General features: G+C 35.7%; 54 protein-coding genes (2 of these 54 only partly in view). 26 read left to right on the top strand and 28 right to left on the bottom strand.

Annotated elements, in window-relative coordinates:
* Together FCN74_RS02455 and FCN74_RS02460 are read right to left on the bottom strand one after the other, a co-directional pair.
* Positions 1-2,772: the 5' portion of a VPS10 domain-containing protein gene (locus FCN74_RS02455; RefSeq protein ID WP_138931003.1), read on the bottom strand. It extends 72 nt beyond the left edge of the window; the window shows 2,772 of its 2,844 coding nt (coding positions 1-2,772); the start codon lies at positions 2,770-2,772; its stop codon lies beyond the left edge, outside the window.
* 148 nt (positions 2,773-2,920) lie between these two features.
* Positions 2,921-3,520 (bottom strand): DNA-3-methyladenine glycosylase, encoded by a 600-nt coding sequence (locus tag FCN74_RS02460; protein ID WP_138931004.1) that lies wholly within the window; start codon positions 3,518-3,520, stop codon positions 2,921-2,923.
* A 41-nt stretch (positions 3,521-3,561) separates the two neighbouring features.
* Between FCN74_RS02460 and FCN74_RS02465 the strand changes: the two genes are divergently transcribed.
* Positions 3,562-3,837, top strand: coding sequence for a hypothetical protein (locus tag FCN74_RS02465; protein WP_138931005.1), 276 nt, complete (start codon positions 3,562-3,564; stop codon positions 3,835-3,837).
* Between the two features lie 342 nt (positions 3,838-4,179).
* Here FCN74_RS02465 and FCN74_RS02470 read toward each other — a convergent pair whose 3' ends face one another.
* From FCN74_RS02470 to FCN74_RS02485, 4 genes are all read right to left on the bottom strand, one after another.
* The gene (locus FCN74_RS02470) at positions 4,180-4,698 is read right to left on the bottom strand and encodes a ferritin (protein ID WP_138931006.1); all 519 of its coding nucleotides are present in this window, start codon (positions 4,696-4,698) and stop codon (positions 4,180-4,182) included.
* Positions 4,699-4,826: 128 nt separating this feature from the next.
* Complete coding sequence (locus tag FCN74_RS02475; protein WP_138931007.1) at positions 4,827-6,167, bottom strand: MATE family efflux transporter; 1,341 nt, start codon at positions 6,165-6,167, stop codon at positions 4,827-4,829.
* Positions 6,164-7,204, bottom strand: coding sequence for a ferrochelatase (gene hemH / locus FCN74_RS02480; protein WP_138931008.1), 1,041 nt, complete (start codon positions 7,202-7,204; stop codon positions 6,164-6,166). Before hemH ends, FCN74_RS02475 begins: the two co-directional genes overlap by 4 nt.
* 363 nt (positions 7,205-7,567) lie before the next feature.
* Complete coding sequence (locus FCN74_RS02485; protein WP_138931009.1) at positions 7,568-9,538, bottom strand: putative porin; 1,971 nt, start codon at positions 9,536-9,538, stop codon at positions 7,568-7,570.
* Positions 9,539-9,628: 90 nt separating this feature from the next.
* On the opposite strand from FCN74_RS02485, the gene FCN74_RS02490 reads away from it, so the two are divergent.
* Both FCN74_RS02490 and aat read left to right on the top strand, forming a co-directional pair.
* Positions 9,629-10,981 (top strand): TIGR00366 family protein, encoded by a 1,353-nt coding sequence (locus FCN74_RS02490; RefSeq protein WP_246062536.1) that lies wholly within the window; start codon positions 9,629-9,631, stop codon positions 10,979-10,981.
* The gene (gene aat / locus FCN74_RS02495) at positions 10,959-11,624 is read left to right on the top strand and encodes a leucyl/phenylalanyl-tRNA--protein transferase (RefSeq protein WP_394348017.1); all 666 of its coding nucleotides are present in this window, start codon (positions 10,959-10,961) and stop codon (positions 11,622-11,624) included. The genes FCN74_RS02490 and aat overlap by 23 nt, the downstream gene beginning before the upstream one ends.
* An 89-nt stretch (positions 11,625-11,713) precedes the next feature.
* On the opposite strand, the gene FCN74_RS02500 is transcribed toward aat, so the two are convergent.
* From FCN74_RS02500 to FCN74_RS02510, 3 genes are all read right to left on the bottom strand, one after another.
* On the bottom strand, positions 11,714-14,164 hold the full coding sequence (locus FCN74_RS02500; protein ID WP_138931011.1) for a hypothetical protein: 2,451 nt from the start codon (positions 14,162-14,164) through the stop codon (positions 11,714-11,716).
* A 6-nt stretch (positions 14,165-14,170) separates the two neighbouring features.
* Positions 14,171-14,770 carry a ribonuclease HII gene (locus FCN74_RS02505; RefSeq protein ID WP_138931012.1) on the bottom strand — a complete coding sequence of 200 codons (600 nt, stop codon included), beginning with the start codon at positions 14,768-14,770 and terminating at the stop codon, positions 14,171-14,173.
* Between the two features lie 79 nt (positions 14,771-14,849).
* Entirely contained in the window at positions 14,850-15,458 is a 609-nt protein-coding gene (locus FCN74_RS02510; RefSeq protein ID WP_138931013.1) for a superoxide dismutase, read from the bottom strand.
* Positions 15,459-15,607: 149 nt separating this feature from the next.
* Between FCN74_RS02510 and FCN74_RS02515 the strand changes: the two genes are divergently transcribed.
* From FCN74_RS02515 to pdeM, 4 genes are all read left to right on the top strand, one after another.
* Positions 15,608-16,759 (top strand): beta-ketoacyl synthase N-terminal-like domain-containing protein, encoded by a 1,152-nt coding sequence (locus FCN74_RS02515; RefSeq protein ID WP_138931014.1) that lies wholly within the window; start codon positions 15,608-15,610, stop codon positions 16,757-16,759.
* 83 nt (positions 16,760-16,842) lie between these two features.
* Entirely contained in the window at positions 16,843-17,934 is a 1,092-nt protein-coding gene (bioB, locus tag FCN74_RS02520; RefSeq protein WP_138931015.1) for a biotin synthase BioB, read from the top strand.
* A 27-nt stretch (positions 17,935-17,961) separates the two neighbouring features.
* Positions 17,962-18,843, top strand: coding sequence for a cupin-like domain-containing protein (locus FCN74_RS02525; RefSeq protein WP_138931016.1), 882 nt, complete (start codon positions 17,962-17,964; stop codon positions 18,841-18,843).
* The gene (gene pdeM / locus FCN74_RS02530; protein ID WP_138931017.1) at positions 18,840-19,469 is read left to right on the top strand and encodes a ligase-associated DNA damage response endonuclease PdeM; all 630 of its coding nucleotides are present in this window, start codon (positions 18,840-18,842) and stop codon (positions 19,467-19,469) included. Before FCN74_RS02525 ends, pdeM begins: the two co-directional genes overlap by 4 nt.
* Here pdeM and hemE read toward each other — a convergent pair.
* The 6 genes from hemE to gcvP all read right to left on the bottom strand — a co-directional run bounded on the left by hemE (position 19,466) and on the right by gcvP (position 28,879).
* The gene (gene hemE / locus FCN74_RS02535) at positions 19,466-20,503 is read right to left on the bottom strand and encodes a uroporphyrinogen decarboxylase (RefSeq protein WP_138931018.1); all 1,038 of its coding nucleotides are present in this window, start codon (positions 20,501-20,503) and stop codon (positions 19,466-19,468) included. The genes pdeM and hemE overlap by 4 nt on opposite strands.
* 3 nt (positions 20,504-20,506) lie before the next feature.
* Complete coding sequence (locus FCN74_RS02540) at positions 20,507-21,199, bottom strand: zinc metallopeptidase (RefSeq protein ID WP_138931019.1); 693 nt, start codon at positions 21,197-21,199, stop codon at positions 20,507-20,509.
* A 67-nt stretch (positions 21,200-21,266) separates the two neighbouring features.
* The gene (locus FCN74_RS02545; RefSeq protein ID WP_138931020.1) at positions 21,267-21,770 is read right to left on the bottom strand and encodes a hypothetical protein; all 504 of its coding nucleotides are present in this window, start codon (positions 21,768-21,770) and stop codon (positions 21,267-21,269) included.
* 2 nt (positions 21,771-21,772) lie between these two features.
* Complete coding sequence (gene leuS / locus FCN74_RS02550; RefSeq protein ID WP_138931021.1) at positions 21,773-24,604, bottom strand: leucine--tRNA ligase; 2,832 nt, start codon at positions 24,602-24,604, stop codon at positions 21,773-21,775.
* A 207-nt stretch (positions 24,605-24,811) separates the two neighbouring features.
* Positions 24,812-26,017, bottom strand: a complete 1,206-nt coding sequence (locus tag FCN74_RS02555; RefSeq protein WP_138931022.1) for a metallophosphoesterase — start codon at positions 26,015-26,017, stop codon at positions 24,812-24,814.
* A 3-nt stretch (positions 26,018-26,020) separates the two neighbouring features.
* The gene (gcvP, locus tag FCN74_RS02560) at positions 26,021-28,879 is read right to left on the bottom strand and encodes an aminomethyl-transferring glycine dehydrogenase (RefSeq protein WP_138931023.1); all 2,859 of its coding nucleotides are present in this window, start codon (positions 28,877-28,879) and stop codon (positions 26,021-26,023) included.
* Positions 28,880-29,002: 123 nt separating this feature from the next.
* On the opposite strand from gcvP, the gene FCN74_RS02565 reads away from it, so the two are divergent.
* Positions 29,003-29,818, top strand: a complete 816-nt coding sequence (locus FCN74_RS02565) for a UbiA prenyltransferase family protein (protein WP_138931024.1) — start codon at positions 29,003-29,005, stop codon at positions 29,816-29,818.
* A 3-nt stretch (positions 29,819-29,821) separates the two neighbouring features.
* Here FCN74_RS02565 and FCN74_RS02570 read toward each other — a convergent pair whose 3' ends face one another.
* Together FCN74_RS02570 and FCN74_RS12385 are read right to left on the bottom strand one after the other, a co-directional pair.
* The gene (locus tag FCN74_RS02570; RefSeq protein ID WP_138931025.1) at positions 29,822-30,562 is read right to left on the bottom strand and encodes a uroporphyrinogen-III synthase; all 741 of its coding nucleotides are present in this window, start codon (positions 30,560-30,562) and stop codon (positions 29,822-29,824) included.
* A gap of 21 nt (positions 30,563-30,583) precedes the next feature.
* Positions 30,584-31,240, bottom strand: a complete 657-nt coding sequence (locus FCN74_RS12385; protein ID WP_138931026.1) for a DUF4271 domain-containing protein — start codon at positions 31,238-31,240, stop codon at positions 30,584-30,586.
* A gap of 99 nt (positions 31,241-31,339) precedes the next feature.
* Between FCN74_RS12385 and FCN74_RS02580 the strand changes: the two genes are divergently transcribed.
* Genes FCN74_RS02580 through FCN74_RS02600 form a run of 5 tightly spaced genes read left to right on the top strand, consistent with a single transcriptional unit; the run spans position 31,340 to position 36,062 of the window.
* The gene (locus FCN74_RS02580; protein WP_138931027.1) at positions 31,340-32,074 is read left to right on the top strand and encodes a polyprenol monophosphomannose synthase; all 735 of its coding nucleotides are present in this window, start codon (positions 31,340-31,342) and stop codon (positions 32,072-32,074) included.
* Complete coding sequence (locus FCN74_RS02585) at positions 32,074-33,411, top strand: dihydroorotase (protein ID WP_138931028.1); 1,338 nt, start codon at positions 32,074-32,076, stop codon at positions 33,409-33,411. Before FCN74_RS02580 ends, FCN74_RS02585 begins: the two co-directional genes overlap by 1 nt.
* Positions 33,371-33,856, top strand: a complete 486-nt coding sequence (locus tag FCN74_RS02590; protein WP_138931029.1) for a DUF4296 domain-containing protein — start codon at positions 33,371-33,373, stop codon at positions 33,854-33,856. Before FCN74_RS02585 ends, FCN74_RS02590 begins: the two co-directional genes overlap by 41 nt.
* A gap of 7 nt (positions 33,857-33,863) precedes the next feature.
* Positions 33,864-35,150, top strand: coding sequence for a hydroxymethylglutaryl-CoA reductase, degradative (locus FCN74_RS02595; protein ID WP_138931030.1), 1,287 nt, complete (start codon positions 33,864-33,866; stop codon positions 35,148-35,150).
* Positions 35,151-36,062 carry a GYDIA family GHMP kinase gene (locus tag FCN74_RS02600; protein ID WP_138931031.1) on the top strand — a complete coding sequence of 304 codons (912 nt, stop codon included), beginning with the start codon at positions 35,151-35,153 and terminating at the stop codon, positions 36,060-36,062.
* On the opposite strand, the gene FCN74_RS02605 is transcribed toward FCN74_RS02600, so the two are convergent.
* On the bottom strand, positions 36,059-36,448 hold the full coding sequence (locus tag FCN74_RS02605) for an acyl-CoA thioesterase (protein ID WP_138931032.1): 390 nt from the start codon (positions 36,446-36,448) through the stop codon (positions 36,059-36,061). The two genes, FCN74_RS02600 and FCN74_RS02605, sit on opposite strands and share 4 nt — an antisense overlap.
* Positions 36,449-36,624: 176 nt before the next feature.
* On the opposite strand from FCN74_RS02605, the gene dnaA reads away from it, so the two are divergent.
* Positions 36,625-38,052, top strand: coding sequence for a chromosomal replication initiator protein DnaA (gene dnaA / locus FCN74_RS02610; RefSeq protein ID WP_138931033.1), 1,428 nt, complete (start codon positions 36,625-36,627; stop codon positions 38,050-38,052).
* Between the two features lie 3 nt (positions 38,053-38,055).
* Complete coding sequence (locus FCN74_RS02615; protein WP_138931034.1) at positions 38,056-38,523, top strand: low molecular weight protein-tyrosine-phosphatase; 468 nt, start codon at positions 38,056-38,058, stop codon at positions 38,521-38,523.
* Here the strand turns inward: FCN74_RS02615 and FCN74_RS02620 are convergent.
* The gene (locus tag FCN74_RS02620) at positions 38,520-39,257 is read right to left on the bottom strand and encodes a TerB family tellurite resistance protein (RefSeq protein ID WP_138931035.1); all 738 of its coding nucleotides are present in this window, start codon (positions 39,255-39,257) and stop codon (positions 38,520-38,522) included. The two genes, FCN74_RS02615 and FCN74_RS02620, sit on opposite strands and share 4 nt — an antisense overlap.
* Before the next feature lie 301 nt (positions 39,258-39,558).
* Between FCN74_RS02620 and FCN74_RS02625 the strand changes: the two genes are divergently transcribed.
* The 7 genes from FCN74_RS02625 to FCN74_RS02655 all read left to right on the top strand — a co-directional run bounded on the left by FCN74_RS02625 (position 39,559) and on the right by FCN74_RS02655 (position 45,320).
* Positions 39,559-40,698, top strand: coding sequence for an Mrp/NBP35 family ATP-binding protein (locus FCN74_RS02625; protein WP_138931036.1), 1,140 nt, complete (start codon positions 39,559-39,561; stop codon positions 40,696-40,698).
* Between the two features lie 2 nt (positions 40,699-40,700).
* Positions 40,701-40,946: a NifU family protein gene (locus tag FCN74_RS02630; RefSeq protein WP_138931037.1), complete on the top strand. Its 246-nt coding sequence runs from the start codon at positions 40,701-40,703 to the stop codon at positions 40,944-40,946.
* Positions 40,947-41,013: 67 nt separating this feature from the next.
* Entirely contained in the window at positions 41,014-42,075 is a 1,062-nt protein-coding gene (locus FCN74_RS02635; protein ID WP_138931038.1) for an NAD(P)/FAD-dependent oxidoreductase, read from the top strand.
* Between the two features lie 7 nt (positions 42,076-42,082).
* On the top strand, positions 42,083-42,418 hold the full coding sequence (locus FCN74_RS02640; protein WP_138931039.1) for a 2Fe-2S iron-sulfur cluster-binding protein: 336 nt from the start codon (positions 42,083-42,085) through the stop codon (positions 42,416-42,418).
* A gap of 120 nt (positions 42,419-42,538) precedes the next feature.
* Positions 42,539-43,717, top strand: a complete 1,179-nt coding sequence (locus tag FCN74_RS02645; protein WP_138931040.1) for an acyl-CoA dehydrogenase family protein — start codon at positions 42,539-42,541, stop codon at positions 43,715-43,717.
* A gap of 5 nt (positions 43,718-43,722) precedes the next feature.
* Positions 43,723-44,508, top strand: coding sequence for a DUF3050 domain-containing protein (locus FCN74_RS02650; RefSeq protein ID WP_138931041.1), 786 nt, complete (start codon positions 43,723-43,725; stop codon positions 44,506-44,508).
* A gap of 77 nt (positions 44,509-44,585) precedes the next feature.
* Complete coding sequence (locus tag FCN74_RS02655; protein WP_138931042.1) at positions 44,586-45,320, top strand: hypothetical protein; 735 nt, start codon at positions 44,586-44,588, stop codon at positions 45,318-45,320.
* On the opposite strand, the gene tsaB is transcribed toward FCN74_RS02655, so the two are convergent.
* From tsaB to FCN74_RS02690, 7 genes are all read right to left on the bottom strand, one after another.
* Positions 45,317-45,988 carry a tRNA (adenosine(37)-N6)-threonylcarbamoyltransferase complex dimerization subunit type 1 TsaB gene (tsaB, locus tag FCN74_RS02660; protein WP_138931043.1) on the bottom strand — a complete coding sequence of 224 codons (672 nt, stop codon included), beginning with the start codon at positions 45,986-45,988 and terminating at the stop codon, positions 45,317-45,319. The genes FCN74_RS02655 and tsaB overlap by 4 nt on opposite strands.
* A gap of 15 nt (positions 45,989-46,003) precedes the next feature.
* Entirely contained in the window at positions 46,004-47,443 is a 1,440-nt protein-coding gene (locus tag FCN74_RS02665; RefSeq protein ID WP_138931044.1) for a TolC family protein, read from the bottom strand.
* A 54-nt stretch (positions 47,444-47,497) separates the two neighbouring features.
* The gene (locus FCN74_RS02670) at positions 47,498-48,625 is read right to left on the bottom strand and encodes an efflux RND transporter periplasmic adaptor subunit (RefSeq protein WP_138931045.1); all 1,128 of its coding nucleotides are present in this window, start codon (positions 48,623-48,625) and stop codon (positions 47,498-47,500) included.
* A gap of 30 nt (positions 48,626-48,655) precedes the next feature.
* Positions 48,656-49,921, bottom strand: a complete 1,266-nt coding sequence (locus tag FCN74_RS02675; RefSeq protein ID WP_138931046.1) for an ABC transporter permease — start codon at positions 49,919-49,921, stop codon at positions 48,656-48,658.
* A gap of 1 nt (position 49,922) precedes the next feature.
* Positions 49,923-51,167 (bottom strand): ABC transporter permease, encoded by a 1,245-nt coding sequence (locus FCN74_RS02680; RefSeq protein WP_138931047.1) that lies wholly within the window; start codon positions 51,165-51,167, stop codon positions 49,923-49,925.
* Entirely contained in the window at positions 51,160-51,861 is a 702-nt protein-coding gene (locus FCN74_RS02685; protein ID WP_138931048.1) for an ABC transporter ATP-binding protein, read from the bottom strand. Before FCN74_RS02685 ends, FCN74_RS02680 begins: the two co-directional genes overlap by 8 nt.
* Before the next feature lie 114 nt (positions 51,862-51,975).
* A complete protein-coding gene (locus FCN74_RS02690) occupies positions 51,976-53,517 on the bottom strand; it encodes a glycine--tRNA ligase (protein ID WP_138931049.1) in 1,542 nt (513 codons plus the stop codon).
* Between the two features lie 170 nt (positions 53,518-53,687).
* Here FCN74_RS02690 and FCN74_RS02695 point away from each other — a divergent pair, with 170 nt between their 5' ends.
* Genes FCN74_RS02695 through FCN74_RS02705 form a run of 3 tightly spaced genes read left to right on the top strand, consistent with a single transcriptional unit; the run spans position 53,688 to position 54,923 of the window.
* Entirely contained in the window at positions 53,688-54,110 is a 423-nt protein-coding gene (locus FCN74_RS02695) for a CBS domain-containing protein (RefSeq protein WP_138931050.1), read from the top strand.
* A 46-nt stretch (positions 54,111-54,156) separates the two neighbouring features.
* Complete coding sequence (locus FCN74_RS02700) at positions 54,157-54,393, top strand: hypothetical protein (protein WP_138931051.1); 237 nt, start codon at positions 54,157-54,159, stop codon at positions 54,391-54,393.
* Complete coding sequence (locus tag FCN74_RS02705; protein WP_138931052.1) at positions 54,390-54,923, top strand: Smr/MutS family protein; 534 nt, start codon at positions 54,390-54,392, stop codon at positions 54,921-54,923. Before FCN74_RS02700 ends, FCN74_RS02705 begins: the two co-directional genes overlap by 4 nt.
* On the opposite strand, the gene FCN74_RS02710 is transcribed toward FCN74_RS02705, so the two are convergent.
* Positions 54,917-55,942 carry a hypothetical protein gene (locus FCN74_RS02710; protein ID WP_138931053.1) on the bottom strand — a complete coding sequence of 342 codons (1,026 nt, stop codon included), beginning with the start codon at positions 55,940-55,942 and terminating at the stop codon, positions 54,917-54,919. The two genes, FCN74_RS02705 and FCN74_RS02710, sit on opposite strands and share 7 nt — an antisense overlap.
* 207 nt (positions 55,943-56,149) lie before the next feature.
* Here FCN74_RS02710 and FCN74_RS02715 point away from each other — a divergent pair, with 207 nt between their 5' ends.
* Entirely contained in the window at positions 56,150-57,313 is a 1,164-nt protein-coding gene (locus FCN74_RS02715) for a cysteine desulfurase family protein (protein ID WP_138931054.1), read from the top strand.
* Between the two features lie 12 nt (positions 57,314-57,325).
* On the opposite strand, the gene FCN74_RS02720 is transcribed toward FCN74_RS02715, so the two are convergent.
* Positions 57,326-57,671 carry the 3' portion of an acyl-CoA thioesterase gene (locus FCN74_RS02720; protein WP_138931055.1) on the bottom strand. 134 nt of this gene lie beyond the right edge of the window, so the window shows 346 of its 480 coding nt (coding positions 135-480); its start codon lies beyond the right edge, outside the window; its stop codon occupies positions 57,326-57,328.

Raw genomic sequence — 57,671 nt, forward strand, 5'->3', positions numbered from 1 at the left:
TAAATAAAAAATACCATTATCTCCCTTTTCAATTGTGATATCTTTTTTTCGAAGTGCTTTTTCCCCTTTGTTTGAAATGGAGAGATTATAAGTCGCAACAGAAACCCCTTTGTCAACTGTTTGGCTCCATTCTTTTAAGGTTTTACCGTCTTCTGTAGTTACTTTAATATTGACATCCCCATTATCCGGAGCGTAAAAATAGATATCTTGCTCCGGTTCATAGTAATCTCCATAGGGATTAAAGTCTTTGCTTCCCCATCGTTTTGAAGCTCTAGTCGTTTTTATTTTACCCAATACAACTTTGCTGAAATTATCAGGATTTAGTTTTTGAAGTAATTCAATCTCTGCCAGATAAATTGAGCGACCGTGTGTGCCGACAATAAGGTCTTTTTCTCTTTTTTGAATCACTAAGTCATGCATGGCGACGTTGGGTAAATCTGTTCCAAAAATTTCCCAAGAATTTCCTCTATTGAAACTAATATACAATCCATTATCGGTACCGGCATATAAAATATTTTCATTTTCAGGGTCTTCTTTAATCACATTTACGGGCGAGGCTGGTATATTGCTTGCTATTGGTTTCCATGTCTCTCCGTAATCTTCTGAAACAAAAATGTAGGGTGTAAAATCGTCCCATCGATAGCCATTAAGGGCAACGAAAACTCTTTTTTTAGCATGAGTAGAAGCAATGACTCTACTCACCCATAAATCTTTTGGGAAAGTATTTGAAATATCAACCCAAGTATTTCCGCCATCTTTAGTAACGTGAACTAGCCCATCATCACTTCCGGCATATATCAACCCAAACTGAAATGGTGACTCTGAAATACTCGTCAAAGTTCCATAAGCCACATTTCCTTTTTTTCCTCCTTTTGTAAGATCTTCTGAAATGGCTTCCCAGTCATCGCCTTGATTCATGCTTCGCATAAGTTTATTTCCACCTAAATACAAGATGTCCTGATTATGAGGACTCAATAAAATTGGGGTTTGCCAGTTAAAACGATAAGGGCTTTCGCCGAGTTCATGTTTGGGTTGTATGTATTTACGATCTTTATTTTTTAGATCTAACCTAAAGTAATTTCCAAACTGGAATCCAGTATATACGATATTACTGTTTCTGTCATCAATTTCAATTTGCATACCGTCTCCTCCCATAATAGATTTATAAGGATATTGTCCACTTTGGTGCCATCTAGAACTTTGAGAATAGTTATGAGGTCCTTTCCAAACACCATTATCTTGAAGACCTCCATAAACATTATAGGGTTTTTCATTATCAACATTAACTGTGTAAAACTGACCTACTGAAGGCTGGTTGTTTTTAATCCAGTTTTTCCCGTCGTCGTAGGAGATGTTGACTCCACCATCATTTCCATCAATCAAATGTCCTGGTCTGTTAGGGTTAATCCATAACGCATGATGGTCTGCATGAACATTTGGTGCCGATATAGATGTAAAGGTTTTACCTGCGTCTTTTGATTTCAAAATAGGAACACCATAAATATAAATACCGTCTTTATCGTTTGGGTCTACATGAATTTTTCCAAAGTAATAACCATAACTGTAATAAATACCGTCAAGGTAACCTTTATGGGTTTTATTCCAAGTTTTACCACCGTCAACACTCTTGTAAACCTCAGCTCCAATTACCGGGGTATCAAACAGCATAGAGTTGGCATCTTCAAGATATTTGGCTACATCTGCAGGTTTAATATCACCATCTTCTACCAAATCTTTAACGTGTTCTGCAGTGTGTTTTTCTTTAAAATTGTTACGGCGTAAGAATTTTTTCAGTTTTTTATTGTCTAAGGCTAAAAGTTCTTCTGAGGACATTGTTTTAAAATCATCTTTCGTTAAAGATTCTTTATCTTCTGAAGATTCTTCTTGGACTCTACGGTTTTGATTGTCATGAATTGCATAAATTGTGTTTTCGTCATATACTGCTAAGCCTATTCTGCCTGTACCATCACCTGTAGGAAAGCCACTATCTGGAGTAGAGATTTTTTCCCAAGTACTACCGGCATCTTTACTTTTATAAATTGCACTTCCAGGTCCGTCACCTCTGAAATTCCAGGCCTTACGGTCTTTATCCCAAGATGAGGCATACATTAAATTGAAATTAGATGGCTCATGCACCATTTCTATGACACCGGACTGGTTATTGACAAAAAGTGTTTTTCGCCATGTTTTGCCGCCATCTTTAGATTTATAAATTCCTCTTTCATCATTTTTTGAATATAGATGGCCTACTGCACTAACCACGATTTCGTCAGGATTATTAGGATTAATGAGTATACTGCTGATGTGATGGCTGTCTACAAGCCCCATATTTTGCCATGTTTTTCCATTATCGCTGGATTTCAACAAACCTATTCCAGCATAACTTGATCGCGATGCATTGACTTCTCCTGTGCCAACCCATATATTCCTGTTCTTCCAATCTACAGCTAGACTTCCTACGTTTTGAGTTGGACTGTTGTCTAAAATGGGTTTGAAAGTTGTCCCATTGTTTGTGGTATGCCACACACCTCCAGAGGCATAACCAACGTAAAACTCGATTGGGTTTTCAGGATTTACGGCTATAGCGGTTACCCTACCGCTCATAACGCTTGGACCGATATTTTTAAAGGGCAGGTTTTTTACAATAGAATTTTTTAGTAATGCTTCTTTTTGCTCTAATGCTTGTTTTATTTGGCTTGCTGAAGTAGAAGGTTGTTGTGCAAAAGTTAAAATTGAAAATAGAATAGAACATAAAAATAATGACGATCTCATGGGTTTCTAAAGTTTTTTAATTGATTTAGAAAGTTATGAAAAAAAGCCATTCATTCCAATGCATTGTCAATTTATAGTTTAATCACAAGGATAGAGAAGGCATAAATCTATTGAAAGCACTTATATTTTAATTTCTTGCATAAACAAATTATCGTACAGACACAAATTTTGAGGTTTTATTGTAAAATCGCCAGGGTAATTTTGCATCTTCTTCGGCATAGTCGATTCCGATTCTTGTACTTTCTGTAATTTCAATAGAAGGATTATCTGTTTTTTCGATCCATATTTCGTCTGAGCATACAGACTTTTTGTTATGATTTTTATTAAGTCCAAGGGCTTGAGAAACGTTTCCAGGTCCTGAAGTCAATGTTTTATCTAGTTTAGGCTTACTTCTTCGCTTTAGCATGTGATCAATACCTAAATTAGGCTCGAAAGCTCTAATTAAAATAGCGTCGGCATTTCCTTTTGAATTTGTCACAATATTAAATAAATGATGAATACCATAACACAAGTAAATGTAAGCAATTCCACCAGGCTCATACATCACTGAAGTCCGTTTGGTAAATCGACCCAAATGTGCATGACAAGCCTTATCGTTTTGTCCTGCATATGCTTCAGTTTCAGTGATAACTCCAGAGGTGATTTGGCTATTAATTTTAGTATAAATTTTATACCCAATCAGTTGACGAGCCAGGTTAACAACATTACCCGATTGAAAAAATTTAGGCTTTAATCTATCTGAAGTCATACAAATCATTATTTTTAAAATTCAATTTCTAAAATATAAATATGCAAAATACAGAAGACCCATTCGTTAAAAAATGGAAAAAAGTAAGAGAAAAAGGCTTATTAAGACACTTAATAACTACAGGTCTGAGTTTTGGTATTTTACTATTTGTAGTATTGACAGCCTGGAATTATTTTGTAACCGATCAAACCTTTACAACGACTTACGACTTTATCGTTCAATTACTGATTTGCATCGTTTTTGGTGGTGGGATATATGCACTTATTACCTGGTTTTTGAATGAATATATTTATAACAAAAAGACAAAAGGAAAATAAATACATAATATTATAGCATGATAGGCGTCTAGTAATATAAGTTAAAGACTATTATGCCACTTTCTTAATTAAATCGAAGCACGGGCATTTCTTACATCGTTTTTTTTCGGACTTTTTGTATTTCTTACAACACTTTTTCTTGACCTTGCCTAAAGCATCGATTCCTTCTTCAGAAAGGTATTTGAGTCTCTTTTCTCTAAGCTTTTTGTTTTTTTTCTTACCCATTAATCACTATAATTATGCAAATATAACTATATGTAATTAATCTAAATAAGCTTAGTTTTAACAAAATCGTACAAAAATGATTTTAATCATTTTGTCGAACATGATATAAAAAATAATTTACTCTATATCTTCAGCTGCAGCAGAATTGATATTTAATTGCTGAATATCTCTATCAAACAAATACAATCCGCCTTTATCATCTCCAATCATATTGACTTTATCAAGAATAGTTCGGGCTGTGGCTTCCTCTTCAATCTGTTCAGAAACATACCACTGTATAAAATTATGGGTTGCATAGTCTTTTTCTTGTAAGGAACTATGAACTAACTCATTGATACTTTGAGATACAGAAATTTCATGCTCAAGAAGCTTTTCAAACATCACCTGAAAGGAAGAAAACTCAACACTTGGGGCTGCAAGTTCTGAGATATGGGCATGACCGCCGCGTTCATTTACAAATTTTATGAGTTTAAGCATGTGTTCACGTTCTTCATCAGAATGGTCGTACATAAAATTTGATATACCTTCAAGTCCTTTTACTTCAGCCCAAACTGCCATAGCGAGATAAACCTGAGACGACTCGGCTTCAATTCTGATTTGCTTATTCAAGGCTTTTTCAATAGATTTTGACAACATAATTTACCGGTTTTATCTTAAAATTTAAGCTGTAAATATAATATTTGTTAATGTAACGGATTGACGATATTACGGGTTAATATTTATTTAAATTGATTCCTTACAATATTAACTGAGTAAAAAAAGAATTAGAATAAAGTACGTCTGACTTCACGATGCAAAAAATAACCAGTCACTAGTGTTGAGATTACATCAGCCAGCGCAAATGAAACCCAAACTCCAAACTCATCATAAAACTTTGGAAGAATAAGCAAAAGCGGAATAAAGAAAAATCCTTGACGTGTCAAAGTTAACAAAAATGCAGGTTTAGCTTTGCCTATAGCTTGAAAATATGCAGAGCCAATCAACTGAATAGATACGATGGGTATAGCAGCAAACACCCAACGCATAGCCGATGGCGTCTGGGCGATGATTTCTGCGTCATCTGTAAATGCTCTGACAATGGGTTCTGCAAAAATCATGATGCTGGCAAAGACAAATAAACCGAGACCAGAAGCGTAAAGAATGGCTTTATTGATACTTTCTCGCACACGTGATTTGAGTTGAGCACCGTAATTATAGCCTGCAATAGGTAAAAACCCTTGAGTAACTCCTAAAACTGGAAATAATGCAAACATTAACATCCGTGCTATGATGGCATAGGTTGTCACGCCAGCTTCTCCACCAAGTTTAAATAAAATATTGTTTAACAATAAATAAGTGACACTAACCACAGCCTGTCTCGCTAAGGTCACAAAACCTAATTCACTAATTTCTCTCAATATATCAGCTTTAATGCCAAAATGTGAAAAACTGATCTTGAGTTCTGAACGTTTTGACAAAAAAAACCAAATGATAAAACTCAAACATAAAGCATAAGAAATGGTACTTGCCCATGCCGCACCATGCATACCCATATCGAAACCTTTAATTAAAATAAAATCTAAACTTAAATTGCCAACGGATGGAATAATCATAGCAATCATAGCAAACATGGGCTTACCTTCTGCTCGGATAACGGTATTGCCCATCATACACAAAGCTAGCAGCGGAACGCCGTAAAGCACAATCTGATAGTAAATTTTGGCTAAGGGAAATATATCACCTTTACCGCCAAAAGCTGGTATCAAATCGTTTACAAATATCAAACCTACAGATACTAAACTAATAGTGAGTAGCAGGGTGATAGTGATTTGATTACCAAAAGTAGTTAAGGCTTTGTCTTTATTGTTTGCTCCCAAAGCCCTTGAGATGATTGAAGACCCGCCAATACCAATAGCCATACCGAGTGCTGCTATAAAAAAGGAAACGGGTAAGACTACATTTATGGCTGCAATGGCAACAGAGCCTATCCAATTTCCGACTAAAATGGTATCAACCAAAATATTGATAGACATTACCAAAATACCAATAGAGGCTGGTACGGACTGTTTTATCAATAATTTACCGATGGGTTTTTTGCCTAATTCTGTAGAGCTTAGGCTTCTCATGCTGTTTGTGGATTTGGTTGTTCTTGTGTAGCCCACTCGTCTATCCAACGGCTAAGTGTTTTTACCCAGTCTTGCCTATCGTTTAAACATGGGATAAATGTAAAGTTTTTACCTCCATTTTCATGAAATATTTCTTCGCCTTCCATAGCGATTTCTTCTAAGGTTTCTAAACAATCTGAAACAAATGCTGGTGTCACTATAGCCATATTTTTTGTCCCTTCAAGAGCCAATTTCTCAATTGTTCTATCGGTGTATGGTTTTAACCAAGGATCAAAACCCAATCGGGATTGAAACGAGGTGCTGTAAGTCCCTTCTTTTAAGTCTAGGGTTTGAGCCACAAGTCGAGTAGTTTCATAACATTGATGGCGATAACAAAATTGATGAGCTTTAGATGGGATTTGACAACAGCTGCCATCAATTTTACAATGTGATTTAGTGATATCACTTTTTCTGATATGTCGTTCAGGCACACCGTGATAACTAAACAATAAATGGTCGTAATTTAAATTTCTAATTTTTTCGTAGATACTGGCAGACAACACATTGACATAATCCGGATGGTTGTAAAATGGCGGAACAGTTGTCAAAGACATTTCTGGAAAATGTTCATCTCTAAGTTGCTCTGTTAAGACCAAAATGGTTTCAGTAGTGGCCATCGCAAATTGAGGATACAAAGGCAAAAGCAAAACTTCATCTACGCCTTTATCGTGCAATTCTTGTAAACCTTGGTGGATTGATGGTTCGCCATATCGCATAGCTAGAGCGATAGGGATTTGGGTGTATTCATCAACTCTTTCTTGAAGCCTTTCTGATAATACAATCAATGGTGAGCCTTCATCCCACCATATTTTTTTATAAGCTTTTGCCGATTGTTTTGGTCGTGTATTGAGAATAATCCCTTTAACTAAAATAGCTCTTAAAACATAGGGCAAATCTATCACGCGTTCATCCATTAAAAATTCGCCCAAATAGCGTTTAACATCTTTGGGGTCAGTCGATTTAGGAGAACCTAGATTTACCATCAAAACACCTTTCATATATATTGTGATTTTATTTTATAAAAATTATATTTCCTCAAATATTCTTTGTTTTATGTTGAAGCACTGCGGCTATCATTCAGCATAAACTGAAGTCAAAAATCATTTACATCTCGGCTCCGCTCGATGTTCAAACATTATCTCGACTACGCTCGATGTTGAGATGACTCCATAATTCCAATCGATATTTAAGCAATTATATTAACTTACTTTATCAAATGAAACTTTATCACTTCAAGTAATCACAAATACCAGTCTTCAGTTTGGTAAATGAAATGAGATGAAATTGATTTAATTTCACTTTATAATTTTGTTCAAAGTTAAAACATGACCAGCGAACAATCATTAAATAAAAATGAATGTTTACAAAAAGAAATTCCAAACCAGCCCAAACCGAATCACAGCATCGCGATAGGGATAATTTGGGGCAGAAAAACTGGTGTTGGTTTCAAAAAGTGTGGTCAAATTTTCATATTTAAAATATATCCGCGCCTGCCTGACTTTAATATTAAAGAAAAAATCAACGGTGTAAAAGTTGTCGAGTTCTTCAAAATCTTGCACAACAAATTCAGCTAAAATCGGGTCATAAGCATTGGCATTATAGCCTGTAAAGAATTTAAAATTGAATCCGGTTTGTAAGAATAAAGCTTTTTTAAACCAACGATCCGTATAAAATAGTGTTTGACGCGTCACCAGATCAGGCACTCTAAAAACATCTTTGCCGTCTAAAACATTTTGATACATAATGGTGTTGGCAAGAGAAAACTTACCGTATTTTAAAGTTTTTTCAAATTTTAACTTCAAATATCTGACCTCGCTATCAGATTGAAATGGCCTGACTAAAGAATCTGCTAAGGGTTCGGGATTGGGGTTATCTATAAAACCAAAATAGGCATAATCTTGGATTTGAGTGATTGAAGCGTCTAGGTTTCCAAATTTTTTAGATGCCAGCTCTGCTTGTAAATATTGAGTTTTAACGTTATCAAAATCGTTAAACCAATTGTAGTTCTGATAATCACTTTGGTTTAAAAGTTTATTGTAATTTGGAGCATGTGAGTTGATATTCAAGCGTGCTGTGGCTTTCAAATCTTTTGAAAATTGATAATCAGCTTGGGTTTTGATATAATTGCCTTCAAAGTCACCCGAATAGTTATACTGAATATCACCTTGTAGTTTGAATTGTCCAATTTTTCCAAAATAAGATCCACCAACAGCTAAAATTTCACCCTGAAGCCGATTAGGGACTATACCTTGATCACCTACAAAAACCGAATTGTACCCGTAATTGTAATCGCTGTGAGAAGCATTAAATTCAAAAATACCCAGAGGATTAATCTGATAGCTTACTCCTAAGGTATTGGTCACATCTTGAAATTCAACTTCGGTGTTGAGGTTTTGGGTTTCTAAAGGTATACCAAACAAATCGGAGGCTTCAGTTTGTTCATAACGAAATGTTTTATCTTTAAAAAGCAATTGATGCTTCAGCTTGATTTGTCCATTTTGAGTAGAGTCATTACCTTTTCTGAGTTTATAAAATTGATCAACCAAAAATCGTCGACCTACAAATTTGTTTTCGGCATCTTGAAATTGAACATCCAAAGATGGTCTGTTTTCAAATTCTGGATCGCCGTTTATAAATTGTTGTTTTGCTGTTGGCGTGAGTCCGCCATTTTCTTCGATAGTAAAATCTTGTGAAGTGAAATGGGTTTTTAAGTGATAGCGATCATTTTTTGTGCTGTAAGCCACACCTACCCTAAAATGCCCGTTAGATGTACTAGAATGTAAATATTTACCTAAAGATCTTAAACCTTTGTAGGCGATATAAAAGTTAAATCGTTTTGTAAAGTTACTAGTAAAAGATGCGTCCAAATTTTGCCCTTGTTCAAAAGTAGTCTTAAAATACAAATCGGTATAAGGCGTTGGCACGTAAAAGTGATTGATGTCTTCTGCTTCCAAGTAATAAAATCGCCGGGCTTGAGCCCCAAATTGGGGTCTGAGGTTTACTTCATCAAACGTATAACCTAAACTGTTGTACGTTTGCCCAATATTGTGAAACGGTAAAAGTTCGAAATCATCTTTACGCAGGTAATTGTATTTGTAGGCCTTTTGGATGGTTAAATTTGTATCAGCAATGATTGTATCATTTTTTGACGTAATGATTTTGTATTGGTCTATCGGTGGACGTTCTTTGGTTTCTTCAACTGATTGAGTATTTTCTACATTTTGATTAGTATTGCTTTGGCTCCTACCCGAATCCATCCGTCTTAATTCACGCACTTGTGAGGCTACGTGCAAAGTAGAACACAAAAAGAAAAAAAGTAAAAGCTGTTTCATTAAAACCCACTAATTCTGTACAAAAGTATCATTTTTTCAATGAACTTTTATACTTTTAAGTTTTTGAATAAAGCAAAAAATCTCGGCTTATTGAAAAACTCAAAAACCATAGAACACTATTTTAAACGTTTTGTGCCATCGCCATTTAGTATTGCCGTGATATTGACGATTGTTGTCATGCTTTGGGTAAGTTTGAGTATGACCTCTGGCAATGTATCTCAAAATTTTATTAAGGTTTTAAGTTATTGGGAAAACGGCATTTGGAACGAAAGTCTGTTGGTGTTTGCATATCAAATGATGTTGATTTTGGTCTTAGGACATATTTTAGTGCTAAGCCAACCCATGCAAAAACTGCTTGACGTCCTAACGGCACCCATTAACTCTACAGCAAAAGCTGTCGTGATTGTAAGTGTTTCTACTATGCTCATGGCATTTTTCAATTGGGGTTTAGGTTTGATTTTTGGAGCCATTCTGGTTCGTAAAATTGGGGAATCCTGTGCTGAAAGGGGTTTTAAACTTAATTATCCTTTACTCGGTGCATCAGGCTATATTGGTCTTATGGTTTGGCATGGTGGTTTAAGCGGTTCAGCACCTTTAAAAGTTGCAGAAAGTGGGCATTTAGCAAGTTTAAGTCCATTGGCTGTACCCGATTTTTTAGCTACTGCTGAGACCATTTTAAGTTTTGAAAATCTTTTAATATTTGGCTTACTCCTCTTGTTGATGCCTTTGCTGTTTTTGGTATTACACTCTAGGTCAAAATCGGTTGTGGATATTGATCTTTCTATATCTAAGGTAAACTCAACACTCAATTATCAAGACATTATAAAATTTGAAAAAATTCGCTGGCCTGCTACTCTTTTTGGTGGTATAGTGCTGTTGACTTTTGCAATTCAATATAAAGAATACTTTTTAGACTTCAGGCTGACACCTAATATGCTTAATTTTTTAATGTTGGGCTTGGCGTTTATCTTACATGGCAATTTTTATCAGTTTCTAAAGGCCTTAAAAATTTCAATTAGCGATGTGAGCGGTATTTTAATTCAATTCCCATTATATTTTGGAATTATGGGTGTGATGAAAGACAGTGGTTTGGCCATCAATATTGCTGAGTTTTTTGTGAGTATTTCAACGACAGAAACCTTACCTATATTCACATTTATGAGCGCAGGATTACTCAACATTTTTGTGCCTAGTGGCGGTGGGCAATGGGTAATTCAAGGCCCGATCATTATTGAGTCTTCTCATCAATTGCAAGTGCCTTTGCCCAAAATGCTGATGGCGATGGCCTATGGAGACCAAATCACAAACATGCTTCAACCATTTTGGGCTTTGCCTTTACTGGCCATAACCAAGCTTAAAGCTTATCAAATTCTACCTTTCACGTTTTGGATGTTTTTGATTGGTAGCTTGATTTTTATTTTTGGATTGGTATTTATTTTTTAAGCTCATGGTATTTCTCACCTCAGAATTGTGGTTTCCACATCCTAGACATGCTGATGAATCTGGAATTTTGGCCGTTGGTGGCGACTTGTCTGCTGAGCGGTTAATCTTGGCATACCGCAATGGGATTTTTCCATGGTATAACGAAAACGAACCTATTTTGTGGTGGTCACCAGAAGAGCGCATGGTGTTGTTCCCTGAAAAACTTCATATTTCAAAATCTATGCGACCGCTCTTAAATCAAAAAAAGTTTGAAGTGACATTTAATCAAGCTTTTGAGCAAGTGATTAAAGCTTGTGCAGCAACACCTCGTAAAGGACAAAATGGGACTTGGTTAAGTGACCAAATGATGAACGCTTATATTAATTTACATCAAAAGGGATATGCACATTCTGTTGAAGCTTGGCAAGACAATGAACTCGTTGGGGGTTTATATGGGATTTACCTCAAATCTTACGGTGTCTTTTGTGGTGAAAGTATGTTTGCACATCAAAGTAATGCTTCTAAATATGCTTTCATTAAAATGATAGAATATTATAAAAGTAAAGGACTTAAACTTGTAGACTGTCAAATCTATACTCGACATTTAGAGCGACTAGGTGCTGAGACAATAGATAGAAAGCGGTTTTTAAACTTCTTGAAGTAATTCTTTAGCCTAATCTAATAGGTAAATTTTTATTTTTGTGGTTGTGTGATAGTAATTTACCTATAGTTAATTCAAATTATAACAAGTATTTAATTAAACTTTACCCGATAGACTAATACCGCGTCGTTTTCGTCTTCGCATAGCAAAACAAAACCCTCTTGTGTTTGATAAGTGTCTGCAATTTTTTCTCCATATATAGGGAAACCCTCTATGATTTGCCCTGATTTATCCAAAACATAAACCTTTTGGGCTTGCGTGTCGGTTATACCAATATGATTTGATAGAATTAGGGGCTGCGTATAAACGCCATAAGGAAGTTCTGTTATTGTTTTATTGATATGCAATTGATTTTCAGACATACTGACAAATATTTTATCATTGGCCTTAAATTTTGGGTTGATCCATTCTTTATCATCTCGATTTACTTTTCCGTTTTCACTAATTTTAAGGACCTGCCCTTTGCCATTAACAGAAACAAAAGACTGATCATGTTCATACCATTGATTGTCGGTATGACTTATGTCTTCTGTAATATTGACTCTAGTTTTACCCGTTCGGCTTAAAATATGTAATTGACCAGATTGCTCCTGTGCCAAAATATAATCTTTATGACCAATCCTGATGTGTTTCATTGGATAAGACAATGGTGTTTTGGTTTTTTTGAATTTGAATCCTCTCACACGCTGCCCTTCTTTGTTGTACATCCTGATTTTTTTACCCATAACGACCACAAAACGATAGCGGCCGTTGTTATCATAGTCAAAAACTGAAAGTTGTTGAGTAATTTCATTTCTAAACTTGAGGGGAAAAGGAGAAACTTCGTTTCCATTTTTGTCTAAAACATAAACCCTGTTTTGAGTCGCAAAAGCTAACTGGATTCTGGTATTTTGATAAATGTCTATGCTATTGATACGACCTATTATCGGGCTATCCAGCTGCTTTGTCCATATTTTATTGCCTTTGGTGTCTACAAGGTGGAGCTTATTGTTCACATCTTGGTAAACAACATCTTGCTGTCCTGTACGCCAATTTTTAAAAAATTGAGGTGTAGACAACATCGCATCTTCAGACTTTAACCTGATAACCTGTTCTATATCTACCGGATTGGCATTATCTGGCGTTTGTTTTTGTAAAATATTAAAATATGCAAAGTCATCTTCTACAATTAGCTGAGAAAGTAAAAGTTCGTGTTTTGACCAGTCGATAGATTTTAGAGCTTTTTTGTAATCTGGATGGGTTTGTGTATCAAAGAATTGTTGTTGATGATTCAACGCCGTAAACCACAATACATGACTTTTTGTATTGAGGGATTTGAGATGGTTTTGATAATTAAGTTGTTGGGCCAACACATTTTGATTATTGATTTGAATTATTATATCTTCTAAAACCTGAAGTTTTTTTGAACCGATAATAATGTCTTGATGTACCATAAAAAACCTAAAATCAACTTGCGGAATTAAACTAGTAAACTTTTGGTCAAAAGAGATAGGGTTTTTAAGACTATATATTTGCGTAGTCCCAAAAGATTTAAGCGGTTGAGCTTCTTTTTTAAAAGCTTCGTAAGTTTGATCTATATTTTTAGAAACATGGGCTACAGCCTTACCATTTTTTAAATGAATGCTGGCCAATTCTTTGATATTTAACCATAAACTGTCATGAGTAGAAACTTGTTCTACGACTTCTTTTTTATGGCCTAGCTTTTCATATTCTGAAATTAATATACTTGTTGCATTGACAAAATGATTGGGTATAACTTCTGCTACAACAGAATTTTTAGGCTCAACAGCAGACAATATTTTCCAGCTTTCACTACTTTTATCGTCTTTGAAAATTATACCACTAAACAATGTAGTGTTGTCGTTAAAATTGAGATCAAACCCAATAAAATTTGATAAAGCCAAATATTGTTGAGGTACTGGAGATTTAAAAAAGTTTTTAGAAACTTCATTAAATTGATTAGTGTTGACAATCATAGTGGGAGAGTCTTGGGATAACACGTCCAAATATTTTTTGATAGGGGAAGGTATTTGAACTCTATTTTTATAATTTCTTATAATATTTTCAACAATAATTTTAGAATTACTGACAATGGTATATTGCGCCAAAACGCAGATATAAAAAGACTTGGTCTTATCCTGAAACATATTGATTTTGACACTTTCATACTGATATGATTGCTTGGTTTTAATTTTAATATCACTCTCATCATTTGATTCGAAAATTAGAGTTTTAACTAATTTGTCTTTACCAAGAATATTATAAGACCACAAAGCTTCATCAGGAATCTCTACAACACTGTTAAACGCATTATTAGAAAAATATTCAAGGAGAGGATTTTTTTTATATTTGGATAGGAAGGCTTGGTTTTTTAATGTGTTATCCCACTCTAAACTCTCATAAAATTTCATTATTATACTTGCATCAGGCGGTATAAGCTGTTCAATTTCAGCTTTTTGGGTTTTGTTTTGCTGACAGCTCAACAAAATGAAAGAGGCAAATAGTAAAATCCAAGTTTTTATAAATGTGAATCCTTGTTTCATAGTATTTTAAAATTCAAAACGTAGTTGATCTGGTAAAAGTTTAAAGCTTTTTCTGTGATACGGGGTAATTCCATATATTTTAATTGCATTTCTATGACTAGTTGTAGGATAGCCTTTATTTTTAAGCCAGTCATATTCAGAGTGCTCTTTGTGCAATTGAGCCATAATATCATCTCTGTAAGTTTTTGCAAGAATTGAAGCGGCTGCAATATTCATATATTTGCCATCTCCTTTAATAACACATTCATGCGCAATATTTTTGAACGTCTTAAACCGGTTTCCGTCTACTTGTATAAATTCAGGTTTGGGATTTAATTGATTTAAAGCTTTATGCATAGCTAAAATTGAAGCATTCAATATATTGATTTTGTCTATTTCTTCAGGTAACACATGAGCAATGCCAAAGCTCAATGCTTCTCTTTCTATAATTGGCCTTAGTGCTTCTCTCTTTTTGAGCGATAGCTGCTTTGAATCATTAAGCCAATCATGAGAAAAATCCGGAGGCAAGATTACCGCTGCTGCTGTAACCGGTCCAGCCAGGCAACCCCTACCAGCCTCGTCTGTGCCACATTCAAGTCTATCAACGATGATGCGTTGTTTTAACATGCTATAAAATTACAGTTTTTATATAAAAAAAGCAGTAAATCTAAAAGACTTACTGCTTCATAAAATAAGATTTTTACTTTTACTTACTGTTTTCGTATCGCTTAGAGACTTCATCCCAATTAATAACATTAAAAAATGCATCAATGTAGTCCGGTCTGCGATTTTGATAATTTAAATAGTAAGCATGTTCCCATACATCTATTCCTAAAATTGGAGTACCAGCACAACCTACGTTAGGCATCAAAGGATTATCTTGATTTGGTGTAGAACAAACCTCTACGCCACCACCTTCATGAACACAAAGCCATGCCCAGCCTGAGCCAAATTGAGTTGCAGCTGCTTTTGAGAATGCTTCTTTAAAACCGTCAAATGAACCAAAAGATTTATCTATAGCTTCAGCTAAAGCACCTGAAGGTTTTCCGCCACCCTTTGGTGACATCACTTTCCAAAATAAAGAGTGATTGTAGAAACCACCGCCATTATTGCGAACTGCCGTGTTTGATAAATCTAAATTTGCTAATATATGGTCTATAGATTTTCCGTCAAGCTCTGTTCCTTCAATGGCTGCATTTAATTTTTTGGTATAACCTGCGTGATGTTTCCCATGGTGTATTTCCATAGTTTTTGCATCAATATGTGGCTCAAGAGCATCGTGAGCATAATCTAAATCTGGTAGTTTAAAAGACATAATAAAAATATTTTGAGTTAATATGCTCAAAATTAATCATTATACTTAAAATGTAAGTTTTTTTACTGTTATAAAAAGCTTAAAACCTTTAGAATTTTGCTCTTACTTTTTGGTTAACCTTTAATACATTTGCGACTGGCTTAAATATCATGATAAAACCAGTTTTTATTCATTACATCAGTTCAGTTTCAGCTTTAGGCTTTAATAAATCTGAAGTTTGGCAAAGCTATAAGAATGCCAATTCTGGTTTTAAAACAGAAAGTTTTAATGATACTAAAGTTAAGGTCTCTGCTTTAAGTGATAATGATAATAAGGTAATAGAAAATATCAGAGCTGAAGGCAAACTATATAAAAGTTTAGATAAATCGGCACTGATGGCTATATTTGTTGGACGCAAGCTATTTGAAAATTTAACGGCTACTCAATCTCCTGTCGGTATTAATATAGGTTCATCCCGTGGCGCAACCCAAACATTTGAAAAAGCCCACCTATCCTATTTAAAACATAAAAAGGTACCGCTAATGACCTCTCCAACAACCACTTTGGGCAATATTGCAACAAGTGTTGCTCAAGACTTAGGTTTAAAAGGTCCTGCTGTTAGCCATTCTATCACTTGCTCTTCAGCTTTACATGCACTGCTCAACGCGAGTGCTTTTCTTCAATCTGGACTATTATCAGAATTTATCATAGGCGGAAGTGAAGCACCGTTGACTGGTTTTACGATTGCACAAATGCAGGCTTTAAAACTTTATTCAAAACAGCTTAACCATTTACCTTGTCATAGTTTAGATTTTAAAAAGAATGACAATACACTTGTACTAGGTGAAGCAGCTTGTCTTGCAAAATTAAGTACTAAACCAAAAGAAAATGCTATAAAAGTGAGTGGAGTAGGATATGCCACAGAAAGCATCAGTCATAGTGTAGCCTTATCTTCTGAAGCCGATTGTTTACAAGAATCTATGCAAATGGCATTAAATCTAGCTCAAGTTCAATCTGTAGATGTAGTTGTGATGCACGCACCAGGTACGGTAAAAGGAGATAAATCAGAATTAAAAGCAATTCAAAAGACCTTTACCATTATGCCCGCTTTAACTACAAATAAATGGCAAATCGGACATACATTTGGTGCATCTGGAGCGATGAGCTTGGAAATGGCTGTATTAATGCTAGAAAATAATACCTTTATACAAAACCCATTTTATAAAAATGACAAAGTACCTCAACAAATTAATTCGGTTATGATTAATGCTGTAGGCTTTGGAGGTAATGCGGTGAGTGTAGTTTTAGAAAAATTTCAATAACCAATATTCTTGAAAAGCTAGGTTAAAACCATGTTTTTTGTAAATTTGATGTTTATACCATTCTTTTAATAAAATATCGCAATATGATTAAGCATAACTGGAAGCGTTCAGAAATTTTAAAGATTTACCATAAACCGCTCATGGAATTAATGTATGAAGCCGCAACGGTTCATAGAAAATACCATGACCCTAATACGGTTCAAGTTTCAACCTTATTATCTATAAAAACAGGTGGTTGTCCAGAAGATTGTGGATATTGTCCACAAGCTGCGCGTTACCATACCGATATCGAAAAGAATGATTTGATGAGTGTTTCCCACGTTAAAGCGCAAGCCAAAAGAGCTAAAGCTTCAGGAAGCTCAAGATTATGTATGGGTGCAGCTTGGCGAAATGTCAAAGATGGAGATGACTTTGAAAGAGTTCTTGATATGGTAAGAACTGTGAATGAAATGGATATGGAGGTCTGTTGTACACTAGGCATGGTGACAGAAAACCAAGCAAAACGCCTGGCCGAAGCCGGATTGTACGCGTATAATCATAATTTAGATTCCTCAGAAGAATATTATAAAAAAGTGATTTCGACTCGGGGTTATCAAGACCGTTTAGATACTATTAATAATGTTCGTGAATCTAATGTGACCGTTTGTAGTGGAGGTATTATTGGTATGGGAGAAAGTATAGAAGATCGTGCAGATATGCTGATCGCGCTCTCTACACTCAACCCACAACCAGAATCTACACCGATCAACGCTTTGGTACCTGTTGAAGGTACACCACTAGATGAGCAAAAACCTGTTGAAATTTGGGAAATGGTCAGAATGATTGCTACAACACGTATTGTGATGCCAAAAACACAAGTGCGTTTGTCTGCAGGAAGAACCCAAATGAGTCAGGAAGGCCAGGCCATGTGTTTCTTTGTTGGCGCCAATTCTATTTTTGCTGGAGATAAATTGCTCACGACACCCAATCCAGATGTGAGCGAAGATATGAAGCTGTTTGAAGCCTTAGGCCTTAAACCTCAAAAGGCGTTTGAAAAAGGTGATAAACCAATTTCAAAACTTAAAGAAGAAGCTGAATTTAAACCTCTCGGTGAGAAGCCAAAATGGTCTAGACCAGGCCATAAAATTGAGAGAAATGAGCAAGCCAAGAAGACAAAGAAAAAAGCCAAGATTTAAGGTTTGTCTTAATCATTTAAATTTCACATGTCTCAAAAACTCAATACTCAACCCGTAGAACGGTTGAAGCGCATATCGCCTGAAGAATTTATCAAGTGCTATGTTAAGCCACAAAAGCCGCTTATTATAGAGCAGCTAATAGATGACTGGCCGGCTAAAGATAAATGGACGTTCGATTATTTTAAATCTATTGCAGGCGACTTAGAAGTGCCTCTCTACGATTCAAAACCTATCACTTCAAAATATAAATACAATGAGCCTCAAGCCAAAATGAAGCTAAGAGATTACATTGATATTTTGCAAACTCAACCTACCGACTTACGCATTTTCTTATTTAACCTCATCAAAGAACGACCAATTTTACAGGATCATATCAAAGTTCCAAAACTGGGTTTAAGCTTACTTAAAAGTTTACCCTTTTTATTTATTGGTGGTCAGGATTCTAAGGTTTTTATGCATTATGACATTGACTTGGCTAACATATTACATATCCATCTTCAGGGACAAAAACAATGCTTAATTTTCCCACCTTCTGAGACCAAATATCTGTACAAAGTTGCTAATTCACTGAAGACCAACGATGGTATTGATTTCACAGATCCTGATTTCGAAACGTATCCTGCTTTAGCATACGCTAAAGGCTATACAGCCAATTTGTCACCAGGCGAAACACTTTATATGCCCGAGGGATACTGGCATCATATGCATTACAAAACAGCTGGGTTTTCTATAAGCTTAAGAGCTTTGGCACGTCAACCTAAACATCTCGGTAAAGCTGTTTACAATATTACTGTGATGAGATACTATGAAAATTTAATGCGAAAATGGAAAGGTGATCAATGGCTGCAGCATAAACAAAAAGCATCTATAGAAAACACTCATAAATCTTTGAATCTTAAAGCCTCTTGAGACTTAAACTTCTTCAAAATATTTTTATTTTAAATCACCAAGGCGCGCTTTATTGGGAAGACCAAAATATTTTAATCATTGCCGATCTGCATTTAGGTAAAATTGAACATTTTAGAAAACATGGTAGTGCTTTGCCTAACCTTTCCAATGCTGTCGATTACATTCATTTAGAACAAAATATTGCAGAATATTCCCCGAAACAAGTGGTGTTTTTGGGCGATCTATTTCATTCTAGTCTCAACAAGTCCTGGCAAATTTTTGAACAATGGGTAAAAAGACAACCTGTAGAGTTTACACTTATAGTTGGCAATCATGATATTATTCCTACCTCACAATTTGAAAAATTAGGCTTTCAAATTGTAAATCATTTAGATATCTCTGCATTTAGCCTCACGCACAAACCCGAAGAAACAGGCGAATTATATAATATTTGCGGTCATATTCACCCGGGTTACAGGTTAAGAGGAAAGGCAAAACAACAACTCAAATTATCTTGCTTTTATCAAAAGCCTAAACAAATGATCTTACCGGCATACGGCAGCTTCACGGGCAATTTCTATATCACGCCAGACGAGGGCGATCATATTTATGTCCTTTCAGAAACAGAAGTTATTCAGGTCGTTTAGTGCACGTTACTTTTCTCGTATGATTTCACAGCATCGACAAATGCCTGCGCATGATCTACAGGGATGTTTGGTAAAATGCCGTGACCGAGATTAGCAACATAACGTTGAGCGCCAAACTCATCAATCATCTCATGAACCATTTTGGTAATTATTTCTGGAGGCGATAAAAGTCGAGAAGGGTCAAAATTACCTTGCAAAGTGATTTGGTTTTTAGTCAATTGACGGGCTGTTTTGGGTGAACATGTCCAATCGACACCTAGAGCTGAAGCACCGGAAGTTGACATTTTTTCTAAGGCAAACCAACAGCCTTTTCCAAAAGCAATTACAGGGGCATTACCTTTGAGAGCATCAATAATTTGTTGAATGTATTGCCATGAAAACTCTTGATAGTCAACTGGTGAAAGCATGCCACCCCAGGAATCAAATACTTGGACGGTATCGACTCCGGCTTCAACTTTAGCCTTCAAGTATGCGATGGTTGTTTTTGTGATCTTTTGTAATAGATCGTGAGCCAAATCCGGTCTGGAAAAGCATAGCGCTTTAGCTTTATCAAAATTTTTGGAGCCTTGACCTTGCACACAATAACAGAAAATCGTCCAGGGTGATCCTGCAAATCCAATAAGCGGGACATGGTTATCCAATGTTTTCTTGGTCAGTTTAATCGCCTCTAAAACATAATTTAAGCGATCGTAGACATCAGGGATATTGACTTCCTGAATGCGTTTTTCGCTATTTACAGGATTGGGTAACCAGGGACCAACGCCAGGTTTCATCTCGACCTCAATATCCATGGCTTGGGGAATGACTAAAATATCGCTAAAGAGAATGGCGGCATCGACACCAACTTGATCAATAGGCATCATGGTGATCTCAGTGGCTAACTCCGGTGTTTGACAACGAGTAAAGAAGTCATACTTGTGTTTCAGCTTCATAAAATCGGGCAGGTATCTTCCTGCTTGGCGCATCATCCATACGGGTGGTCGTTCGACTTCCTCTCCTTTAAGCGCTCTTAAAAATAAATCGTTTTTATACATAAATTAGTCTCTTCCTAAATAAATCATTATAAAATATAGAAGCGTTGCCAATGAGCCAACTGCAGCGACAACGTAGGTTCGTGCAGCCCATTTTAAGCTGTCTTCGGCGAGTTCATACTCTTCTGCATTCACAATGGCATTACTCTTTAGCCAGGCCAGAGCTCTGTTGCTCGCATCGTATTCCACCGGCAAAGTAATGAAACTGAAAAGCGTACCCAAACCAAACATAATGATACCTGCCAGAAGGACCATTTGACCCACACCTACTGAAACTAAGCCCATTAATATGATGCCCCCAAAAATTACCCACTGACTCAACTGAGAGGCCACACTAACCACAGGCACCAATTGACTTCGCATTTCAAGCCATTTGTAAGCTTTAGCGTGTTGTACAGCATGGCCAACTTCGTGAGCTGCTACGGCAGCAGCTGCAGCATTACGTTGGTTGTAAACACTTTCACTGAGGTTAACGGTTTTCTTTGTGGGGTGATAATGGTCTGTAAGTCGCCCTGAAGTCGAAATGACATCGACATCAGTAATGTGGTGATCGGCTAGCATTTTACGTGCAATCTCTGCACCGCTCATTCCATTTTCTAATTGAATCTTAGAGTATTTTTTAAACTTTGATTTTAAGGTGCTACTGACATACCAACTAACCAGCATAATTGCTCCAATAAGTATATAATACGACATCATAATATTTTCTTTTTTAATTATCAGAAATCAAAAATACTTCCAAATTGTAAATTAATGACATTTTTACCTAATGCTTAACAAGTTTTGCATATTGATAAGTCTTTACAGGATAGGATAAAACTTGATATTTTAGATCTGCTGTTGAAGTTGTGTCAGGTATTTTGGTATTTGCAACGCTAATCTCAAATTCTACCTCCTGGTCTTTAAATCGAACCGTATTTTTCAATAGTTTTGACTGAACCTCAAAAAAAGCATGAAGACTACGGTTGATATATTTAGTCGGTATGGCAATCCCGTTTTGTTCATCGAGAACAAAGTTCCCTAAGCTGTCTTTTGCTTTCAAAAGATACTTACGGACATCTTTTTGTTTCGGAGTATGATATATAATTACATAATTGTAGACTTCCGGGTCCGGAGTTGGCTGTAACTTGAACTCCATATCTACAGTGTTAGTTTGATCTGCAGCGAATATCTGGAGTTTACCTTTATAATGTCCAAAGTGATCTTCGGGCAGACCCTGAGCCCGGGCTAGAACACTGATAAAAGATAATAAAATTACAGCTCTTCTCATCTCTAGCCTACAATATTGACAATTTTACCCGGTACGACAATGACTTTCTTGGGTTCACGACCATCAAGTTGTTTTTGAGTCCGCTCGTCCTGCATAACAATTTCCTCAATCTCATCTTTAGATAAGTTCAAGTCTAAATCTAACGTAAAACGCATTTTACCGTTAAAGGAAATGGGGTAGGTTTTTGTATCTTCTTTCAAGTACTTTTCGTTGTGCTCCGGATAGGGGACAGAACTTACCGAACCTTCGTGACCTAATCTTTCCCAAAGCTCTTCAGCAATGTGAGGCGCAAATGGAGCCACCAAAACGCATAAGGGCTCTAATATTTCCCGGGAAGTACACTTCAATTGATTCAGTTCATTGACGCAGATCATAAAACTGGACACTGACGTATTAAAGCTAAAGTCTTCAATATCCATGTTGACTTTTTTAATAGTTTGGTGTAAAGCTTTCAGTGCTTTTTTGTCGGCTTTGTCGTCAGTGACAACAAACTTGTCGCCCTGGTGGTATAGCTTCCACAATTTTTTAAGAAAACCAACTACACCAGACAGCCCAGCTGTATTCCATGGCTTGGCCTGATCTATGGGGCCGAGGAACATTTCAAATAAACGTAAGGCATCAGCACCGTATTCATCGCAAACGTCATCCGGATTGATCACATTGTATTTGGATTTTGACATTTTTTCAACTTCTCGGCTTACTTTAAAAGACCCGTCATCTTCAGTTATAAATTCAGCGTCTTTAAATTCTGGTCGGAATTTTTTAAAACCCTCTATATCCAATTCATTTGAGGTATTCACAAGATTAACATCAGCGTGAATACGTTGATAATCTTCTGCTATCTCAAGACCTTCTGAATAAAATTTCCCTGTATCATTACCTCTTTTTACAAAGGCACTTTCGCCTAAGATCATTCCCTGGTTGATCATGCGTTGAAACGGTTCATCAACCTTCAGAAATCCTCGGTCTTTAAGAAACTTAGTCCAAAATCGTGAATATAATAAATGGCCCGTGGCGTGTTCGCTGCCACCAACGTATAGGTTGACATTCTGCCAGTAATCCAAAGCGTCTTGAGAAGCAAAAACCTCATTGCGTTTTTCCGTTTCCATATAACGGAACATGTACCAAGAGCTTCCGGCCCAACCCGGCATGGTATTTAATTCGAGAGAAAATACGGTTTTATGGTCAATTTTGTTATTATCTACGACTTTACTTTCATTGGTATCCCAAGCCCAGGTTTGCGCTCGACCTAAAGGTGGTTCTCCGTCTTCAGTAGGTAAATATTCGTCAACTTCGGGTAACTCAAGGGGCAAATGCTGATCCTCGATCATTTGTGGAAGTCCATTTACATAATAGACCGGAAAAGGCTCGCCCCAGTACCGCTGACGTGAAAACACCGCATCGCGTAACCTATAGTTGGTCTTGGCTTTTCCGATCCCTTGGTCTTCGATGACTTCAATCGCTTTAGCAATGGCTTGTTTGATCGGAAGGTCGTTTAAAAACTCCGAATTGGTTATTAAGGTGTCATCTTTTTCACCAAATGCTGCTTCAGAGATGTCGGTATCTTTAAAGATGTTAGGAACAGGAATATTAAAATGATGAGCAAAATCGTAATCCCGTTGATCGCCACAAGGTACTGCCATTACGGCGCCTGTACCATAACTGGCCAAAACATAATCACCAATCCAAATCGGAATAGGCTGATGAGTTAAAGGATGCTCCGCATAAGCGCCGGTAAACACACCGCTGATGCTTTTAACATCGGCGAGACGATCCCGTTCACTGCGCTTTGCAGTTTCTTTGATGTAAGCATCTACGGCTTCTTTTTGTTCTGGCGTTGTAATTTTTTTAACCAAGTCATGTTCTGGAGCAAGCGTCATAAATGAAACCCCAAAAATAGTGTCTGGCCGAGTCGTAAATACTTCTATAAAATCATTGTGGTTTTTAACTGCAAATTTTACTTGAGAACCAACAGACTTACCAATCCAGTTCCGTTGCGATTCCTTGATGCTCTCAGACCAGTCGAGATTCTCTAAACCTTGCAATAAACGCTCAGCATAAGCAGAAATACGCATGCTCCATTGATTCATTTTCTTGCGCTCCACAGCATGTCCGCCGCGTTCTGACAAGCCGTTTACGATCTCATCGTTTGCTAAAACAGTACCCAAGGCAGGACACCAATTTACTTCCGTTTCAGCAAGGTAGGTGAGGCGATACTGTAACAGGATTTCCTCTTGTCTTTGATTTGTAAACTCCTGCCATTGTTCAGCTGTAAACTCCGGAGTATCTTCATCACAGGCAACGTTGAGGTCTGAATTTCCGTTCTGCTCAAACCGATTGATAAGTTTTTCAATAGGTTGTGCTCGTTGGTCATCAAAATCATAGTAGGATTCAAACAACTGAATAAAGATCCATTGCGTCCAACGGTAATATTTTGGGTCACTTGTGCGAACTTGTCGGTCCCAATCAAAAGAAAATCCGATACGATCGAGTTGTTCGCGATAGCGTTTGATGTTGGCTGTTGTCGTTTTTGCCGGATGTTGACCCGTTTGAATGGCATACTGTTCAGCGGGCAAACCAAAAGAATCATAGCCTTGTGGATGAAGGACATTATAGCCTTTGTGTCGTTTATATCGTGCGTAAATGTCACTTCCAATATAACCTAGCGGATGCCCGACGTGCAAACCGGCACCGGAAGGATAAGGAAACATGTCTAAAACATAAAAAGGATTTTTATTTTCTTGATTTTCAGACGGTTGTTTGGCTTTAAAAGTTTTATTTTCTGCCCAAAATTTTTGCCATTTCGCTTCTATGTCTTTAAAATTATACGCCATAATACTTACAAAATTTATCTTGCAAAAGTAAGGTTTTATAAAGAAAGTAAAGTCTCAAAATGCGGTGTAATTATTTGGGGCTTTCTCCCGCCTAATGCGGGAGTCGGGCTTTCGGCAGTCGCTTTGCCACGCTTAAGGCGTGTCAAGAGCTCCAACAATGCCTCAATCCCTAAGCCAAACTGTTACACCAATAAGCTTGATTGTATATTAACCTAATTCAATAACTGTGACTTCTGGCCAAATTCCTACCCGACCGGGATAAGCCAAATAGCCGAAACCTCTGTTGACATTAATGAGACGGTTATGGTGCTTATAAATACCTGCCCATTGTTTATAACGGTATTGTACGGGACTCCATTTGAACCAACCCGGAATTTCGATACCAAACTGCATCCCATGGGTATGACCACTCAGGCAGAGCTGAAAGTTTTTTGGATGATCTTTCACTTTCTCATCCCAATAGGATGGATCGTGATTCATCAAAATTTTAAAATCTTCAGCCGTTAAATTTTGAGAAGCTTTATCAATATCTCCATATTTCACAAAACCGCCATTGCCCCAATTTTCAACACCGACAATATGAAGTTTCTCACCAGAACGTTCCAGGCTGATGTGTTCATTTCTTAACATCTTCCAGCCCAATTTTTGATGAATGTTAAGCAGTTGGTTAAAGTTTTCAGTTTTGTCTTCCTGAGAGTCCCAATCGTGGTAATCGCCGTAATCGTGATTGCCCAAAATGGAATAAATGCCGATTTTAGCCTCAATTTGATTGAATACTTCAAACCAGTTGTCCATTTCCTTCGCCAGATTATTGACTAAATCTCCTGTAAAACAAATGATGTCTGCTTGTTGCGAATTGATTAAATCTACGCCGTACTGTATTTTTTCTTTATTGTCTAAGCTGCCGGAGTGAATGTCGCTGATTTGAAGTACTTTGAGACCTTTAAAGGCTTTCGGCAGATCTTCAAATTCCAGTTTGTACTTCAGGACCTTAAAATTGTATTTTCCCTGATACATTCCATAAAGCATAGAGAAAAAAGGAATTGCACTAATACCCAAAGCCAGCTGACTGATAAACTTTCGTCGTGAGGGAAAACTTTTTTTAGATGAGGGGAAGATCAATCGAACCACATACCGAATCACACGACCTATATCTTCTGTAAACATAAAGACTAAGAGACCTATTTTTAAAGCCATCATACTCAAAAATAGACCAATAAAAAAGGCTCTAGGCTGTCCAAATGTGCCGCCTTGTACTGTTGTAAAAAAACTGCCAATCATCATGCCGTAGATCAAAGCGCTGAGCACAATGTAGAGGATTGTCACAGGCTTTTTTGAAAACAGGCGCCTAAAAGCTTGAAGCGCATAGACTTCAATACCCAATAAAATACTAAGACTAATGATCCAGCGCATATGTTATGTCGCTTCTTCGATATAATCTTCAATGGGATTACAAGAACAAATCAAGTTTCTGTCACCATAACCTTCATCGACTCTTCGGATAGATGGCCAAAATTTATTGCTCGCAACATAGTTTAAGGGAAACGCAGCCTGTTGTCTGGAGTAATTAAATTTCCATTCGTCTGCTGTCAACATCGCTTGGGTATGAGGTGCATTAGTTAACAAATTTCCACCATCGTCAGGGCGACAATGTGATATTTCTTCTCGGATGCTGATCATGGCATCACAAAACCGATCGAGTTCAGCTTTACTTTCACTTTCTGTAGGTTCTATCATCATGGTTCCAGCTACAGGAAATGATACTGTTGGGGAGTGAAAACCATAATCGATCAATCGTTTTGCGATGTCTTTCACCTCAATCCCATTTTTCTTAAATGGTCTACAATCTATAATCATTTCGTGTGCTGCACGACCACGTTCTCCAGCATATAGGGTTGGGTAAAAATCTTTTAAGCGCTCTTTGATGTAATTTGCATTCAAAATAGCAATCTCTGTAGAATGTCTCAAACCGTCTTCACCTAACATTCTAATATAGGCATAAGAAATGATACAGGCCAGTGCAGAACCCCAAGGTGCAGCAGAAATTGCCGATATGGCTTCATCACTTCCTGTTTCTACAATAGGATTACTCGGCAAGAAAGGAACCAGTTGCTTTGCAACACAAATTGGCCCAACACCTGGTCCGCCGCCCCCATGTGGAATAGCAAAAGTCTTGTGCAAATTTAAGTGGCAGACATCGGCACCGATTGCACCGGGGCTGGTAATGCCCACCTGTGCGTTCATATTGGCGCCGTCCATGTATACTTGTCCGCCATGCTCGTGAATACAACTTGTAATTTCTTTAATGTCTGATTCAAACACACCGTGTGTGGAAGGATAAGTAACCATTAGTGCAGCAAGATTATCGCTATATTTTTCAGCTTTTTGTTTGAGATCTTCTACGTCAATATTGCCTTTATCTGTAGATTTTACAACGACCACTTTCATGCCAGCCATAACTGCACTTGCAGGATTAGTGCCATGTGCTGAAGAAGGCACCAAGCAAATATGACGATGACCTTCACCTCTAGATTGGTGATAAGCGCGTATCACCATAAGACCAGCATATTCGCCTTGAGCACCAGAATTAGGTTGTAATGAAGTGGCTGAAAAACCTGTAATTTCAGTTAAGTATTGTTCTAATTTTTCAAGCATTTCGTGATAGCCTTGAGCTTGCTCAACAGGCACATAAGGATGTAAGTTTCCCCATTTAGGATTGCTTAAAGGTAACATTTCAGCTGCTGCGTTCAATTTCATTGTGCATGATCCAAGTGATATCATAGAATGATTGAGGGATAAATCTTTACGTTCTAATGACTTGATATAACGCATCAATTCTGTTTCAGAATGGTAAGAATTGAATACTGAGCTTTTAAGAAAATCTGTGGTTCGACTTAAATGTTGTTTTTCGATAATGTTGACATCCTCTAACTTTTCAATGACAACACTATTGTTGGATTTATATTCTTTAAATACTTTTAATATCGCATTTAAGTCTTTAATCGATGTCGCTTCATGTATAGAAACACAAACTGAATTTTTATCAGGATAATAAAAGTTTATCTGGTGGTTTTCGGCTATTGGTTTAATAGCTTTGGCATCTACTTTTAATAAAAGCGTATCAAAATAAGACTGATTTGCTTGAAAAATGCCTAAGCGTTCTATAGCGTCAGCGAGATTTGCAGTCTTTTGATGAATTTGTTTTGCGATAAATTTTAATCCCTCAGGTCCGTGATAAACTGCATACATCCCAGCCATAACGGCTAGTAAGACTTGAGCAGTACAAATGTTTGACGTTGCGCGGTCACGTTTAATATGCTGCTCTCTGGTTTGTAGAGCCATTCTCAACCCGCGATTACCGTTCATATCTTTGGTTACACCAATAATTCTTCCAGGAATTTGTCTTTTGTAAGCTTCTTTAGTGGCGTAATATGCTGCGTGTGGACCGCCGTAGCCTAAAGGAATTCCAAATCGCTGTGTTGTGCCTACAACTACATCAACACCCCAATCTCCTGGCGCTTCAAGTAAGACTAAACTCATTAAATCTGCAGCAATAGCAACTTTTATGTCTAGTGATTGCGCTTTTTCAACAAATTGTTTGTGGTTGTAAATTTGACCTGTTTTACCTGGATATTGCAAAAATGCACCAAAGTAATCTTCTGTAAAATCAAACTCTTCACGAGCGCCGACAACAAGTTCTATATTTTGTGGTTCTGCTCGGGTTTGTAAAAGTGATAAAGTTTGTGGAAAAACATCTTCTGAGACAAAGAATTTTTGAGCATTTTGTTTCTTTTTTGCTCTTGATCTCACGGCAAATAACATGCTCATAGCTTCTGCAGCAGCTGTGGCTTCATCGAGTAATGAAGCATTGGCCAACTCCATACCAGTTAAATCGCTGACTACAGTTTGAAAATTTAACAAAGCTTCTAATCGACCTTGTGCAATTTCAGCTTGATAAGGTGTGTAAGCTGTATACCAACCTGGGTTTTCAAGGATGTTTCTTTGAATAACCGCCGGCAGAATGGCTTCGTGATAACCTAATCCGATATAAGTGCTAAAATGTTGATTTTTATCGGCTAAAGTATTAATGTGTTGACTAAATTCATATTCACTCAAAGCTTTTGGCAGCTTTAGGGGTTGTTTTAACCTGATGTTGTCTGGCAGAGTTTCAAAAATTAGCTCTTCAATAGAAGATACTCCAGTTGTTTTTAGCATATCTTCTAAATGACTTCCACGTGGTCCGATATGTCTGTTAGCAAATACCGATGTGTTCATGCTTATCAAATTAAGTTTGTGCAAAAGTAAGTTATTTCTTACAAAACACTTGTTAAATACAAAAGGCTATTCGTTAAGATTTCAACCTGATATGAACAATTTAAAAAGACTTATTTTTGACTCATGAAACTTTTAAAATCCTTGTTTCGGTTTTATATCAACTCAAGTATTCACGTTGCTTTGGCTGTTGTTGCATTGTCTGTTTTAACGCTATTGGATTATAAGATTTCTTTAAATTTGGACTTGCTTAGTTTTGTGTTTTTTGGAACGGTAACAGGTTACAATTTTGTAAAATACGCTCCTGTTGCTAAACTTCATCACAGAAGCTTAACCAACCAACTTAAACAAATTCAGTTTTTTTCATTTTTGTGTTTTATAGGTTTAGGAGTATCGGTATTCTTTATGACCTATGAAGTGCTTTATATTTGTTGTGTTTTGGGGATATTAATTTTGTTTTATGCTATACCTATTTACAAAAAAAACTTAAGAGAAACTGCCTTACTAAAAGTTTTTATCATAGCGGTTATTTGGACTAGCGTTAGTTTTGTTTTGCCTTTCATACAAGAGAATAATTTTAAGGTATATCAAAATCAAATGTGGTGGATAGCTTGTGTAGAGCGTTTTACATGGGTAGTGTTATTGATGATTCCTTTTGAAATTAGAGATTTACGTTTTGACAAGGCCCATATTAAAACTTTGGTCAGTGTTTTTGGTGTCCTTAATGTAAAAATAATATCAATATTAGTTCTAGTGGCTTGGTCGGCGTATAAGGTCGTAAACTCAAATTATCAAAATCTAGTGTTTTATTTGATAGTCTATTTGACACTTGGATTATTCATTTTGATGTCCAAAAAAGTTCAAAAACCCTATTTTGCTTCCTTTTGGGTAGAAGCCTTACCAATATTTTGGGTGATGATTTGGTATTTAGTTTACCTTTGATTTTTAATTTTGTTCCTTGACATAGTTTTCTAAAGCCATTGTCATAGAGGGTGTTTGAGGAGTAGGCGCTTTAATATGTATCTTCAAGCCATGTTCTTTAGCAGCTTTTAGTGTAGAATTTCCAAAAACAGCAATTTTAGTATCTTTTTGTTCGTAATCAGGAAAGTTCTCGTAAAGAGATTTTATTCCGCTCGGGCTAAAAAACACCAGAATATCATAGAACACATCTTTTAAATTTGACAAGTCACTCACTACAGTTCTGTAAAATATACCGCGCTTCCAATCTACTCCAATTTTATCGAGTTGCTGAGGAATCACGGGTTTTAAGACATCAGAAGACGGCAACAAGAACTTTTCATCTGAGTGTTTTTTAATATTGACAATAAGGTCTTGAAAAGTACGCTTTCCAACATAAATTTTACGCTTTCTGTAAACCACATATTTTTGAAGATAGTAGGCTACCGCTTCGCTTTGACAAAAATATTTTAAGGTATTAGGTATTTTATAACGCATGTCTTCAGCAATACGGAAAAAATGGTCCACCGCATTTCTGCTGGTTAATATGATTGCAGTAAATTTTGACAAATCAATTTTTTGTTGTCTTACATCTCTACAATCTACCCCTTCCACGTGAATAAATGGAATAAAATCAATTTTTACATTAAGCTTGTCTTCTAGCTCGGCGTATGGGGAATTTTCAATTTTAGGTTCGGGTTGTGAAATAAGAATAGTTTTCACTTTCATAGAGCACTTATTTACAAATTTTTAGTCAACAGCAAAGATTTTATACAAAAAAAAATACGGTGCTATTTCAAGGGTGCAAAGGTATAAAATAAAATAAAACCAATGACTAATTAATAGCTTTAGGTTTTTATAGGCAAAAACAAATAAATTTAAAGTAAAAAAAAGCCCCATCACTATTAGGCTTAGGTGTAAAAAATTAATAGAAGAAACCGGCGAATAAACTTCAATAATTAAAAAAGGGAGTCCCAAAAAAATGGCATAAGACCAAATTATCTGCTTGTAAAACAAATAATAATCTAAAAACGAAGATTTGCAGCATACAAAATTTATAGTTTTTTCCAAATAATACTTTAACACAGAAAATATGCATAATATCAAAAATATTATTGAAACATTCAGCAATGTATTATCCTCAAAATAGCCATAGGAAGAAACTTTTAAAGTAAAAAGGTAGATAATTTGAGCCAAAACCAGGTGGGAAAGGGTAAATATCAAAATCTCAAAATTTGTAATAAATCGGGCTTCTTTAAGCTTAATCGTAAAATAAGTTTCAGAAAACCCAAGTTTAAGGAATTGAATATACCTTATCCTGTAGAGTTGTTTAGTCAACACTAAGCCAACGAGTAATAACACCATACTTATCGTAAACCAATCGTATGAAATTACATTTCTGAGCATAAAATTAAATAAGGAATGACAAAATTACGTCAAATCTCGAGCATCAAAGAAATTTATGTAGAATATTGTTTTATTTTTGTTTTTTGATGTGCTTCAACTATGCCAGAAAGAATTGTTATTATTCCTACTTATAACGAAATCGAAAACATTGAAAGGGTTGTTAAAAATGTTTTTGCACAGGACGTTGATTTCCACATTTTAGTTGTAGATGACAGCTCTCCAGATGATACAGCTCAAAAAGTAAAAAGTCTCCAAAAAATGTATCCAAAACGATTGAATTTAATTGTTAGAGCGACAAAAAATGGTCTAGGCAGAGCTTATATGGAAGGTTTTAAATGGGCTTTAAACCACAATTACAATTTTATTTTTGAAATGGATGCTGACTATTCACATAATCCTAATGACTTAACGAGACTTTACAATGCTTGCTTTAAGCAAGATGCAGATATGGCTATTGGATCTCGGTATTGCAAAGGGGTTAACGTAATTAATTGGCCAATGAATCGCGTATTGTTGTCTTGGTTGGCCTCGTGGTACGTAAGGCTAATTACCCAAATACCAGTTTCGGATACAACAGCTGGGTTTGTTTGCTACCGCAGGGAAGTACTTGAACGCATTAATTTTGATAAAATAAAATTTATTGGCTACGCTTTCCAAATAGAAATGAAATATAAAGCCTACAAATTAGGATTTAATTTACAAGAAGTCCCTATTATATTTACAGACCGAACAAAAGGTCAATCAAAAATGGATAAGCGTATTATATGGGAAGCTGTTGTTGGAGTTATCAATCTAAAATTTAAAAGTGTATTTTTAAAACATAAATTCAATTAATCATGGCATATCTTATTAAAAATGCTCAAATCGTCAATGAACAAAACATCTTTACTGCTGATGTTTTAATAGACAATGGTAGCATTCAACGTGTAGACAGCAATATAAATGTAGAAAAAAATCATCAGCTAATTGATGCCAAGGGTCAATTTTTGATTCCAGGTGCGATAGACGATCAAGTGCATTTTAGAGAACCAGGCCTTACTCATAAAGAAACTATTAAAACTGGGTCTCTTGCTGCAGTTGCTGGTGGCATTACTTCCTTTATGGAAATGCCTAACACCAATCCACAAACTGTGACTCAAGAGCTATTAGAAGAAAAATTTGCTATGGCAGCCAAATCTTCTTATGCGAATTATTCTTTCAAATTTGGCGGGACCAACAATAATTTAGATGAAATTAAAAAAATTAATCCCAAAACTACAGCTGGTCTTAAATTATTCTTGGGTTCCTCGACAGGCAATATGTTGGTAGATGATTGGCAGGTCTTGGAAGATATTTTTAAACATTCACCGGTGATTATTTCTACACATTGTGAAGATGAAGATACCATCAAAAGGAATACAGAAATTTATAAAGCCAAATACGGCGAAGATATCCCCATAAAATATCATCCTAAAATAAGAAGCGAAGAGGCTTGCTATTTATCATCTTCAAGAGCTGTAGAACTCGCTAAACAAACTGATGCCAGACTTCACGTTTTTCACTTATCTACTGCAAAAGAAACACATCTTTTTGATTCGGATATCCCATTAGACCAGAAGCAAGTTACGTCTGAAGTTTGTATCCATCACCTGTGGTTTTCAGACGAAGATTATGATGAAAAAGGCACGCATATCAAGTGGAATCCAGCCATTAAAACTGCTCAAGACCGAGACGAGCTATTAAAGGCATTACTGGATAATAGGATTGACGTTTTAGCCACAGATCACGCACCACATACTTTAGAGGAAAAAAGCCAAGTTTACACCCAGGCGCCAAGTGGAGGTCCTTTAGTGCAACACGCCTTGCCGGCATTACTCGAATTTTATCATCAAGGAAAAATAAGAATTGAAGACATTGTTCAGAAGTTTTGTCACAATCCGGCACTATTATTTGATGTTGACAAAAGAGGATTTATTAGAGAAGGTTATAAAGCCGATTTAGTTTTATTGAATACTAAAAAACCCTGGACCATCTCAAAAGACAACCTACTTTACAAATGTGGCTGGTCTCCTTTTGAAGGCACAAGCTTTCAATCTCAAATAGAAAAAACTTTTGTCAATGGGGAACTGATATACGATAACTTTAAATTTAATGATATTAAAAACGCAGAACGGCTTGAGTTTGATCGATAGAGCATATTTGGTTTTCTTAGTATTAGCAGTTTATCTTGTTTGGTCTTGCAGTGATGTACAAAAACGAACAGAGCCAGAACACCTATTATCTCAGGAAGAAATGACTGAAATTTATACTGATATGCTCATGCTGGATGCGGTTTACAGAACAAATCCCAAGAAGTTTGAGTCTTATCAACTTGAACCGACAGCTCATATTTACAACAAATTTGATATTGATAGTCTTATTTTAGCTCAAAATATGAGCTACTACAATCTAGATTTTGAAGCCAATTTAGAAATTTATGAACAAGTGAGAAAAAACATTGAAAGAAAAAAACAGCTCATCGATTCTTTAGACAACATCAAAGATAGCTTGAGGCGTGAAAAACGTAAATTACAAAAAACCAAAATTAAAGACAGCGTTGCTTTGCAAAAAGACCTTATAAAAGCAGATAAAAAGTAGACCTAATATGACCAAAATATCAGGATTTTCAAAGCTGACTAAAATCGAAAAAATTGAATGGGTTTGTAAATATTACCTACAAAACCAAAAAAACGCAAAATCTATTTTAGAGCAGTATTGGAACGATAATAATAAATTGCAAAAATTACACGACGAGTTTGCTGAAAACACCGTGTCTAATTATTATTTACCCTTTGGTTTGGCACCAAATTTTACGATAGATGATAAAGTCTATTGCATACCCATGGCTATTGAAGAAAGTTCTGTGGTTGCTGCAGCAAGTAAAGCAGCAAAATTTTGGGGAAACAAAGGCGGTTTTAAAACTGAAGTGATCAATACCACCAAAGTAGGTCAGGTTCATTTCACCTGCAAAACTGATTACAAGACACTTCAGGATGTGTTTGAAAACCACAAATCACAGTTTTTTGAAGAGGCAAAGTCTATAACCAAAAATATGGAGAAGCGAGGTGGCGGCATTAGAGACATTGCAATTATTGATAAAACTTCAGACCTTGATAACTATTACCAATTGCACTGTCATTTTGAAACAGTCGATGCCATGGGCGCAAATTTTATCAATTCTTGTTTAGAGCAATTTGGTAAAACACTAGAAAAAATTGCACATGATTTAGAAGTTGAAGTCCTAATGTGTATACTCTCAAATTATGTCCCCGAGTGTTTAGTACGCGCTGAGGTCTCTTGTGCTATTGATGAATTAGGAACCAATGGGGATGAAGCCAAAAATTTTGCTCGCCGATTTAAACAAGCAGTCGATATTGCTAATGTTGAACCTTTTAGAGCAGTAACACATAATAAAGGTATTATGAATGGTATCGATGCTGTGGTACTCGCTACTGGCAACGACTTTAGAGCTGTTGAAGCTGGTGTGCATGCATATGCCGCCAAAGACGGTCACTATAAAAGTTTGACCCATGTCGATATCGATAGTAACAACTTTAAGTTTTGGATAGAAGTCCCAATTGCTGTGGGGACAGTAGGCGGTTTGACAAGTTTACATCCATTAGTTAAAATCGCTTTATCTATATTGGGCAATCCCTCTGCAAAGCAATTGATGCGCATTGTTGCAGTTGCGGGTTTAGCTCAAAATTTTGGTGCAGTAAATTCTCTCGTGACTGATGGTATTCAAAAAGGTCATATGAAAATGCATTTATTGAATATTCTAAATCAATTTGATGCTTCAGGTAAAGAAAAAGCAGAAGCCATTGAATATTTTAAAACGCATTCTGCCACGCACAATGCCGTGGTTGATTTTATCAATAGAATTCGGTCTTAGATGCAAGTGCAAAACTTTTATAGTCACGGTAAACTTTTACTCTCAGGAGAATATGTGATATTAGACGGTGCAAAAGCTCTAGCCTTGCCATGTAAATTAGGTCAAACCTTAAAAGTAAAAACCCATTCAGGTTTATCGTATCAATGGATAAGTTATTTAAAAAATAATCAGAAATGGAAATCGCTGAGTTTTGATTTAGAAGACATAAAAAATGGCCGTTCAAAACATCCATTTGCTCTTCGATTGTATCAAATTTTAAAAGTAATATATAAAGAAAACCCCGAATTGTTTAAGAGTTTTTATACGTTTTCAACACAATTAGAATTTGATAAAAATTGGGGTTTAGGCTCATCTTCAACACTTATCAATAACTTGTCACAGTGGGCAAATATTGACCCGTACTTTTTGCTAAATAAGACTTTTGGCGGAAGTGGATACGATGTCGCAGCAGCTCAATTTAAAACCCCTTTTGTTTACCAAAGACTTGAAAATGAAGTGATAACTGAAAGTGTCGAGATTTCAGAAAAACTCAAACCTTACCTTTATTTTATTTATACAAATCAAAAACAAGATAGTCGTGAAGCAATAGCAAACTATCGAAAAAATTTAAAGTCTCCCTATCATACCGTTATCGATCAAATTTCTAATTTAACAGAATTGATAAGCAATGCAGATGATTTAAATGATTTTGAAGATCATCTCAAAACTCATGAAGTCCTTATTTCAAAACTGATAGGTCAGATTCCGATTCAAGAATCAAAATTCCAAGATTACAAAGGTGGAATTGTAAAAAGCTTAGGCGCTTGGGGTGGCGATTTTGTTTTAGTCACTGCAAAAAACGACAACGACTTAATATGGTTTCGTAAAAATGGCTACCCAATTATTTACAAATATGAAGACTTGGTCTATTAGGCTGTTAAAATTTCAAATACATGTTTTGGACATCTTATAGGTTTTCGAGTTTGTGCAGACATAAAAACTAAAATCACTTTTGCCTCAGCTACAACTTCATCACAAGGGTTTAATAATTTATAGTCAAAACCAATCTTTACATCTGGGGCTTTTGAGCACTGAACTTGAACCTTGACACTTTCCCCAAATACTAATGGCTTTTTGTATTCAATCTCAATTTTATAAACAGGCAACATAATACCTTCTTTCTCTAATTCATTGTATTTTATATCTTTATTTTCTAACCACTCAATTCTTGCTTGTTCCAGGTATAGCAAGTAATTGGCGTGATGTACAACACCCATTTGATCAGTTTCCGCATAACGGACTTTATATAAAAATTCCATATTTTACAGCTTTAATAACTTTTATTTTTTTACATTTATAAAAGTTTTGTATACGCAAAAAAAACTTAAAATTCAATAGCAAATTTATTTTTTTATGAATTGATTTGTTCACATATTTGCCATATCAAAACGGGGGTAACTTTTCACCTTCTAAAATTGTAAATTTAAGATTAATTATGAATAAAACTGCGGAATCAGTTTGGGAAAATTGTTTGTCTTTTATAGAAGATAACATTACACCACAAGCATATAAAACTTGGTTTGAACCCATAAAAGCTGTTAAGCTGACTGATAACGCATTAAGTATCCAGGTGCCATCCAAATTTTTTTATGAATGGCTTGAAGAACACTATGTAAAATTACTAAGAGTTGCCCTCAATAAAAGCTTAGGAAACCAAGCCAAACTTGTTTATGTTATTAAGATGGAAAATGCGAGAGGTAAAAAGCCAGCTTTTACAGAAAAGATCCCAAGTTCGCAGCGAAGTAAAGTCAACTCTCAAGATATCAGTATGGCATTAAACACAAAAAATCCTGAGTTGAAAAACCCATTCGTAATTCCAGGCATCAGAAATTTAAAGATAGATTCACAACTCAACTCAAACTATAATTTTGAAAATTTTCTTGAAGGTGACTCAAATCGATTAGCACGTTCTGCTGCCAAAGCGGTGTCTGCAAAACCTGGCGGAACTTCTTTTAATCCATTGCTTATTTTCGGTGGTGTGGGTTTAGGGAAAACCCATTTAGCCCATGCTATTGGAGTTGAAGTCAAAGACAAGCACCCCAATAAAACTGTGTTGTATATCTCTGCTGAAAAATTTACACAACAATATATAGAATCAGTAAGAAAAAATACCAGAAACGATTTTATTCACTTTTATCAAGTTATAGATGTACTTATCGTTGATGATATTCAATTACTTTCTGGCAAAAAGGGAACACAAGATGTTTTCTTTCATATTTTTAATCACCTACACCAAAACGGTAAACAAGTCATTTTAACGAGTGATAAAGCCCCTGTTGATATGCAGGAAATAGAAAAGCGATTACTCTCGAGGTTTAAATGGGGATTATCTGCAGAACTTTTAAAGCCAGATTATTTAACTCGCAAAAAAATTATTACTTGTAAGCTTTATCGCGATGGAGTTGAAATCAGTGATAGTATTGTAGATTTTGTAGCCAAAAATATCAAAAGCAATATTAGAGAACTCGAAGGTGCAATAATTTCTTTGATCGCTCACTCTTCCTTCAACAAAGAAGAAGTTGATTTGGCCTTAGCAAAAAAAATTGTCGAAAATTATGTGCACAACTCCAAAAAAGAAATTTCTATAGACCATATTCAAAAAGTGGTAAGCAGTTATTTTCAAATGGATATCGACACGCTTCAATCTAAAACCAGAAAAAGACATATAGTTCAAGCCAGACAAATCGCTATGTTTTTTGCCAAAAAAATGACTAAAGCTTCATTGGCAAGTATTGGAAAACAAATAGGCGATAGAGATCACGCGACGGTTTTACACGCGTGTAAAACCGTTAATAATTTAACTTCAACAGACAAACAGTTCAAGAAGTTTGTAGAAGACCTTGACAAACGCTTAGTGGAGTAGTTTATGAAGACAAAAATTCTTATGGTTTGCCTCGGTAACATTTGCCGTTCACCTCTAGCAGAAGGTATTTTGAAGACCAAAGTCAATACAGACCAAGTTTATATAGATTCTGCTGGAACAGGCGACTATCACATTGGTCAACAACCTGATGAACGTTCTATTAAAACGGCAAAGGAACATCATATTGATATTACACAACAACGTGGAAGACAATTTGAAGTTTCAGATTTTGATCGGTTTGATTTGATTTACGTTATGGATAACTCCAATTATGAAGATGTTCTAAGCTTAGCAAGAAATGAAAAAGACAAGAAAAAAGTCCATCTCATATTGGAAGAAGTTTTACCCAATGAAAACTGTGATGTACCAGACCCTTATACTGGTGGTATTGATGGATTTAAAAGAGTTTATGAAATGCTCGATCAGGCTTGCGATAAGATAGCAGAAAGATTAAATCAACCAACACATTAAAACCCGCGTTCTTTTTGCAGCTGCTCGTAAGCTTCTTGCACTTGGTTAAATTTTTCCTTAGCACCTTTTTGATAGGCTTCATCGATGTTTTGAAGTTTGTCTGGGTGATATTTCTTGACCATTCTACGATAAGCTTTTTTAATTTCAGCATCAGAGGCATTCTTGTCCACCTCCAAAATCTTGTAAGCTTTGTCTGCTGATTTGATAAACATCGCTTTAATGCTCTCAAAATCTCTTTGACTCAAAGAAAAGTAACTGGAAATTTGATGTATTTTATTAATTTCATTTGTTGTGATATGCCCATCAGCTTGTGCGATATTAAACAAAAAATGAATAATTTGAAGCCTGATTTCATAGCGTAGTCTAGGTTTTAAATACTGACAAATGTTACTCGCAGAAATTTGCCGTTTTTTGATGACCTCATTAAAGGTTTTAAAGGTGGCATTGGCCCTTTCTTTTCCATAAGCTTTTACAAAATAACTACGCACATAGTCTAATTCTTTCTGACTAACATTTCCATCAGCCTTGATTACCAAGCTGGCTAACGATAATAAGTTTAATTCAAAATCACCGGGTAATACGCCTTGGCTATTTTGAAAGAAGCCGCCAAAAGACCTTTGGTTTCTTTTGGGCATTAACACCAAATCTAATAAACTACCTATCAAATAGCCGGCTAAAGCTCCAAAAAAACCACGAAAAAAAAAGCCAATAATGGCACAAACCCACTTTAACATTTCAAAATCTATATGTTTGCAAATATAAAGGCATAATTACATTAAGCTAAGAATTTAGCTGAGAATTAAGCTTAAATCCAAATCATGATTAGAGTATAATTTGCCCGAGAGTCAGACGAAAACAAGGTTTTGTCATTATTCATCAAAATATTTACGTAAATATTCTAATGAATAATCCGGGTTAAATGAATTCAGCTTTTTTATATAATGTTAGTGTATCATTAAAATTTAAGCCATTAAAATTCATTTCTTTAGAGATACCTTATATTTGCATTTAATCTAAATAATAAAAAGCAATTCAGTGCAATTAAAAAAAGAAGACGTTTATAAAGCCTTAGAGACAATAAGTGTAGCTGGAGAAGGACAAAATATGATTGAAAGTGGTGCTGTTCAAAACATAGTAACTTTTGCAGATGAAGTGATAGTTGATTTGAAATTATCAACACCGGCCTTACACATCAAGAAACGTGCAGAAGTTGATGTCATGAAAGTCATTCATGAGCATGTTTATGAAAAAGCAAAAGTTAAAGTCAATGTCAAAGTTGATGCTCCAAAAAAGAAAAGCGTCAATGAGATAAAAGGGAAACCTATTCCCGGGATTCAAAATATTATTGCTGTAGCCAGTGGTAAAGGTGGTGTAGGAAAATCTACAGTAACTGCCAATTTAGCGGTCAGTCTTTCAAAAATGGGTTTTAAAGTAGGGTTGCTTGATGCTGATATTTATGGTCCCTCCATACCAACAATGTTTGATGTTGAAAATGAAAAACCTTTATCTGTTAAAGTAGAGGGCAAATCTAAAATGAAGCCTGTAGAAAGTTATGGGGTAAAAATCCTATCTATTGGGTTTTTTACAAAACCGAGTCAAGCAGTCATTTGGCGAGGACCCATGGCAGGTAAAGCCTTAAATCAAATGATTTTTGATGCCAATTGGGGAAAATTAGATTTTTTATTAGTGGATTTACCTCCGGGAACAGGTGATATCCATTTATCTATTATGCAGTCTATGCCCATCACAGGTTCGGTTATAGTTAGTACACCTCAAAATGTAGCTCTTGCAGATGCCCGAAAAGGTGTCGCCATGTTCCAACAAGAAAGTATTAATGTACCTGTCTTGGGTATTGTAGAAAATATGGCTTATTTTACACCAGAAGAACTACCAGAAAACAAATATTATATTTTTGGTGAAGCTGGTGCAAAACGATTATCAGAAGACATCGGCGTTCCATTTTTAGGAGAAGTGCCTTTAGTGCAATCTATCAGAGAATCAGGTGATGTAGGGAGACCGGCAGCACTTCAAGAAGCTACACCAATTGTTGAGGCCTTTAATGAATTGACAAAAAATGTAGTTCAAGAACTGGTTAATAGAAATGAGAACTTACCACCTACTGAAGCAATTAAAATCACAACCATGGCGGGCTGTAGTGCCGTCAAAAATAAATGATTATGACAGGACAAGAATTAAAACAATCTGTTGAAAATGCCCTAGAAGAAATTAGGCCGTTTCTTAAAAATGACGGTGGAGATATAGCTTTACTTGATATTGAAAACGACGATACAGTAAAGGTTCAACTTTTAGGGACATGTGTTGGTTGTAGTGTCAATCAGATGACCCTTAAATCTGGTGTTGAAATGACGATAAAAAAACACGCTCCACAAATCAAGTCTGTAGTCAATGTTGAAATGGCTTGATTTATGACCAAAATCAGTTAAAAATAATTGATAATTTGAAACATTTGTATCTCCCAATTTTAGATTTATGATTAAAACAGATATACTTATTATAGGTGCTGGACCAACTGGATTGTTTACCGTTTTTGAAGCAGGTTTACTTAAGCTTAAATGCCATTTAATAGATGCACTACCACAGGCCGGTGGACAATTAACAGAGCTTTATCCAAAAAAGCCTATCTATGATATTCCAGCATTTCCCGAAGTTCTTGCAGGGGATTTGGTCGATAATTTGATGGAACAAATTAAACCTTTTGAGCCGGGTTTTACCCTTGGAGAAAGGGCTGAGGATATAGAAAAGTTAGAGGATGATAGCTTTATAGTAACAACAGACAAAGGCACAAAACATCATGCCAGAGTCATAGCTATTGCTGGAGGTCTAGGTAGTTTTGAGCCCCGTAAACCTCCTATCCCTAAATTGACTGATTTTGAAGACAGAGGAGTTTCTTATATGGTCAAAAATCCGGAAAGTTACCGTGATAAAGATGTGGTAATCGCTGGAGGAGGTGATTCTGCTTTAGATTGGAGTATATTTTTAGCTGATGTGGCTTCAAATGTTACTTTAATTCATCGAAGAAATGAATTTAGAGGAGCCTTAGAGTCTGTTGACCGTGTCAAAGAATTGAAAGATATGGGTAAAATAAAACTCATAACACCTGCAGAAGTTATTGATGTGAATGGTAATGGACATTTAGAAAATGTTTTAGTGAGAAAAAACAGTGATCCAAAAGAAGATTTTGAAATGCAAACCGACTTTTTTATACCACTTTTCGGTTTGTCCCCAAAATTAGGTCCTATAGCCAATTGGGGACTTGACATTGAAAAAAATGCCATAAAAGTTGATAATTCCTTAGACTATCAAACTAATATTCCAGGAATATATGCCATAGGTGACGTCAATACTTATCCGGGAAAACTCAAGTTAATTTTATGTGGTTTTCACGAAGCTACCCTAATGTGCCAGAGTGCTTACCAGCGCATACATCCAGATAAAAAATACGTCATGAAATATACTACAGTTGGAGGGGTAACAGGTTTTGATGGAAGCAAAAAACAAGCGCCTAAAGCTGTGGTAAAAAGTATAGACTAATTTCCCTATGAGTCCAGATATTAATATCACAATCATAGATAGAGAAGGTCAAACTCATCAGGTAAAAGCCCCAACAGATATGGCTATGAATTTGATGGAACTCGTTCGATCTTACGAACTGGCCCCGGAAGGTACAATAGGTGTCTGTGGTGGTATGGCTATGTGCGCATCTTGCCAATGTTACATAAAGTCTGAAACGCCTTTACCAGAGATGGAAATAGATGAGGAGGCAATGCTAGCCGAAGCATTTTACGTTAAAGACAACAGTAGATTAGGGTGTCAAATACCGATAACTCCAGAACTAGAGGGTCTAAAGTTTGAACTCGCTCCAGAAGAAGTTTAATCTTTAATTTAAAAACTATATACCCTTTAGGCTTGATATTTTGTTATTATCGTATAAAATACCCTTAAACAAATACATTATCAAACGGATATTCTATAAATTTGTAAAAAAACCTCACTAATGAGAAAAGATCATTTTGAATCTCCAGATTATTACAACATAGACGATTTATTAACCGACGAACATAAGCTCATTCGCGACTCAGCGAGAGAATGGGTGAAACGGGATGTAAGTCCTATTATTGAAAAAGCTGCTCAGGACGCAAAATTTCCAAAATCAATTATTAAAGGTTTGTCTGAAATAGGAGCATTTGGACCTTATATCCCAGAAGAATACGGTGGGGCAGGTTTAGATCAAATTTCTTATGGCTTGATAATGCAGGAAATTGAACGCGGTGATAGCGGTGTGCGTTCAACAGCTTCAGTTCAGTCTTCATTAGTGATGTTTCCTATTTATGCCTACGGTACTGAAGAGCAAAAACAAAAGTTTTTACCCAAATTAGCCACAGGAGAGTATATGGGATCTTTTGGGCTTACTGAGCCCGACCACGGATCCAATCCTGGCGGAATGACTACAAATTTTAAAGATGAGGGCGATTATTATTTATTAAATGGCGCCAAACTTTGGATATCGAATGCACCTTTTGCTGACATTGCAGTCGTTTGGGCTAAAAACGAAGAAGGTCGAATACATGGCTTGATTGTTGAAAGAGGTATGGAAGGGTTTTCCACACCAGAAACTCACAACAAATGGTCTTTACGAGCTTCAGCAACTGGTGAGTTGATTTTTGAAGATGTCAAAGTTCCTAAAGAAAACCTATTGCCTGGTAAGAGCGGTCTTGGTGCACCTTTGTCATGTTTAGATTCTGCACGCTACGGCATAGCTTGGGGAGCTATTGGAGCAGCAATGGATTGTTACGATACAGCATTACGGTACGCTAAAGAACGCATCCAATTTGATAAACCCATTGCGGGTTTTCAGCTCCAACAAAAAAAATTAGCTGAAATGATTACTGAAATCACAAAAGCTCAACTCTTGGCTCTCAGACTAGGGCAATTAAAGAATAAAGGAAAAGCCAGTTCAGCACAAATTTCTATGGCTAAACGCAATAATGTTGAAATGGCAATCAGTATAGCACGAGAAGCTCGACAGATTTTAGGCGGTATGGGAATTACTGGAGAATATAGTATTATGCGTCACATGATGAATCTTGAAAGTGTAATCACTTATGAAGGGACACACGATATTCACTTATTAATTACAGGATTAGACATTACAGGAATTTCTGCTTTTAAATAAATAGGATGAGTAAAAGTCAAAATGTATTAGACAAAACAAAGCCTCTAAGACAAAAACTGCTTAATCATGACTTGTACAAATACATTGAGTCTCCTGAAGATTTAAGAATTTTTACTCAGCATCATGTTTATGCAGTTTGGGATTTTATGTCTTTATTAAAGGCTCTCCAACAACGATTGACTAATGTCAATGTTCCTTGGACACCTGAGGGAAATACAGAATTCACCTATTTGATTAACGATATTGTACTGGCAGAAGAATCTGATGTTAATCGACGAGGTAAACATCAAAGCCATTTTGAAATGTACTTAGAGGCCATGGAAGATTTGGGAGCTTCTACAGTTCAAATCAGGAATTTCATCAAACAAATACAACACAGAACCGATGTGTTTTTGGTCATTTCTGCGAGCGATCTTTCGAATCCCATTAAATCATTTTTAATATTCACGTTTAATGTTATTTACAATGAACATACCCACAATATCTTATCAGCTTTTACGTTTGGTCGTGAAGAATTGATTCCCGACATGTTCACAGAAATTATAGATCATTTACAACGGCAATACCCGGGAGATAACATTGAAAACTTTAAGTACTATTTTGACCGACACATTGAGATCGATGCTGATGAGCATGGACCGATGGCTATCAAACTTTTAGAAAGCCTATGCCAAAACGACATCAATAAATGGAATTCTGTTGAAAAAACGGCTGAAATAGCGCTTCAAAAAAGGCTTGAACTTTGGGATGGGATTTTAAAACAGATACTCATCAAAAAAGCTATTGCCTAATCTAAATTTATTTCAATTAACAATTCTTTAATCAATTTGGTAAAAAAATTAATTAATTTTATATCAAAATTATCATTATGTATAGATTTTTATTAGCATTTTTCACATTGACAATCGTTACAAGCTCTTTTGGGCAAGCCGAATTAATGGGATTTAGAGATTATAGAGATATTGCTGATTCTTTTTATATGGATTTTGAAGGTAATGATAGATTTAATATAGAGGATGTTAAGGGAAGTCCATTTTTCAATGAAGAATTTAATTACGGTTATATTATTGATACTAAAATGGACAATAAAGTTCAAACCTTTTTAAGATATGACATATACAACGACATTTTTGAAATAAAACTTGAACCTAATGATAAATCTTTAAAAACTTTAAATAGAACACCACGATTTGAATACCTTTTGAATGATGAAAGATTTGTAATAATACAAACATCAGAACTCAATGAAGCACATTATTCTTCAGGAAATGGCTATGCTGTAAAATTGACTTCCGCGGATAATAATGCTATTTTATATAAGAGATATTATAGTGCATTAAGACAAGGTAAGAAAGCAGCTACATCTTATCAAGCAGACATTCCACCGAGTATCAGTCAAAAAGTAAAATATATCATTAAATTTGGGGATGAGTTTAAAACTGCTGAAGATCACAGGAAGAGAATTTTAGATGCTTTTCCAGATCACAAAAAAGAAATCAGAAAATATATAAAAGACAAAAAATTTAAATTCAGAGGTGACGATAAAGAAATCCAAAACCAGATGATACAAGTCGTAAGATATTATAATAGTTTAGTAGACTAACCCCCAACAAAATCTTTTAGGTAATAAGGCTCAAAATAAGCCACATCTTCAAAATCTCTATTTTGATACAATTCGTCAGCAAATTCACACATATGTGTTGCTGACGGATTTTTGTTTTCTATAAATAGACCTTTTTTAGGGTTGTCACATATTTCTTTGAACTTACTTACGCCATTTCCAATAAAATAAACCTTATCGTTTTTATCAAAAAAAGGTTGAAAACTGTTGGGCTCTAAAATTTTAGCTTCAACTTTAGTTTGCTCGTTATATTTCGCGTCAAAAACGCAGGTATAAACTTCCATTCGTCTCGCATCAATCATTGGAATTATTGGATATTCTGAGCTTTGTTGCACAACTTGCCTGGTCAAAACTTTTAAAGTAGAAATACTCATTAGAGGAATTTTAAGTGCATAACAAATACCTTTAGCTGTAGACACCCCTATTCTTAAACCCGTATACGAACCAGGACCTTTACTCACAGCTATGGCATCTAAATCAGCCATTTTAAGACCAGAGACTTTTACAACTCGGTCTATAAACAAGTGGAGCTGTTCAGCATGTGAATATCGCGCTTGGTCATCTTCTGCTAAAGCAACAACTTGCCCATTTTTAGCTAGAGCTACAGAACAATTGGTCGTTGAAGTTTCTATACATAAAATATAAGCCACATTTCAATGATTTAATTACTCCACCGGACGTTCGCCAAAAAATAATTCTAAGACTTTGATTCTAAAAATATAATCGTACTTGGCTTGTACCATTTGGTTTTGGGCGTTGGTCAGCCTTGTTTTAGATTGACTTAAATCAAAAGCGTTGCTCATACCAACATCAAAACGCTCTTTAGCAAAATCGTAGGCATTTTGTTGAGCTTCAACAGATTTTACTGCTGCTTCATATGCTTTAGCTGCTCCCTGGGCGTCGACGTAAGCTTGATATACATCAGCTTCGAGATCTAACTCCGCTTGTTGAAGTTGATTTTTAGAACGTTCTAAATCTATTTGTCTTCGTTTTACATTGTTACGCGTAGCAAAACCATTAAACACGGGAATATTAAGTTGAACACCATAAGTTATACCATCATTTCTCCAAAGTTGGTCAATAAAAGGTAAGGGATCGAGGGCCACAGAAAGAAAATTTTGAGTGACTACTGGGTCACCTGTAGATTCTACAAATCCAATCTGTCTTGTAGGGTTATCAGGATCTACACCACCAAATCCAACGCGCTCTCTATCAGATTCACGGGTATTGTAATTAAAAAAACCTTGTAGTGTAGGATAATATGCACCTCGAGCAATTTCTACATTTTTCTCAGCAATTTCTACATTTTTCTCAGCGACCTTAACCTCATAGCGTTCTCGTTTGGCTTCTTCAATAATATCATCAATATCTCTGTTTACGATATCAGTTATTGGGATGTCGTAGGATTCATCTGCTATTTCAAAGTTTTCATAATCATCTATGAGTAAAGCTTGAGCCAAACTAATTAATGATATTTTGACATCATTTTTAGCCACAATAATTTGTTGTTGCTCATCAGCATTGGTTGCCTGTAATTCTAATATATCACCTTGTGGTATTGTGCCAGCTTCAATTAAGGCTTCAGTTTGCTCAATTTGCTGCTGAGTTATTTTATTTTGCTCTTCTAAAACCTGAAGAGTTTGCTTGCTTACCAAAACTTGAAGGTAAGAGTTGGCGACAAATAATGCAATATCATCTTCCATTTGCTCTAAAGAATATTGACTGGCCAATTGAGATAGCTTGGCACGTTGTAAAGTCCTCCAATTTTGTAAACCACTGAATATATTGATACCGACGGTTCCACCAGTAGAGAAGTTACGAGTGACTTGATTAACGAGTACTCCTGTAACGACATCTTGAGTTAGACCAGAATTCCAGTTATTACTCGCATTGATATTTAATGAAGGTAAGAAGTTTCCAATAGCATCACTTTTGTTGATATCAGCACCTTCAATATCGAGTTGAGATTGTTTAATACTGATGTTGTTTTCAAAAGCATGTTTTATACAAGCTTCTAAAGTCCATTTGATTTTGCCTACATCCTCCTGAGAAAATGCCTGAGCAGTGCAAAAACAAAATAGAGTTATTGTTATTATTTTTTTCATGTTATTCAATTTTTTAAGATGTTTAAAATCGATTAAAGATTTGCAACTGTTGCATTAACCTCTACGGCCACCTGATGGTCTTTTTTCTTCAACTTTGTTCCAAACTTTAATTTTATCATCTTTAGAGAGGCCATCTACAACTTCAACATTGATACCATCACTAATTCCAAGTTTGATATCTCTACGTTCAAACTCTTGGTCGCCTACCATCACTTCAACATAAGGTTTTTTAGTATCTTTATCAAATTGGACTAAGGCTTCTTTAATAGCCAAAACATCTTCAGCTTTTTCTAAAATAATTGAAGCGTTGGCACTTAAACCAGCTCTAATAAAAATATTATCATCTCGTTTTGCAAGCGTTCCTTCAATTTCAAATTGTACTGCGCCGTTTTCCTCTACACCTTGAGGGGCTACATAATCTAAAGTCGCATCAAAAACAACATCTTGAATCGCTCCCACAGTTATTTCTAAAGGCAAACCTTCTTCAATTTTTCCAACTTCAGATTCATCGACTTTACCTTCAAAAATCATTTCATTGACATTGGCAATTGTTGCAATGGTTGTACCTTCATTAAAATTATTAGCTTCAATGACCTGATTACCAACTTTAACAGGAACATCTAACACCATTCCTGAAATTGTAGCTTTTATTTCTGTTGTAGCCGCATCTCCTATTCCAGCAGTTGTTCCGGTTTCAATAATTTCAAAGGTTTCCTTAGCAGACTCTAAATTTTGCTTAGCAATGTCAAAAGAACGTTGGGCTTGGTCAAAATCATTTGCAGAAATTACTCCTTTTTCAAACAATTCTTTTTGTCGATTGTAAATTTTAGTTTCATTATCTAAATTGATTTGCGCCGTTCTAATTTGGTTTTTCGCATTGTTTAAGTTAGAAACATTAGGGACGACTTTTAACTTAGCTATCAATTGACCTACCTTGACTGTATCTCCAGCCTTGACAAATATTTCATCAATTATTCCTGAAATATTAGGTTTTACCGGAACTTCTTCTCTAGGGGTTATGGTTCCTGTTGCTATAGTTTCTTTTACTATAGTTTCTTTTGTTGGAGTTTCTGTATCGTAAGTCACAGGTGGCTCCTGATCTTTTTGATACAAATAGTATACAGCACCTACAAACAAAAATGCTAAGATTACTAAAACGATAATGGTGATTACTTTTTTCATTTATTTTGGTTTGATTTTATATTAAATATTTTATTCTGTTCTAAGGGCTTCAACGGGTTTAACACGAATAGCATTTTGTGCAGGAATAAACCCGGCTAAAAGCCCAGCAAATATTAAAATGCATAGTGCAATGAGAACGGTAATGTAATCTACACTTGGGTTAATAAACATGGTTTCTGGAGAAGCTGATGCTCCCAAAAATTGGTTTAAGACAAATATGACAAGGGTTGCAAAAATAATACCTGCCATTCCTGCGATAATGGTCAAAAAGACAGATTCAAATAAAATTTGACCGCGTATTTGCCAAGGTGTAGCGCCTAAGGCACGTCTTACACCTATTTCTTTGGTTCGTTCTTTAACGACAATTAGCATAATGTTACTAATTCCTATTACACCGGAAAATAAGACTAGAATTCCTACCAAATACGCTACGGCATCCAAAGCTAAAAATAGGCCACTAATTTTTGTATATTGTTCATATAAATCAAAATTTCCAACAGCATTATCGTCTTCTGGATTGATACGGTGTCTTTTTTTAACAACATCAAATACATCTGATTTTAAATTTGTTATGGAATATCCATCTTTGGCTGTGATGGCCATCCAACCCACGACATTTCCCATATTAAAAGCTTGAGAGTAGGCTGAAAAAGGAACGAAGATTTGTTTTTGAGCTTCTTCTAAATCACCTCGAGTTGAGGTTGTTTTTTCATACATTCCAATCACCATGAAATTGACACCTTGAATTTTTATGTAACTGCCTAGAACCTCTTCACCAATATCGTATAATCCTTTTTGAACACCTGTTCCAATTACAGCAACTTTACGCTTTTGTTCGATATCATTTTGGTTGATAAATCGCCCTTTTATGATGTTCATGGGCTCTTGTTTGATGATTTCAGGATAGTCTCCATAGACATTGTAGGCTCCAGATTTTAAGCCTCTTGTGACATTGTTGGCTCCACCAAAACCGCCAAGTTGATTGCGAGGAGAAACGTATTCTATGCCATTAACATTTTCTTTGATGGCTTGAACATCACCAATTTTAAAGTTGTATCGGCGGCCTTTTGGTAGTCCATCATAAGCTTTTGTAGTTGGCATCGTCCACATAAACATAGAGTTGGTTGCTATACCAGAAAATCCTTGCTTTACTCCATTTTCAAGTCCATTTCCAGCTGCCAGTAATATGACTAGTATAAAGATTCCCCAAAACACACCAAATGCAGTCAAGAGCGTTCTGAAGACATTTGACGTCAACGATTCTAATATTTCATTCCATTTATCTTTGCTAAACATCTTATTCTTCTCTTAAAGCGTTAATAGGTTTTATTTTTGCACCCCTCCAGGCTGGAAAAAATCCAGCTATGGCTCCTGCAATGACTAAAACAATAACAGTAGAGATGGCAATATTGAAACTGACTTCAGGATTTGAAATAAACTCAGTATTGATCATTGGACCAACAAACTCTAGCAAAACTAATCCTATAATGAGTCCCATAAAACCGGATACAGCAGTTACAAAAATAGATTCGTGAAGAACCATGCCTACAATACTCATCGGCTTTGCGCCAAGAGCTTTTCTAATGCCTATTTCTTTGGTACGTTCTTTAACAATGATGAGCATGATATTGCTGACGCCAATTATTCCAGCGAGTAAGCTAGCCAATCCAATCAACCAGAAAAATAATTTGATATTGGCAGTTAAGTCGTAAAAACGTTTAGAATTTTCTATGGAATTACTGATATTAATGGCAGAATTGTCAATGGGCGATACCGTATGTTTAGCTTTGAGCATGGCTTCAAGTTTGCTGATAAGTGCATTAGATTTTTTTAATGCGATGTCAAAGGATTCTTCTTTCGGCAATGTAAAACTTAAGTTACGAATATCTTGACCGGCACCGAAGACCCTTTGCATTGTGGCAAGAGACATTAATACTTTGGATTCTTCTCTATCGCCACCCGGATCTTGAAAAACACCAACAACTTTAAAGTTGATATCTCTAACTTCAATGAGTTTTCCAAGTGGGTTTTCATCCTCAAACAGCTCATCCCTAACTTTTTTGCCAATCACAACATTTTTAGTAAATGCTTCTTGATCTTCTTCATTAATAAACCTACCTTGAATCATTCCTGCGTTTTCGAGAAATTGATAGTCTGGTAATACACCTTCTAGTCTGTAGCTGCCAGATTTATCTTTATAACTTGCCAGTCCTGTCCATATTCTATAAACTGAAGATTTGTATTCTATCTCATCTCCAAAATTTTTAACCAAAAGATCGTAATCTTGATTTTTAAATTGAATACGCCTTCCAGGATTTAAACCTTTGTACTCGACACCAGTAACACCGGTATAAACTGAAATTCGATTTGTTGCATCTTGCTGGAATTGCTCTTCTACGCCATTTTTCATACCTTCACCAACGCCGAGAAGTAAGACCAATATTAAAATACCGGTTGCGACAGAAAAACCAGTCAAAAATGTACGAAGCTTATTTTTACTTATAGCCTCAAATACTTCTAACCAACGTTCGAGACTAAACATTTTCTAGAGCTTTGACTTGTTTCACTTTGCGATCATCTATAATTACACCGTCTTTAAGATTTACAATACGTTTGGTCATATGTGCAATATCATCTTCATGGGTGACAACCAAAATTGTTTTTCCTTCATCATTGATTTCCTGAATAAGATTCATGATTTCGTATGAAGTTGTCGAGTCTAAAGCTCCTGTCAACTCATCGGCTAAAATCACTTTAGGTTGTCCTGCTAACGCCCTAGCAATTGCAACACGCTGTTTTTGACCACCAGATAATTCATTTGGTAAATGTTTTGCCCAGTCGGCGAGCCCTACTTTTTCCAAGTAAGACATAGCTCTTTCCATACGTTCTTTTCTATTGATGTTTTGATAATACAAAGGCAGCGCGACGTTGTCTAATGCAGATTTATAGTTGATCAAATTAAATGATTGAAAAATAAAACCAAGAAATTTGTTTCTGTAATTGGCTGCTGTTTTTTCAGTTAGATTTTTAATTTCAACGCCATCAAGGTGATAAGTGCCTAAATCAGCTTCGTCTAGCATTCCCAGGATATTCAATAGAGTTGATTTTCCAGAACCTGAAGATCCCATAATAGCAACTAGTTCACCCTCCTCAACTGAAAAGTTTATGCCTTTCAACACATGCAGAGAATTCTTACCAATCTTGTAAGATTTGTGTAGGTCTTTTATTTCAATCATTAGGATTACATTTAACAATAAGACTACTAACTAAAAGAATTGTTACACGCTTTTTTGTTAGGACATTGTTAAAAAACACCTATATAACTTATTTAGAATGAGTTTAATAAAAAATTACTGGGTTTTAAGCCATTTCTTGTAACTCAATTCTGCTTCTAAAATAGACTTTAGTTCAGAAATTTTAACTCGCTTTTGCGTCATGCTATCGCGATAACGAATCGTAACAGAGTTATCGGTTTTTGAGTCGTGGTCAACGGTGACACAAAATGGAGTGCCAGCAGCATCTTGACGCCTGTAACGACGTCCTACGGCATCTTTTTCGTCGTAAATCACATTAAAATCCCATTTTAAATCTTCTACAATTTGCTCTGCAATTTCCGGTAATCCATCGCGTTTTAAAAGCGGTAAAACTGCAACTTTTACAGGTGCTAAGATTGAAGGTAATTTCAAAACTGTCCTTGAGGAACCATCGTCTAGAGTTTCATCTTGAAGTGCTGCTGAAAACACCGCAAGAAACATACGGTCTAAGCCAATAGAGGTTTCTATAACATAAGGCGTATAAGATTTACCGTCTTCATGATCGTAAAATTGTAATTTTTTACCAGATAATTCTTCATGAGCTTTTAAGTCAAAATCGGTTCTAGAATGAATGCCTTCTAATTCTTTAAAGCCAAACGGAAAATCAAATTCAATATCTGTGGCGGCGTTGGCGTAATGGGCTAATTTATCATGGTCGTGAAAGCGGTAATTTTCTTTGTCCAATCCAAGAGAATCATGCCAGGCTTGACGCTGGTCTTTCCAGTATTCAAACCATTTCAATTCTTCTCCTGGTTTGACAAAAAACTGCATTTCCATTTGTTCAAACTCGCGTTGTCTGAAGATAAACTGACGAGCGACGATTTCATTTCTAAAAGCTTTGCCGATTTGAGCAATACCAAAGGGAATTTTCATCCGCCCTGTTTTTTGAACATTAGAAAAATTGACGAAAATGCCCTGTGCGGTTTCAGGTCTTAAATATAAATCAGATGCCGATTCAGAAGAGGCGCCCATTTTGGTGCCAAACATCAAGTTAAACTGCTTAACATCAGTCCAGTTTTTTGAACCTGTCGCCGGGCAGGCTATTTCTAATTCTTCTATCAGGGCTTTAACATCAGCTAGGTTTTCATCTGTAAGGGATTTTGCTAAACGTTCCAAAATATCTTTTGAACGTTTTCTGTATTTCACCACACGTGGATGTGTGTTTACAAACTGTGCTTCATCAAAATCATCACCAAAACGTTTTTTGGCTTTTTTGATTTCTTTTTGCACTTTTTGCTCCAGCTTTTCAACATAATCTTCCACCAAGACATCAGCTCGATAGCGTTTTTTAGAATCTTTGTTATCTATCAAAGGATCGTTAAACGCATCGACGTGGCCAGAAGCTTTCCAAGTCTTGGGGTGCATTAGAATGGCCGCATCTAGACCCACAATATTTTGATGAAGTTGAGTCATGCTCTTCCACCAATAGTCCTTTATATTATTTTTGAGCTCAACACCATTTTGACCATAGTCGTAAACTGCGCTTAAACCGTCGTATATTTCACTCGATGAAAAAATATAACCATACTCTTTTGCGTGAGCGATAACCTGCTTAAATTTGTCTTGATTGTTTGCCATAGCGCAAAAATATAAAATTATGTAGATTAAAATGCGGTTTAGGACTTTTGTTAAATAATGTCAAGGCTCTATTTTTTGATTTCATGCTTCAGGATTAACAAACTGACAATCCTCATATTTTAATCCCTTAATTTTATTGATATTTGATTTATGATTTAAAATATAGCGCCATGAAAAAACGAGAAGCCGTATCCAAAATAATGACTCATAATTTAGTCAAACTAAATGTAAACGATAGCTTATCAAAAGCTGAGTCACTTTTTAAAAAGAATAAAATTAAGCACTTGCCCGTTGTAAAAGGTGAAAATGTTGTAGGCATGTTAAGTTATTCAGACCTATTGAGAATTTCATTTGCCGATGCCACAGACGAATCCGGAAATTATGTAGAATCAACCGTTTATGATATGTTTAGCCTAGAACAAGTCATGACTCATAAAGTGGTTTGTGTCAATTCTGACGATAGCATAAGAGATGTAGCAAAAATATTAGCTGAAAAACATTTTCATGCACTACCGGTCATAGAACATGATAAGCTTATTGGTATAGTGACATCTACTGATATCATCAATTTCTTTTTAGAACAATATAATTAAACTCTTTCTTTTCTTTATATTGTTTTAAATTTGTGCAAAAAGCTAAATGTCTCAAATCAATGCTTCAAAGCAAAGTTATAACACATTAATTATCATAATTGGTATTGCACTATTGCTATATGATTTTATTGCCAATCCAGATCAAGTGTATTTTAAAATAGCGGGCTTAGTTATTTTAATGTTTGGGCTCTACAGATCGACCAAACAATGGACTAGTGATAATAAGTCTAAAGACTCCGATGATAGCAGTGAAGATCACGACAATACGACCAAAAAAAATTGAAACCTGAATTTAAAATAGGCGATAGTGTTGAAACCTTAGACGATAATATCAAGGGGCGAGTAGTTTCGGTTGCAACAGACGAAATTAAAATTTCTACTGAAGATGGTTTTAAGCTGGAGTTTAAACCTCATGAACTTATTAAAACCTCTACTAATACGCTAAATATTAAGACAGAAGATTTAAAAAAAGTTATAATACAAGAAAAGCAACCACCACGAAAAAACCCTAAAATTAAATCTTCAAAACCACCTCAAAAAATTGAAATAGACTTACACATCCATGAATTGATTGACGATGCTAGGCATCTATCAAACTTTGAGATTTTAAATATACAGCTAGACAAAGCCAAACAGCAACTAGAATGGGCTATAGATAAACGAGTTAAATATATTGTGTTTATACACGGTGTTGGGCAAGGTGTGCTCAAAGCCGAATTACAGACTTTATTAAGGCGTTATGATAATATAGAATTTTACGATGCCAGTTATCAAACTTATGGCGTTGGAGCTACAGAAGTTTGCATTTACTGACAAATATTATTGACATCATCTTCACTGATAACAGTATCATTAAACTCTAAATCTTGGGTCGTTGAAGTTTGAAATCGTCCCATGATAAAATTGGAAAAGCTCAAACTTTCATTATTATTCTGATTTTCAAAAGTAATATCTGTAAAAACCACTTGAGTAAAAAAACTACGGGTTATACTATTGCGTTTTACTACATTAATGTCTTCAATTTCAGTTGCTGTATCATCTAGGTATAAAGGAATGCCATCAGCATTGAGGTCGTTGTCAGGATTTAAGGCTGGATTTTCAGGATCTTCACAAGCGTTTAAATCCTCTTTTTTTGTGGGAATGCCATCGCCGTCGTCGTCGTCATCTAAATAGTTTGGGACGCCATCATTATCTGTATCTACATAAACTACATCACCATTTTCGTCAATAATCACATTGCCATTATCATCAACAGCTTCAAGTTCTTCGCTAGCGGTTAAAACGTTATCATTGTCATCATCTGTATCTAAAAAATCCGGGATTCCATCGCCGTCAGTATCATCATCAAATAAATTGCCGTTACCATTTCTGTCTTCTATCTCCGGAGGTACCCCATCATCGTCGTCTTGCTCAGAGATTCTTATTTCTAAAATTGCCATTCCACCGGTTGTGCTGACAAATTCTTCGAGGACTTGAGGAGAACTTGGCGGAATTTGTTGGCAAAAATAATTAGATCCGCTTGTCGATGAACTTAGCCTTCTATAAGTGACTTGGTTATCAGAATTTATATTTAACTCAATACTCTCAACTGTTTCTAGTCCAGTAAAAACACCTTCAAAATCTTCATCCGGAAACCTAAATGATATTGCTTCATTGGTTTCAGGGTCTATAAAGTACAATACATTAATATCATCCTGTTGACACAATGAAAGGTTAGTTTCTTCGTCAAAATTAAATGTTGTTGTTATGAGTTCACCGTCATCACAAGAAACCAGAAAGTTTAAAGTAATACACGCAACTAATAAATAATATTTGTAGGTATTGATTTTCAAGATTTTTTTTTACAAACTTAAAGTTTTTTAGCTTTCTCTGCTTTGAGTTTGGTTTTTTTAAGATTTAAAATTTAAAATGAAAAAGAAATTGTAGTGTTCACAATAAGTAAATTAAAAGCTTATTCTTTATAAAATTCTTAATTTTGCCAAATCTATAGGCAAAGTAATTTTAGTATATTCAATTTTATGGGATAAAATTTTTAAGACATGAAAAACATCTATTTTGATAGTGCTGCAACATCTCAAATGAGGGAAGAAGTGATTGAAGCCATGAGTCAAAGCATGCAACAGTGTTACGGTAACCCATCGTCCACACACGCCTTTGGTCGTCAAGCGAAATCTAAAATTGAAACTTGCCGCAAAGACATTGCTAAAACATTAAATGTGACGCCCGGAGAAATCATCTTTACTTCTGGAGGCACAGAAGCTGATAATATGGTTTTAAAATGTGCGGTTTTTGACCTTCATGTCAAACGCATTATCACCTCAAAAATAGAACATCACGCAGTACTCAATACCGCCCAATTTTTAGAACATCAAGCCCAAATTAAACTCGAATATGTCAATTTAGATCAAAATGGTCAAGTTGACCTCAATCATCTTGAAGAGCTATTGGCTGATAAAACGCACAAAACTTTAGTAAGTTTAATGCATATTAATAATGAAATTGGGAATAAGTTAGATTTACAAACAGTCTCTGAGTTATGTCATAAAAACGACGCACTTTTACACTCTGACACGGTTCAGTCTATAGGTCATTTTGAACTAGATTTACAAGAATGCCCATTAGATTTTCTTGCCGTGAGCGCACACAAATTTCACGGTCCAAAAGGTGTGGGTTTTGCCTATATCAACAAAAAACATAAGCTGGCATCGCTTATTCAAGGTGGTGAACAAGAGCGGGGACATCGCGGTGGCACCGAAAATGTTTCAGGTATTGTTGGTCTGCACACTGCTTTTAACTTAGCTTATGAAAATTTAGAAACTGAAAGTAATTACGTTAAAAACTTAAAACAATATTTTATTGAACGTTTAGAAAACGAAATCTCAGGCATTGTTTTTAATGGTATGTGCAAAGATTTAAACCAGAGTACTTATACGGTTATTAACTTTAGCTTGCCAATATCTGAAGCTAAAGCTGGGATGTTATTATTTCAGCTCGATTTAAAAGGCATTGCTTGCTCTCAAGGCAGCGCTTGCCAGAGTGGAAGTCAACAAGGGTCTTTTGTTTTGAACGAAATCTACGGTGCAGAAAAAGCCCAAACCCCATCCTTGCGATTTTCATTATCCCATTACAATACCAAAGCAGAAATTGATTATACCGTCGGGGTACTTTCTGAGTTTGTAAATTCTGATAAACTCGTTATGTAACCAGGTTTACAATCAGGATTTATCCTTAGGAAAAACCTTATATTTTCTTGTATCTGCTTTAGTCAGCACTTTAAAATCATCAGTTTTGGCGAGATTGTCCAAAGGTTTAAGTAAATGTTGAGGCAAGCCTTTTAGTGTTCTTGATTTTAAATCTATCCACGAGCCCAGCATTTCACATCGTGCACAATTTTTGCCTTTAGCATTGTAAAAGTCGTGTTCAAAAGCAAAAAAAGTACCGTCATTAGATAATCCTTTTAGCTTTAAGCTCACTTCAATTTTGTCATCAGGGCGTATCTCTTTGAAATAATAGATATGTTCATAAAACACAACAGGACCAAGATTATATTTAACCAATTCT

Origin of the sequence: Mesohalobacter halotolerans, from assembly GCF_006120725.1 — a bacterium.
Classification (GTDB): domain Bacteria; phylum Bacteroidota; class Bacteroidia; order Flavobacteriales; family Flavobacteriaceae; genus Psychroflexus; species Psychroflexus halotolerans.

Bases quoted from the DNA above. Each gene is read 5' to 3' on its own strand.
- FCN74_RS02690 (WP_138931049.1), bottom strand. From the start codon at position 53,517: ATGGCAAACAATCAAGACAAATTTAAGCAGGTTATCGCTCACGCAAAA.
- FCN74_RS02695 (WP_138931050.1), top strand. From the start codon at position 53,688: ATGAAAAAACGAGAAGCCGTATCCAAAATAATGACTCATAATTTAGTC.
- FCN74_RS02645 (WP_138931040.1), top strand. From the start codon at position 42,539: ATGAGAAAAGATCATTTTGAATCTCCAGATTATTACAACATAGACGAT.
- FCN74_RS02665 (WP_138931044.1), bottom strand. From the start codon at position 47,443: ATGAAAAAAATAATAACAATAACTCTATTTTGTTTTTGCACTGCTCAG.
- FCN74_RS02555 (WP_138931022.1), bottom strand. From the start codon at position 26,017: ATGCGCTGGATCATTAGTCTTAGTATTTTATTGGGTATTGAAGTCTAT.
- FCN74_RS02635 (WP_138931038.1), top strand. From the start codon at position 41,014: ATGATTAAAACAGATATACTTATTATAGGTGCTGGACCAACTGGATTG.
- FCN74_RS02505 (WP_138931012.1), bottom strand. From the start codon at position 14,770: ATGTTAAAACAACGCATCATCGTTGATAGACTTGAATGTGGCACAGAC.
- leuS (WP_138931021.1), bottom strand. From the start codon at position 24,604: ATGGCGTATAATTTTAAAGACATAGAAGCGAAATGGCAAAAATTTTGG.
- FCN74_RS02515 (WP_138931014.1), top strand. From the start codon at position 15,608: ATGATAAAACCAGTTTTTATTCATTACATCAGTTCAGTTTCAGCTTTA.
- FCN74_RS02460 (WP_138931004.1), bottom strand. From the start codon at position 3,520: ATGACTTCAGATAGATTAAAGCCTAAATTTTTTCAATCGGGTAATGTT.
- FCN74_RS02565 (WP_138931024.1), top strand. From the start codon at position 29,003: ATGAAACTTTTAAAATCCTTGTTTCGGTTTTATATCAACTCAAGTATT.
- FCN74_RS02485 (WP_138931009.1), bottom strand. From the start codon at position 9,538: ATGAAACAGCTTTTACTTTTTTTCTTTTTGTGTTCTACTTTGCACGTA.
- FCN74_RS02640 (WP_138931039.1), top strand. From the start codon at position 42,083: ATGAGTCCAGATATTAATATCACAATCATAGATAGAGAAGGTCAAACT.
- FCN74_RS02685 (WP_138931048.1), bottom strand. From the start codon at position 51,861: ATGATTGAAATAAAAGACCTACACAAATCTTACAAGATTGGTAAGAAT.
- FCN74_RS02590 (WP_138931029.1), top strand. From the start codon at position 33,371: ATGATATTAAAAACGCAGAACGGCTTGAGTTTGATCGATAGAGCATAT.
- FCN74_RS02500 (WP_138931011.1), bottom strand. From the start codon at position 14,164: ATGAAACAAGGATTCACATTTATAAAAACTTGGATTTTACTATTTGCC.
- FCN74_RS02715 (WP_138931054.1), top strand. From the start codon at position 56,150: ATGAAAAACATCTATTTTGATAGTGCTGCAACATCTCAAATGAGGGAA.
- FCN74_RS12385 (WP_138931026.1), bottom strand. From the start codon at position 31,240: ATGCTCAGAAATGTAATTTCATACGATTGGTTTACGATAAGTATGGTG.
- FCN74_RS02545 (WP_138931020.1), bottom strand. From the start codon at position 21,770: ATGAGAAGAGCTGTAATTTTATTATCTTTTATCAGTGTTCTAGCCCGG.
- FCN74_RS02655 (WP_138931042.1), top strand. From the start codon at position 44,586: ATGTATAGATTTTTATTAGCATTTTTCACATTGACAATCGTTACAAGC.
- FCN74_RS02595 (WP_138931030.1), top strand. From the start codon at position 33,864: ATGACCAAAATATCAGGATTTTCAAAGCTGACTAAAATCGAAAAAATT.
- FCN74_RS02465 (WP_138931005.1), top strand. From the start codon at position 3,562: ATGCAAAATACAGAAGACCCATTCGTTAAAAAATGGAAAAAAGTAAGA.
- gcvP (WP_138931023.1), bottom strand. From the start codon at position 28,879: ATGAACACATCGGTATTTGCTAACAGACATATCGGACCACGTGGAAGT.
- FCN74_RS02700 (WP_138931051.1), top strand. From the start codon at position 54,157: ATGTCTCAAATCAATGCTTCAAAGCAAAGTTATAACACATTAATTATC.
- hemH (WP_138931008.1), bottom strand. From the start codon at position 7,204: ATGAAAGGTGTTTTGATGGTAAATCTAGGTTCTCCTAAATCGACTGAC.
- FCN74_RS02680 (WP_138931047.1), bottom strand. From the start codon at position 51,167: ATGTTTAGTCTCGAACGTTGGTTAGAAGTATTTGAGGCTATAAGTAAA.
- bioB (WP_138931015.1), top strand. From the start codon at position 16,843: ATGATTAAGCATAACTGGAAGCGTTCAGAAATTTTAAAGATTTACCAT.
- FCN74_RS02525 (WP_138931016.1), top strand. From the start codon at position 17,962: ATGTCTCAAAAACTCAATACTCAACCCGTAGAACGGTTGAAGCGCATA.
- FCN74_RS02650 (WP_138931041.1), top strand. From the start codon at position 43,723: ATGAGTAAAAGTCAAAATGTATTAGACAAAACAAAGCCTCTAAGACAA.
- FCN74_RS02540 (WP_138931019.1), bottom strand. From the start codon at position 21,199: ATGATGTCGTATTATATACTTATTGGAGCAATTATGCTGGTTAGTTGG.
- FCN74_RS02510 (WP_138931013.1), bottom strand. From the start codon at position 15,458: ATGTCTTTTAAACTACCAGATTTAGATTATGCTCACGATGCTCTTGAG.
- FCN74_RS02675 (WP_138931046.1), bottom strand. From the start codon at position 49,921: ATGTTTAGCAAAGATAAATGGAATGAAATATTAGAATCGTTGACGTCA.
- FCN74_RS02470 (WP_138931006.1), bottom strand. From the start codon at position 4,698: ATGTTGTCAAAATCTATTGAAAAAGCCTTGAATAAGCAAATCAGAATT.
- FCN74_RS02630 (WP_138931037.1), top strand. From the start codon at position 40,701: ATGACAGGACAAGAATTAAAACAATCTGTTGAAAATGCCCTAGAAGAA.
- FCN74_RS02580 (WP_138931027.1), top strand. From the start codon at position 31,340: ATGCCAGAAAGAATTGTTATTATTCCTACTTATAACGAAATCGAAAAC.
- FCN74_RS02605 (WP_138931032.1), bottom strand. From the start codon at position 36,448: ATGGAATTTTTATATAAAGTCCGTTATGCGGAAACTGATCAAATGGGT.
- FCN74_RS02475 (WP_138931007.1), bottom strand. From the start codon at position 6,167: ATGAGAAGCCTAAGCTCTACAGAATTAGGCAAAAAACCCATCGGTAAA.
- FCN74_RS02570 (WP_138931025.1), bottom strand. From the start codon at position 30,562: ATGAAAGTGAAAACTATTCTTATTTCACAACCCGAACCTAAAATTGAA.
- FCN74_RS02620 (WP_138931035.1), bottom strand. From the start codon at position 39,257: ATGTTAAAGTGGGTTTGTGCCATTATTGGCTTTTTTTTTCGTGGTTTT.
- hemE (WP_138931018.1), bottom strand. From the start codon at position 20,503: ATGTATAAAAACGATTTATTTTTAAGAGCGCTTAAAGGAGAGGAAGTC.
- FCN74_RS02615 (WP_138931034.1), top strand. From the start codon at position 38,056: ATGAAGACAAAAATTCTTATGGTTTGCCTCGGTAACATTTGCCGTTCA.
- FCN74_RS02600 (WP_138931031.1), top strand. From the start codon at position 35,151: ATGCAAGTGCAAAACTTTTATAGTCACGGTAAACTTTTACTCTCAGGA.
- dnaA (WP_138931033.1), top strand. From the start codon at position 36,625: ATGAATAAAACTGCGGAATCAGTTTGGGAAAATTGTTTGTCTTTTATA.
- FCN74_RS02670 (WP_138931045.1), bottom strand. From the start codon at position 48,625: ATGAAAAAAGTAATCACCATTATCGTTTTAGTAATCTTAGCATTTTTG.